At 64.9% G+C, this 44,304-nt stretch carries 45 protein-coding genes (1 of these 45 only partly in view); 23 read left to right on the forward strand and 22 right to left on the reverse strand.

The features are described from left to right. From F6X62_RS13915 to F6X62_RS13940, 6 genes are all read left to right on the forward strand, one after another. Positions 1 to 2,439 carry the 3' portion of an efflux RND transporter permease subunit gene (locus tag F6X62_RS13915; RefSeq protein WP_153773865.1) on the forward strand. It extends 720 nt beyond the left edge of the window, so only the last 2,439 of its 3,159 coding nucleotides appear in the window; the start codon falls outside the window, past its left edge; it ends in the stop codon at positions 2,437 to 2,439. Next, the gene (locus F6X62_RS13920) at positions 2,436 to 2,777 is read left to right on the forward strand and encodes a copper-binding protein (protein WP_054891448.1); all 342 of its coding nucleotides are present in this window, start codon (positions 2,436 to 2,438) and stop codon (positions 2,775 to 2,777) included. Before F6X62_RS13915 ends, F6X62_RS13920 begins: the two co-directional genes overlap by 4 nt. 156 nt (positions 2,778 to 2,933) lie before the next feature. Further along, positions 2,934 to 4,208, forward strand: coding sequence for a PD-(D/E)XK nuclease family protein (locus F6X62_RS13925; protein WP_151924861.1), 1,275 nt, complete (start codon positions 2,934 to 2,936; stop codon positions 4,206 to 4,208). Positions 4,209 to 4,277: 69 nt separating this feature from the next. Next, a complete protein-coding gene (locus tag F6X62_RS13930; RefSeq protein WP_153773867.1) occupies positions 4,278 to 4,733 on the forward strand; it encodes a GNAT family N-acetyltransferase in 456 nt (151 codons plus the stop codon). 68 nt (positions 4,734 to 4,801) lie between these two features. Further along, entirely contained in the window at positions 4,802 to 5,797 is a 996-nt protein-coding gene (locus F6X62_RS13935; RefSeq protein WP_153773868.1) for a hypothetical protein, read from the forward strand. A gap of 11 nt (positions 5,798 to 5,808) precedes the next feature. Beyond that, positions 5,809 to 6,456, forward strand: a complete 648-nt coding sequence (locus tag F6X62_RS13940; RefSeq protein WP_153773869.1) for a hypothetical protein — start codon at positions 5,809 to 5,811, stop codon at positions 6,454 to 6,456. 2 nt (positions 6,457 to 6,458) lie between these two features. On the opposite strand, the gene F6X62_RS13945 is transcribed toward F6X62_RS13940, so the two are convergent. Further along, positions 6,459 to 7,328, reverse strand: coding sequence for a LysR family transcriptional regulator (locus F6X62_RS13945; RefSeq protein WP_178117553.1), 870 nt, complete (start codon positions 7,326 to 7,328; stop codon positions 6,459 to 6,461). Positions 7,329 to 7,430: 102 nt separating this feature from the next. Here F6X62_RS13945 and F6X62_RS13950 point away from each other — a divergent pair, with 102 nt between their 5' ends. Continuing rightward, the gene (locus F6X62_RS13950) at positions 7,431 to 8,687 is read left to right on the forward strand and encodes a D-amino acid dehydrogenase (protein ID WP_153773871.1); all 1,257 of its coding nucleotides are present in this window, start codon (positions 7,431 to 7,433) and stop codon (positions 8,685 to 8,687) included. Between the two features lie 74 nt (positions 8,688 to 8,761). After that, positions 8,762 to 8,929, forward strand: a complete 168-nt coding sequence (locus F6X62_RS13955; protein ID WP_065862662.1) for a DUF2986 domain-containing protein — start codon at positions 8,762 to 8,764, stop codon at positions 8,927 to 8,929. Positions 8,930 to 9,201: 272 nt separating this feature from the next. Here F6X62_RS13955 and F6X62_RS13960 read toward each other — a convergent pair whose 3' ends face one another. After that, a complete protein-coding gene (locus F6X62_RS13960) occupies positions 9,202 to 9,675 on the reverse strand; it encodes a nuclear transport factor 2 family protein (protein WP_153773872.1) in 474 nt (157 codons plus the stop codon). A 189-nt stretch (positions 9,676 to 9,864) separates the two neighbouring features. Here F6X62_RS13960 and F6X62_RS13965 point away from each other — a divergent pair, with 189 nt between their 5' ends. Then, positions 9,865 to 11,334 (forward strand): MFS transporter, encoded by a 1,470-nt coding sequence (locus F6X62_RS13965; protein WP_218572554.1) that lies wholly within the window; start codon positions 9,865 to 9,867, stop codon positions 11,332 to 11,334. A 12-nt stretch (positions 11,335 to 11,346) separates the two neighbouring features. On the opposite strand, the gene F6X62_RS13970 is transcribed toward F6X62_RS13965, so the two are convergent. The 4 genes from F6X62_RS13970 to F6X62_RS13985 all read right to left on the reverse strand — a co-directional run bounded on the left by F6X62_RS13970 (position 11,347) and on the right by F6X62_RS13985 (position 15,957). Then, positions 11,347 to 12,204 carry a LysR family transcriptional regulator gene (locus F6X62_RS13970; RefSeq protein WP_153773873.1) on the reverse strand — a complete coding sequence of 286 codons (858 nt, stop codon included), beginning with the start codon at positions 12,202 to 12,204 and terminating at the stop codon, positions 11,347 to 11,349. Positions 12,205 to 12,299: 95 nt separating this feature from the next. Further along, positions 12,300 to 12,698 carry an NUDIX domain-containing protein gene (locus F6X62_RS13975; RefSeq protein WP_153773874.1) on the reverse strand — a complete coding sequence of 133 codons (399 nt, stop codon included), beginning with the start codon at positions 12,696 to 12,698 and terminating at the stop codon, positions 12,300 to 12,302. 165 nt (positions 12,699 to 12,863) lie between these two features. After that, positions 12,864 to 15,053, reverse strand: a complete 2,190-nt coding sequence (locus F6X62_RS13980) for an OsmC domain/YcaO domain-containing protein (RefSeq protein WP_153773875.1) — start codon at positions 15,051 to 15,053, stop codon at positions 12,864 to 12,866. A gap of 85 nt (positions 15,054 to 15,138) precedes the next feature. Next, complete coding sequence (locus F6X62_RS13985; RefSeq protein WP_112898480.1) at positions 15,139 to 15,957, reverse strand: ABC transporter substrate-binding protein; 819 nt, start codon at positions 15,955 to 15,957, stop codon at positions 15,139 to 15,141. A gap of 347 nt (positions 15,958 to 16,304) precedes the next feature. On the opposite strand from F6X62_RS13985, the gene F6X62_RS13990 reads away from it, so the two are divergent. Both F6X62_RS13990 and F6X62_RS13995 read left to right on the forward strand, forming a co-directional pair. Further along, complete coding sequence (locus F6X62_RS13990; protein WP_153773906.1) at positions 16,305 to 17,168, forward strand: sensor domain-containing diguanylate cyclase; 864 nt, start codon at positions 16,305 to 16,307, stop codon at positions 17,166 to 17,168. 89 nt (positions 17,169 to 17,257) lie between these two features. Next, the gene (locus F6X62_RS13995; protein ID WP_153773876.1) at positions 17,258 to 18,046 is read left to right on the forward strand and encodes a carbon-nitrogen hydrolase family protein; all 789 of its coding nucleotides are present in this window, start codon (positions 17,258 to 17,260) and stop codon (positions 18,044 to 18,046) included. Between the two features lie 41 nt (positions 18,047 to 18,087). Here F6X62_RS13995 and F6X62_RS14000 read toward each other — a convergent pair whose 3' ends face one another. Further along, positions 18,088 to 18,870 carry an NAD(P)H-dependent oxidoreductase gene (locus F6X62_RS14000; RefSeq protein WP_153773877.1) on the reverse strand — a complete coding sequence of 261 codons (783 nt, stop codon included), beginning with the start codon at positions 18,868 to 18,870 and terminating at the stop codon, positions 18,088 to 18,090. 85 nt (positions 18,871 to 18,955) lie between these two features. Between F6X62_RS14000 and F6X62_RS14005 the strand changes: the two genes are divergently transcribed. Then, positions 18,956 to 19,861 (forward strand): LysR family transcriptional regulator, encoded by a 906-nt coding sequence (locus F6X62_RS14005; protein ID WP_153773878.1) that lies wholly within the window; start codon positions 18,956 to 18,958, stop codon positions 19,859 to 19,861. Here F6X62_RS14005 and F6X62_RS14010 read toward each other — a convergent pair. Next, complete coding sequence (locus F6X62_RS14010) at positions 19,858 to 20,760, reverse strand: LysR family transcriptional regulator (RefSeq protein WP_153773879.1); 903 nt, start codon at positions 20,758 to 20,760, stop codon at positions 19,858 to 19,860. The genes F6X62_RS14005 and F6X62_RS14010 overlap by 4 nt on opposite strands. Before the next feature lie 120 nt (positions 20,761 to 20,880). On the opposite strand from F6X62_RS14010, the gene F6X62_RS14015 reads away from it, so the two are divergent. The 5 genes from F6X62_RS14015 (at position 20,881) to F6X62_RS14035 (ending at position 24,420) form a co-directional block, all read left to right on the forward strand. After that, the gene (locus tag F6X62_RS14015; protein WP_153773880.1) at positions 20,881 to 21,315 is read left to right on the forward strand and encodes a GFA family protein; all 435 of its coding nucleotides are present in this window, start codon (positions 20,881 to 20,883) and stop codon (positions 21,313 to 21,315) included. Positions 21,316 to 21,486: 171 nt separating this feature from the next. Beyond that, on the forward strand, positions 21,487 to 22,476 hold the full coding sequence (locus tag F6X62_RS14020; RefSeq protein WP_153773881.1) for an aliphatic sulfonate ABC transporter substrate-binding protein: 990 nt from the start codon (positions 21,487 to 21,489) through the stop codon (positions 22,474 to 22,476). Then, on the forward strand, positions 22,473 to 23,303 hold the full coding sequence (locus F6X62_RS14025; protein WP_153773882.1) for an ABC transporter permease: 831 nt from the start codon (positions 22,473 to 22,475) through the stop codon (positions 23,301 to 23,303). The genes F6X62_RS14020 and F6X62_RS14025 overlap by 4 nt, the downstream gene beginning before the upstream one ends. Positions 23,304 to 23,307: 4 nt before the next feature. Beyond that, positions 23,308 to 24,051, forward strand: a complete 744-nt coding sequence (locus F6X62_RS14030) for an ABC transporter ATP-binding protein (RefSeq protein ID WP_153773883.1) — start codon at positions 23,308 to 23,310, stop codon at positions 24,049 to 24,051. A gap of 117 nt (positions 24,052 to 24,168) precedes the next feature. Beyond that, the gene (locus tag F6X62_RS14035) at positions 24,169 to 24,420 is read left to right on the forward strand and encodes a hypothetical protein (RefSeq protein ID WP_054891461.1); all 252 of its coding nucleotides are present in this window, start codon (positions 24,169 to 24,171) and stop codon (positions 24,418 to 24,420) included. Here the strand turns inward: F6X62_RS14035 and F6X62_RS14040 are convergent, their stop codons facing one another. Continuing rightward, positions 24,421 to 24,909, reverse strand: a complete 489-nt coding sequence (locus tag F6X62_RS14040) for a helix-turn-helix domain-containing protein (RefSeq protein WP_153773884.1) — start codon at positions 24,907 to 24,909, stop codon at positions 24,421 to 24,423. Between the two features lie 112 nt (positions 24,910 to 25,021). Between F6X62_RS14040 and fabF the strand changes: the two genes are divergently transcribed. Together fabF and F6X62_RS14050 are read left to right on the forward strand one after the other, a co-directional pair. Continuing rightward, positions 25,022 to 26,293 (forward strand): beta-ketoacyl-ACP synthase II, encoded by a 1,272-nt coding sequence (fabF, locus tag F6X62_RS14045; RefSeq protein WP_153773885.1) that lies wholly within the window; start codon positions 25,022 to 25,024, stop codon positions 26,291 to 26,293. Between the two features lie 69 nt (positions 26,294 to 26,362). Next, complete coding sequence (locus F6X62_RS14050) at positions 26,363 to 26,830, forward strand: RidA family protein (protein WP_153773886.1); 468 nt, start codon at positions 26,363 to 26,365, stop codon at positions 26,828 to 26,830. A gap of 26 nt (positions 26,831 to 26,856) precedes the next feature. Here F6X62_RS14050 and F6X62_RS14055 read toward each other — a convergent pair whose 3' ends face one another. Beyond that, positions 26,857 to 27,336 (reverse strand): isochorismatase family protein, encoded by a 480-nt coding sequence (locus F6X62_RS14055; RefSeq protein ID WP_054891465.1) that lies wholly within the window; start codon positions 27,334 to 27,336, stop codon positions 26,857 to 26,859. 183 nt (positions 27,337 to 27,519) lie between these two features. Here F6X62_RS14055 and F6X62_RS14060 point away from each other — a divergent pair, with 183 nt between their 5' ends. After that, positions 27,520 to 27,873 carry a VOC family protein gene (locus F6X62_RS14060; protein WP_153773887.1) on the forward strand — a complete coding sequence of 118 codons (354 nt, stop codon included), beginning with the start codon at positions 27,520 to 27,522 and terminating at the stop codon, positions 27,871 to 27,873. Between the two features lie 6 nt (positions 27,874 to 27,879). Here F6X62_RS14060 and F6X62_RS14065 read toward each other — a convergent pair whose 3' ends face one another. Beyond that, positions 27,880 to 28,662: an SDR family oxidoreductase gene (locus F6X62_RS14065; RefSeq protein ID WP_153773888.1), complete on the reverse strand. Its 783-nt coding sequence runs from the start codon at positions 28,660 to 28,662 to the stop codon at positions 27,880 to 27,882. A 68-nt stretch (positions 28,663 to 28,730) separates the two neighbouring features. On the opposite strand from F6X62_RS14065, the gene F6X62_RS14070 reads away from it, so the two are divergent. Next, entirely contained in the window at positions 28,731 to 29,645 is a 915-nt protein-coding gene (locus F6X62_RS14070) for a LysR family transcriptional regulator (RefSeq protein ID WP_153773889.1), read from the forward strand. Between the two features lie 134 nt (positions 29,646 to 29,779). Here the strand turns inward: F6X62_RS14070 and F6X62_RS14075 are convergent, their stop codons facing one another. Next, positions 29,780 to 30,091, reverse strand: coding sequence for a c-type cytochrome (locus F6X62_RS14075; RefSeq protein WP_197890981.1), 312 nt, complete (start codon positions 30,089 to 30,091; stop codon positions 29,780 to 29,782). A gap of 113 nt (positions 30,092 to 30,204) precedes the next feature. On the opposite strand from F6X62_RS14075, the gene F6X62_RS14080 reads away from it, so the two are divergent. Both F6X62_RS14080 and F6X62_RS14085 read left to right on the forward strand, forming a co-directional pair. Continuing rightward, complete coding sequence (locus F6X62_RS14080) at positions 30,205 to 31,098, forward strand: LysR substrate-binding domain-containing protein (protein ID WP_153773890.1); 894 nt, start codon at positions 30,205 to 30,207, stop codon at positions 31,096 to 31,098. A gap of 109 nt (positions 31,099 to 31,207) precedes the next feature. Beyond that, entirely contained in the window at positions 31,208 to 31,912 is a 705-nt protein-coding gene (locus tag F6X62_RS14085) for an SDR family oxidoreductase (protein WP_153773891.1), read from the forward strand. 15 nt (positions 31,913 to 31,927) lie between these two features. On the opposite strand, the gene F6X62_RS14090 is transcribed toward F6X62_RS14085, so the two are convergent. From F6X62_RS14090 to F6X62_RS14135, 10 genes are all read right to left on the reverse strand, one after another. Then, positions 31,928 to 32,872: an ABC transporter substrate-binding protein gene (locus tag F6X62_RS14090; protein ID WP_153773892.1), complete on the reverse strand. Its 945-nt coding sequence runs from the start codon at positions 32,870 to 32,872 to the stop codon at positions 31,928 to 31,930. Between the two features lie 164 nt (positions 32,873 to 33,036). After that, a complete protein-coding gene (locus tag F6X62_RS14095; RefSeq protein WP_054891479.1) occupies positions 33,037 to 33,873 on the reverse strand; it encodes a hypothetical protein in 837 nt (278 codons plus the stop codon). Between the two features lie 126 nt (positions 33,874 to 33,999). Further along, positions 34,000 to 35,499 carry a glycine betaine/L-proline transporter ProP gene (gene proP, locus F6X62_RS14100; RefSeq protein ID WP_054891480.1) on the reverse strand — a complete coding sequence of 500 codons (1,500 nt, stop codon included), beginning with the start codon at positions 35,497 to 35,499 and terminating at the stop codon, positions 34,000 to 34,002. A 206-nt stretch (positions 35,500 to 35,705) separates the two neighbouring features. Further along, on the reverse strand, positions 35,706 to 37,490 hold the full coding sequence (locus tag F6X62_RS14105; protein ID WP_153773893.1) for an ABC transporter ATP-binding protein: 1,785 nt from the start codon (positions 37,488 to 37,490) through the stop codon (positions 35,706 to 35,708). After that, positions 37,487 to 38,314, reverse strand: coding sequence for an ABC transporter permease (locus F6X62_RS14110; RefSeq protein WP_054891482.1), 828 nt, complete (start codon positions 38,312 to 38,314; stop codon positions 37,487 to 37,489). The genes F6X62_RS14105 and F6X62_RS14110 overlap by 4 nt, the downstream gene beginning before the upstream one ends. Next, complete coding sequence (locus F6X62_RS14115) at positions 38,307 to 39,386, reverse strand: ABC transporter permease (protein ID WP_153773894.1); 1,080 nt, start codon at positions 39,384 to 39,386, stop codon at positions 38,307 to 38,309. Before F6X62_RS14115 ends, F6X62_RS14110 begins: the two co-directional genes overlap by 8 nt. Next, positions 39,379 to 40,947 (reverse strand): ABC transporter substrate-binding protein, encoded by a 1,569-nt coding sequence (locus F6X62_RS14120; RefSeq protein WP_153773895.1) that lies wholly within the window; start codon positions 40,945 to 40,947, stop codon positions 39,379 to 39,381. Before F6X62_RS14120 ends, F6X62_RS14115 begins: the two co-directional genes overlap by 8 nt. 10 nt (positions 40,948 to 40,957) lie before the next feature. Further along, positions 40,958 to 42,145, reverse strand: coding sequence for an LLM class flavin-dependent oxidoreductase (locus F6X62_RS14125; protein ID WP_065864827.1), 1,188 nt, complete (start codon positions 42,143 to 42,145; stop codon positions 40,958 to 40,960). 30 nt (positions 42,146 to 42,175) lie between these two features. Next, positions 42,176 to 42,898: a class II aldolase/adducin family protein gene (locus tag F6X62_RS14130; protein ID WP_063545200.1), complete on the reverse strand. Its 723-nt coding sequence runs from the start codon at positions 42,896 to 42,898 to the stop codon at positions 42,176 to 42,178. Between the two features lie 15 nt (positions 42,899 to 42,913). Next, positions 42,914 to 43,969 (reverse strand): ABC transporter substrate-binding protein, encoded by a 1,056-nt coding sequence (locus F6X62_RS14135; protein ID WP_153773896.1) that lies wholly within the window; start codon positions 43,967 to 43,969, stop codon positions 42,914 to 42,916. Positions 43,970 to 44,304: the final 335 nt, after the last annotated feature.

Genomic DNA, 44,304 nt, shown 5'->3' on the forward strand with positions numbered 1-44,304 from the left:
GATGACTTTCGCGCCATCCCTCTGCGCCTGGCGGCCAATGGTGCACCGGTGACCCTGGGCGATGTGGCCAGGGTCCAGCTTGGCCCGCAGGAACGCCGCGGTATCGGCGAGCTGGACGGCCAGGGCGAGGCCGTGGGTGGCGTGGTGATCCTGCGCAGCGGCAAGAATGCCCGCGAGGCCATCGGGCGCGTCAAGGACAAGCTCGAGGTGCTCAAGAAAAGCCTGCCGGCCGGCGTGGAGCTGGTCACCACCTATGACCGCAGCCAACTGATCGACCGTGCAGTGGACAACCTCAGCCACAAGCTGCTCGAGGAGTTCATCGTCGTCGCGCTGGTCTGTGCCGCGTTTCTCTGGCACTTGCGCTCCTCGCTGGTGGCGATCGTGTCGCTGCCGGTGGGGGTGCTGATCGCACTGATCGTCATGCGCCACCAGGGCATCAACGCCAACATCATGTCGCTGGGTGGTATCGCCATCGCCATCGGCGCGATGGTGGACGGGGCCGTGGTGATGATCGAGAACGCGCACAAGCATGTCGAGGCCTGGCATGCGCGGCATCCCGGGCAGGTGCTGCGCGGTGAGCAGCATTGGAAGGTGATGACCGAGGCGGCGCAGGAAGTCGGACCCGCGCTGTTCTTCAGCCTGATGATCATCACCCTGTCGTTCGTCCCGGTGTTCACCCTGCAGGCCCAGGAGGGGCGGCTGTTCGCACCGCTGGCGTTCACCAAGACCTACGCCATGGCCGCCGCTGCCGGGCTGGCGGTCACTTTGGTGCCGGTACTGATGGGTTACTGGATCCGCGGCCCTCTGCCGGCCGAGGCGCACAACCCGCTCAATCGCGGGCTGATCCGCCTCTATCGCCCAGCCTTGGAGCAGGTGCTGCGCAAGCCGTTGCTGACCCTGGCCGGGGCACTGCTGGTGCTGCTCAGCAGCCTGTGGCCGCTGAGCCACCTGGGCGGCGAGTTCCTGCCACCGCTGGATGAGGGCGACCTGTTGTACATGCCGTCCGCCCTGCCCGGTCTGTCGGCGCAAAAAGCCGCGGAGCTGTTGCAACGTACCGACCGCCTGATCCGCACCGTACCCGAGGTGGCCAGTGTGTTCGGCAAGGCTGGGCGCGCCGAGTCGGCCACCGATCCGGCGCCGCTTGAGATGTTCGAAACCCTCGTGCGACTCAAACCCAAGGATCAGTGGCGCCCAGGCATGACCAGCGAAAAACTGGTCGAGGAACTCGACCGCACCGTGCGTGTGCCGGGGCTCACCAACATCTGGATTCCGCCGATCCGCAACCGTATCGACATGCTCGCCACCGGTATCAAGAGCCCGATCGGGGTCAAGGTGGCCGGCAGCGACCTGGCCCAGATCGACCGCGCCACCCAGGCGGTCGAGCGCGCAGCCAAGGGCGTAGCGGGTGTCACCTCGGCGTTGGCCGAGCGTCTCACCGGCGGGCGCTACATCGACCTCGACATCGATCGCCAGGCCGCGGCGCGCTACGGCCTGAACATCGCCGACGTGCAGGCCATCGTCGCCGGCGCCATCGGTGGCGATACGGTGGGTGAAACGGTCGAGGGCCTGGCGCGCTACCCGATCAGCCTGCGCTACCCGCGCGAGTGGCGCGACTCGGTCCAGGCGCTGCGCGAATTGCCGATCTACACCGCCCTGGGCGGCCAGATCACCCTCGCCAGCGTGGCCCAGGTGCGCCTTGCCGAAGGCCCGCCCATGCTCAAGAGCGAGAACGCCCGTCCCTCCGGATGGGTATACATCGACGTGCGTGGGCGCGACCTGTCGTCGGTGGTCGCCGACCTGCGCCAGGCCGTGGACCGCGAGGTGAAGCTCGACCCCGGCATGAGCCTGAGCTACTCCGGCCAGTTCGAGTACCTGGAGCGCGCCAATGCCCGCCTGGCCTGGGTGGTGCCGGCGACCCTGGCAATCATCTTCGTACTGCTCTACCTGACCTTCGGCCGTCTCGGCGAGGCGCTGCTGATCATGGGCACCCTGCCCTTCGCCCTGACGGGCGGGGTGTGGCTGCTGTACCTGATGGGCTTCAACCTGTCAGTGGCCACCGGGGTCGGCTTCATTGCCCTGGCCGGGGTCGCGGCGGAGTTCGGGGTAATCATGCTGATTTACCTGAACAACGCCTGGACCGAGCGCCAGGCCACGGGCGAGTACTCCGAAGCGGCATTGCGCGAGGCGATTCGCCAGGGCGCCGTGCAACGTATCCGGCCCAAGGCAATGACGGTGGCAGTGATCGTCGCCGGACTGTTGCCGATTCTCTGGAGCAGCGGCACCGGCAGCGAAGTGATGAGCCGCATCGCCGTACCCATGGTCGGCGGCATGCTGACCGCCCCCCTGCTCTCGTTGTTCGTGATTCCCGCGGCGTACTGGCTGATCAGGCGTCGCGATCTTGCAGTACCCGATACCCCCCAACCAGGAGAAACCCAATGAAAAATCTGTACCTCGGCGCTGTATTGATGGTCGCCTTTGCCGCCGGCGCGCAAGCGCAGCAAAGCATGGAAGGCATGACGATGGAGGGCATGGACATGTCGGCCAGCAAGGCAGCGCCAAGCGCGCATGCCGAAGGCACGGTCAAGGCGATCGACACCGAGCACGGCAAGGTGACGCTGGCCCATGGGCCTGTGGCTGCACTGCAGTGGCCGGCGATGACCATGGGCTTCAAGGCCAGCGCCGAGCAGCTCGAAGGGCTGAAGGTCGGTGACAAGGTCGGCTTCGATTTCCGTATGGAAGGGGGGGCTGCGAACATCGTTGGTATTCGTAAGCAGTAACCTTTGGAGTGTCTCGATAGCCACACCACAAGCGCTAATGGCAAAATGCCTTTAGCGCTTGTCCAACGATCGGTCCGCCCGACGCTGCACAAACCTGCCATGTAAATGGCCCTAACACCCAAACCCGATCTTCTCCACCTGACTTGCAGGACTCGCATGACTTTGGAATCTCTGGTCGACGCTCTTTACGCCGACTCGGATGTGCAACGGATGCTCGCGCTTTCCACCCACAGCGACGCTCTTCAGATCTGCTTTCCCAAGGAAGTGAACGTCTCGCGCTTCCTCGCCTGGCTGATCGATCCGACCCAGGGCCACGGGCTGGGTGACCAGGCGATCAAGTCGCTGCTGACCCGGGCAGGACAATCCAGCCATGTCGAAAACCTGAGCCTCAATGACCGCCGCTTCCTGGCCGCCTCGAACGTACAGACCCTGGCCTTCTCCTCGCTCATGGTGATGACGGAGGCCGAACTGGGACTGCGCAACCAGAAGCGCTATATCGACGTGCTCGCGCTGGACCCCGCGGCCAAGATTTACATCGCCATCGAGAACAAGTTTGGTCATCACGAGGGGGAAGACCAGACCAAGACCTACTACGAAGCCCTGAACAATCTCTACCCGAACTACCGCGGCATCCATATCTTCCTCGACGGCCACGAGAACGACCCGGAGCACGACCAGTGGATTCCGGTCGGCTACACCTGGCTGACCGAATTCCTCACCCAGATCGAACAACTGGAGTGGACCGCGCCTCACGTGAAATCCACCCTGGCGCAGTTTCGCAAGGCCATCCAGGAAGAAGAGGAGATCGCCGAAGGCGACGGCCTGGGCAAGCTGGTCACCACGGTGGCAAGCAAGCATCAGGAGGCACTCGACGCCCTGCACAAGATCCTCACCCCCAATGCGCCGAGTTCGCGCGCCAAGGACCTGGCAGCCCTGGTCAACGGGCCGACGGGCAATGATGCAAAGGCCAATGTGCGCTTGTTCCAGCTCTATGCGCGTCGGCCGCAGGTGTGGGACAGGTGCCTGAAAGAACGCAAGTTCGCTCGGTTCCACAGAGCATTGAACGAAGCTTTCGACGATCTCACCACCGATCCTCGCCGGGTCATCACCTACTTCAGCCTGGAAGCGTTCGAACGCTTCCTTGACCCGGATCTGGGCACACTGTTTGCGGCGGCGCTGCTGATCCGCCAGGAAGGCGACCACTTCCGTATCAACTCCTACATCTACCTCAACTCCGTGCACGTGCAGTACCGTGAGCCACTGATCGAAATCGCCAACGCCGAACGGGCACGCCGCGGTATTCGCAAAACGTCACAAGACGACGGCTATTTCACCATCCGTCGCAGCGAAAGCCTGCCACCGGCCAAGGCGGCAACCGAAGCTGTGGAGCAAATGCACAGCCTCGTTGCCTTGCTCAAGGATCTTCACTAGGTTGCAAGCCTGCGGGCGCCTGATCGCGCCCGCGGGTTCAGCCCGCATCCGCCCCAAGGAGAGCGCACGATGATCCGCCCCGCCACCCCCGCCGACCAATCCGCCATCCAGGCCTGCGCCGAACAGGCTTATGCCCGCTACATCCCTTTGATAGGCCGCAAGCCCGCCCCCATGCTGGCCGACTACGCCAGCCAGATCGCGACTGGCTGGGTCCACGTGGCCCTGGACGAGCAGGCCAGCCTGCAGGGCTTCATCGTGTTCTACCCCCACGACAACCACATGCTGCTGGAAAACGTGGCCGTGCTGCCCAGTGCCGCCGGACGTGGTATCGGCAAGGCGCTGATCAACCTGTGCGAAAGCCGCGCGCGCCTACTCGGGCTGAATACAGTGCAGCTCTATACCAACGAGCGAATGACCGACAACCTCGGCCTCTACCCCAGGCTTGGCTATGTCGAGGTCGCACGGCGCAGCGAAGACGGCTTCAACCGGGTGTACTTCGAGAAAAAACTGGGTCCAACGCGCTGAACGCCTCGTTCAAGAGGGTTGTGCGGGCAATCGATCGTTAACTGCAAGAACGTCCCAAGGCTCTACGCATGAATTTCCAGCTTCGATTCGTTCCACCGCTGACCGTCAGCTTCGACGCCTTCAATCCCATCATCGGAATGGACGGTTATCGTAAAGCCATACGCCAGCACCTGTTGCCGCAATCGAACCCTTACGCCTTCAGTCTGGGTGCAATACCTCTTGAGTCGCGTACCTACTGCAAGGGTTCGGTGTTCTCTCGGGTGCGCAAGATCAGAAGCGGGCGCAGGCATACCTTCATGAACCGCTCGATCGATGCCAATGCGTTCTTCCCGCCCCCACAGAGCGCCGCCATCGGGCGCTTCAACGAACAGGGCGAACGCAAGCTGTATCTGGCCGACCATCCTTATGTAGCACTGAAGGAGTGCGGCATCGAACCGGGAGACTTCTTCCTCTTCAGCTACTTCTCACTCAAGACCGATACCCACTTCGTCTATGCCGACCCAAACGGGGGGCATTTTTCAACCTTGTTGAGCAAGCTGTTCAAAAGCGATGACCAGGCTTTCTATGCCCTTATCAACGACACCTTCAAAACCTACCTTGAGTTCGCAAGTCATCATGGCATCGCTTATGACTCGGTGAAGGTCAAGGAAACGTTCATCGACGATACCTGGGGCGAGATCGACTCGATCACCAACCTTGCGATGGCAGAGGACAAGATGCCAGCGGCGAACCTTCTGGCCGGCTGGCTGGCTCAGTGCGACGAGAACTATCGTCCAAGCTACTTGAAAATGTTCATTCCCCTTGCCGAGGGTCGAAAACGACTGAGCGGGATCACCTATCGAGGAAACGAGTATGCCTTCAACCTGAGGTACAAACAGGTGATGGAGCATATCCGCCAGCTTGAGCGTGAAAACAGAAAGCGCATCCAGCTCAATCAATACGAGGACGTCGATCTGAACCCCTGCAAATGGCTGCCGCATGAAGGCTCGTGGCAGGATCCACATCATCCCGGACACATATCCCCGATCACCGCCACTCCACCCCTACCCCCCACCCGAGCCTGACCGAGGGCACCATGCAGTTCGCAGTAGCGCTTATCGAATACCTGATTTCCGGCATTGCCGCTTCGGCGTGGCTGGCGGCTTTGCTGCACAAGTTTTACGCGCCCTATCTTCCAGCGGATCCTTTGGCCGCACTCAAGGACACCAAGGAACTCTTCATCCTGGTCTACCTGCCAGTCGTCTACGTGCTGGGTATCTACGTCGACACCACGTCTTCGTTCCTGATCAGAAGAAGCGCGCAACTGGACAAGCAGATCCATGCCTGGCTGGAGCCCGTCGCGCCACAGCGCGATCGTGTCCTGTCAATCTGGGAAGGACTGGTTGGCAGCCCGAAGAAACAGCCTTACGAAAAGACCGCGCAGATCGTCGCGCACTCGATCCCCGATGCCGTGAGGATGATGGAGACCTACGTCAGCAGGGATCGCATCGCTCGAGGCGCGGCGTTCAATGCCTTCGCAGGATGCATTACAGCGCTCATGTGTGCGTCCGCGCAGCACCTGCCCATCATCTTCCTCGTCTGCGCGATCGTGTTCGTCTACTCCTGCATGATGCATAACCGCCTGTCCCGTCTCTCGTCGCAGTTCAAGAAGGTCGTGCGAAACAACCTGCGTGCAGCCAGTCGCACCCCGATCCGCCAGGCAGGCAAACGCAGCAAAGCATGAGTTCAGGTTATGGCTGCCCCGGCAGCCATGAGCCTGACCGAGGCCATGAAGTCTTTCTCAAGCTTCGACAACACCGCATTCTCATGCACCACCGCTGTCAGCACCACGGGCAGCCGTGGCGTGATCCGTCGCGCGCGTTGCCCTGGCGGGAGCAAGGCGTCGGCGGTGAACTCATCGATCAAGGCGATACCTGCCCCCGCCTGGGCCAGGGCGCAAGCCACATAGTAGGTCTGGACCTGGGTGCGGCTGTCCACGCCGCCAAGCCATGGCCGGACCAGCTCACCGAGGGGGTCCGAGGCCGGCAGGCCGATGATTCGCGCAGGGTCGATGGCATCCAGTGACACCGGCCCCTGGTCTTGCGTGTCGTCATGGCAGACCAGCTCGACTTCGTGCAGGTCAATGACTTTCAAGCCGGGTCGTGGCTGGGCATTGAAGGTGAAGGCAATCGAGATCTCGCGCGCCAGCAGCGCCTGCGCCAGTTGATCGCTGTGGGCGGTGATCAGGTCCAGGGACAGCTCGGGATTGGCGCGCTGGCTTGCTGCCAGGGCGTGAGGCAGCACCTTCAAGCCCAGTGACGGAATGCAGCCGATGCGCAGCGCGCCCCTGGACTGATGCCTGAGGCTGCGCGACAGCCGCCGCACATCGTCCAGGTCGCGGAACACCTTGTCGATGGCCGGGATCAGTATTTCGGCCTCGCGGGTGAGCTGCAGACGCCCCTTGACCCGCTCGAACAAGACGAAACCCAGGCTCGCCTCTGCATGGGCCAGCAGCTTGCTGGCCGCAGGCTGGGTGATGTTGAGCGCCTGTGCTGCGCGCGTCAGGGAACCGGTCCGCAGGATTGCCTGGAACACTTCGATGTGACGGATACGCATGGTCATAGCCCAAGGTTATGGAAGCTGCAGTTATAGGCCTTGGCGAACGTGAACGGCAAGGCTGGATACTGAGCGCAGTGGCACGATTTCAGGAGAAGGCACATGCATGTGGTGGTCGTGGGGGGTGGGGTCATTGGCCTTGCGAGTGCGCTGTACCTGGCGCGCGAAGGGCTTCAGGTCACGCTGGTCGAACGCAACGAGGATATCGCCCTGGAGACCAGCTTCGCCAATGGCGGGCAACTGAGCTACAACTACGTGGCGCCCCTGGCCGACCCGTCGGTGTTCGCCAACCTGCCCAGGTGGTTGCTCGCCAGCGACTCGCCACTGCGCCTGCAGCCGCGCCTGGATTTGCAGCAATGGCGCTGGTGCCTGGCCTTCCTGCGGGCATGCCGGGCAAGCCGGGTCGAGCGCACGGTACGCGAGATGCTCAGGCTGTCCCAACGCAGCCAGGCGTTGCTGGAGCAGTTGCTGCAACAGACACCGATCGATTTCAACCTCCGCCAGACCGGCAAACTGATCATCCATCGCAGCCAAGCTTCGCTGGGCGCCGCAGTCAGGCTGGCCGAACTTCAGCAACAGGCCGGGTCGCAGCAACGCCTGTTGACGCCCAGCCAATGCAGCAACCTTGAGCCCACGCTGTCAGGGGTGGTCGGGCAACTTGCCGGCGGCATCTTCACCCCCGGCGAAGCCACCGCAGACTGCCGGTTGTTCTGCGAGGGGCTCAAACGTCATCTGGATGGCCTGGCGAATGTGCGCTTCAAGCTGGGCCAGGCCGTGAGCGGTTTCACCAAGGTGGGCAAGCGGATTACTGCGCTGAAGCTGGGTAACGAAACCCTTGAGGCTGACGCCTTCATCATCGCCTCAGGCATCGCCAGTGTTGGCTTGCTCAAACCGCTGGGGATCAGCCTGCCGCTCTATGGGCTGCGCGGTTACAGCCTCAGCGTGCAGCCTGCCGATGCCAACGCCCTGCCCCGGCTCAGCGTCACCGACGCCAGTCGCAAGATTGTCTACGCACCGCTGGGCAGCACCCTGCGGATCGCCGCGATGGTGGACATGGGCGTGCGTTCGGCCGAGGCCCCGAAGCGGCGCATCGACCTGCTGAAAGCGCAGGTGTCGGAACTGTTCCCCGCCCTGGACCTGCGCCAGGCCCAGGCATGGGCGGGCCTGCGTCCTGCCACTGCGCTGGGCAAGCCGATCATCGACCGGGCGCCGGGGCTGGAGAATCTGTGGCTTAACGTTGGCCATGGCGCGCTGGGCTTCACCCTTGCGTGCGCCAGCGGCGAGATGATCACCCGGCAGATCCTTCAAGGCCGGCCGCACGAGAGCGATGCACCCTTCTCGTTGGCGGCACATCGATAACCTTGTCCATCAGGATCGGCAGCGCTAAGCTCGCCGCGTTTTGCCAGTGGATGCGCTCAAGGGGCGCGAAAAACATGAATCGTCAGAAAAAGATCAAACAGCTGTTGAAGGCTCACGCCAAGAAAGCCAACGCCAAGCTGGCGCCCAAGAGCAACAAGCCCAAGTACATCAGCAAGGCCGACCGCTTGAAGTTGGAGGCCGAAACACCCCAGGAGGCGGGGCTGGCGGTGGTGAAGGAGTGAAGGTGTTTTCGCAAGCTGGCGGGCGCTGTCTTGCTGCTCCAAGGAACACCCTGAACCGCTTCTACAGGTGCCCATCGCACCTGTAGAAGCAACTGTCTTGCTCAAAATTTAAAGACCAGCCCAATCCCCTGTGGGAGCGGGTTTACCCGCGAAAAAGACACCGCGCTGCCTGGCACGGGCTACGCCCGTGTTCGCGGGACAAGTCGGGGCGCCGAACCGCCGCGCCTACACGAGTTCGAGCTAGTTGCCACCTCCGAGCAAGGCTATTGATTTCATGAGCGGGCGAACGCCTGCGAACCGGCAATGGGTTTCCAGTTTTGCAGTGGCACCAGGAACATCAGCTCGAAGCGGCGCTCAGTAAAACGCCATTCTCCATCGCGTCGCTCGAAGCGGTCATGGTACAAGCCAGCGGCCTGCACAGGGCCTTGTTCGATGTCATGGAACAGACAGTCGGCCTGTGAGACCGCGGTGGCGCTTTCGCCGTCAAGCTCGATCAGCGGGTTGGCCATCCAGTGATGCATGTGCGGCATTTTCCGCCACGATTCCCGAGCCATGGCCAGAATGCCCTCGCGCCCGGTTCCGTGCCCGAATGCCGGCAAGTCCAGGGTTGCATCGACATGCCAGATGCTTTCCAGCAGTGCCTCATCCACGCGGTCATAGGCCTGGGCGTAGGTCCAGATCAGCGACTCGATCGCCAGGCGGCTTTCGATGCGGTCCAGGCGTTTTTCCAAAGTCTCAAGGTTCATTGCAACGATCTCCTGCAGGTCTGGGGAGCCGGCGTTCACAGCCGGTTGTCCGAGCCATTGTGCGAGTCGCAAGGCATTGACGGGACTGTCATTCCTGCAGTTTCAACGTTCATTTTTGTAAGGGGGTAAAGCGTTGACCCCATCTGCAAGCGCTTCCTAGCATGGCCCCATCTTTTACGAGGGCCTCGTATGAAAAACCCACCTGATATTGACCACTCACTCACCCTGGCACCTGACGACAGGGCAGCCGGCCCCGACCAACGCCGCTGGGCGATGTTCGTGGTCCTGCTTGTCGGGGCATTCCTCCCACCGCTGGACTTCTTCATCGTCAATGTGGCGCTGCCATCGATACGCAGCGACCTGAATGCTTCGGCATCGGCCGAGCAACTGGTCATTTCCGCCTATGCCGCGCTTTATGCGGTAACGCTGATCACCGGTGGCCGGCTGGGCGACCTGCATGGCCGCGGACGCATGTTCTTCATCGGCCTTGTCGGCTTCACCGCCGCCTCGTTGCTCTGCGGGTTCGCTGCCACGCCCTGGATGCTGATCACTGGCCGTGCGCTGCAAGGCATCACCGCGGCAGTGATGGCGCCACAGGCACTGGCCTCGGTACAGGCGATCTTCCCCGAGGCGGAAAAGCCCCTGGCGCTGAGCCTGTATGGTGCGGTGTTCGGTCTGGCCAGCGTGATCGGACAGGCACTGGGCGGTATCCTGATTTCGCTCGATCTGTTCGGGCTTGGCTGGCGGATGATCTTTCTCATCAATCTGCCGGTCGCGTTGCTGGTCATCCTCTTCGGCATTCCCTTGATCAAGGAGACTCGCGCCAGCCATGCGCGCAGGCTCGATCTCGGCGGCATGGCCCTGTCGATGCTCACACTTGCCACGCTGATCGTGCCGTTGATCGAAGGTCGTGAGGCCGGCTGGCCGCTGTGGGCGTGGCTGTCGCTGATCGCCTGTCCATTGCTTGGCTGGACCTTCTGGCGCCACCAGGCCCGCCTGGCCAGCGCGGGGGGAGCGCCCTTGCTGGATCCGGCCGCGCTGCGCGTGCCGGGGCTGCGCCGGGCATTGCTGGTCGCCCTGTCGTTCTACACGATCGGTGCCTTCTTCCTGCTTTTCTCGATCTACCTGCAAGGTGCATTGCATGTAAGCGCGCTGCATGCAGGCCTGGTCTTCCTGCCCTTCGGCGCGGGTTTTCTCATCGGGCCGTTGACCGCACCGTTGTGCACACGCGTGCTGGGCCTCTACACCAACGCCGTTGGCCTGGCATTGATGGTTGCAGGCCTGGTCGCACTCGCAGGTCTCATTACCCTTACACCGGGCAACCCTGGCCCGCAGCCCGCGATCTTTGCCGTCGTGCTATTCGTCATCGGCTTCGGCCAGGGATTGGCGATGCCGACCCTGATGCGCATGATCACAGGGCGCGTCGCCCCAGCGTTGTCCGGGATGATGGCCGGTGTCACCAGTTCGACCTTGCAAGTGAGCACGGCGCTCAGCGTGGCGGTGATCGGCGGCATATTCTATGGGGTGCTGGGCGCTGGCACCGACCCGACCGCCATCAGTCATGCCTTCACCATTGCGCTGATGTGCATGGCCGCTTGCCTGGTGTTGGGCGCAGGCTTGAGTTTTACCCTGGCGCGCCGCCCCACAGCTGCCCGGTAGCGGTGCCTGCGCTCATGGAGCATCGCCAAGCCTCTCTACCACCAGATCGGCCAATGCCCGCAGCCGGTCCATCTGGCGCATGTCCTGGTGATAGCCCATCCAGATCTCACGGTCTGGTGGCGGCTCGCCGATATCCAGCCGGCGCAGCAACGGCGACTGGTCGCCGATCGCTCGCGGCAGCACTGCAACACCCAGCCCTGATGCACATAGCCGCGCCTGCACACTGCGGCTACTGCTGGTGAATACAGTCCGCGCCTTGGGGAAGTGCGACTGCAACCAGTGGACGTCAGGGTAATGGGATTGGGCCGTATTCATGGTGACAAGACCGAGCGCCTCACCGCCCTCGCCGGGATCGAAGGCTTGGTGCTCGGCCTGGTACAGCCCATAGTGCAGGGTCATGAGCCGACGCTGAACGATGTCCGGCTCGGTGAACGGGACGATGCGAAAAGCGATTTCGGCATCCCGGCGCGCCAGGTCGAACAATCGGTGGCTGGGGATCACCTCGGCCACGATCAACGGGTAGCGGCCGTGCAACTCATGCAGCACAGGTGCCAGCACGAATCCTGCGAACCAGTCTGCACAGGCGATGCGCAGCAAGCCCTCCGGCTGTTCGCCCACGCCCGCGATACGCCGTTCGATGGCCAAGGCGCTGCGTTCCATGTCTTCGGCCAGACTCAGGATGCTCTCCCCCGCTGCGGTGAGTACCAACCCTTCACTGGTGCGACGGAAAAAAGCATGACCGTTGCTCTGCTCGAGCACCTGCAGGCGCCGACCTACGGTTGGATGACTGACGCCCAACTGCTTGGCGGCCGCCCCGAGCGAGCCGCTGCGGGCAATCGCCAGGAAGACGCGCAGGTCATTCCAGTCCATGGGATACCTCCAACAGAAATGAACGGTGAAGATGCAGTAATGCGGGCCCCGTCACAAGGCTCGGCTGCCATCGCCAAGCCAAGCGGCGTTCAGTATCAGGCTGCCCAGGCCGACAGCGCGGGAATCTGGCAGGCGAGCAACGCCTCGGCTGCCGGATTGAGCGGCGCACGCGCCAGCCCACGGCGCTCGATCCATGTACACGCGGCAATTTCTCTGCGCGCACATGGGCGATCGCCGGGGTGCAGGTGGGTGGTGAAGATGTAATGGAGAATCCCGGCCACTTCCAAGGTGCACAGATGCAGCAAACCGTGGTCGCTCAGGCCGGTTTCCTCATGCAGCTCTCGGGCTGCCGCCTCATGCGGCTGTTCGCCTCGCTCGATGACGCCACCCGGGAAGTTCCATTTGCCGCCTTTCTTGCGCACGAGCAAGACCCTTCCTTTGTCGAAGCAGATGATCGTCGCTCTGTGTTTGGCGGGAGGGGTTGTCAGCGGCATCGGATTAGCTCGTCACACTTGTCACGGATATATGACAGTTTTGTTACATGATGGACAGGCAAATCTGACGCCAAGTTCAGCCAAATGGACACATGGCTGAGGGGATTGGTACAAAAAAATAGACGAGAGGGTCGCTATGTACCCTCTCTTGGGCTGAAGCGGGCCTCAGCCCGCCGCGCGGGCACGCGCCGCATGCAGCTTCTTGTAGCTCTCGACCAGACGCAGGTGGCGGTCCAGACCTTCAAGTTTCAGGCTGGTTGAGGTCAGCCCGTAGAAGCGCACGCTGCCGTCCACCGAGCCGAGTGCCGCGTCCATGCGCTCATTGCCGAACATGCGCCGGAAGTTGGAGACGTAGTCGTCCATCTCCAGCTCGTCGTCCAGCACCACTTCCAGCACCACGTTCAGCGCCTGGTAGAACAGCCCGCGCTCGACGGTGTTGTCGTTGAACTGCAGGAACATCTCCACCAGTTCCTTGGCCTCCTCGAAACGCTGCAGCGCCAGTTGGATCAGCAGTTTGAGCTCGAGGATGGTCAGTTGGCCCCACACCGTGTTGTCGTCGAACTCGACGCCGATCAGCGTGGTGATGGTGGTGTATTCGTCCACCTCGACCTGTTCCAGGCGCTTGTACAACAACTTCAGCGAGCGGCTGTCGAGGTTGTGCAGGTTGAGGATGTCGGCACGAAAGCCCAGCGCGCGGTTGGTGTTGTCCCAGATCAGGTCCTCGACCGGGTAGATTTCCGAATAGCCCGGCACCAGGATGCGGCAAGCGGTGGCACCGAGGTCGTCGTATACCGCCATGTACGCCTCCTTGCCCAGCCCTTCGAGAATGCCGAACAGCGTCTGCGCCTCCTGCTCGTTGGAGTCTTCGCCCTGGCCCGAGAAGTCCCACTCGACGAACTCGAAGTCGGCCTTGGCACTGAAGAAGCGCCACGACACTACGCCGCTGGAGTCGATGAAATGCTCGACGAAGTTGTTCGGCTCGGTCAACGCGTGGCTTTCGAAAGTCGGTTGTGGCAGATCGTTCAAACCCTCGAAGCTGCGACCCTGGAGCAATTCGGTGAGGCTGCGCTCCAGCGCCACCTCAAAGCTTGGATGCGCGCCGAACGAGGCGAAAACCCCGCCGGTGCGCGGGTTCATCAGGGTCACGCACATCACCGGGAACTCGCCGCCCAGCGAGGCATCCTTGACCAGCACCGGGAAGCCCTGCTCCTCCAGCCCCTGGATACCGGCGACGATGCCCGGGTACTTGGCCAGCACCTCTTGCGGCACGTCCGGCAGGCACAGCTCGCCTTCGAGGATCTCGCGCTTGACCGCCCGCTCGAAGATTTCCGACAGGCACTGCACCTGGGCTTCGGCCAGGGTGTTGCCGGCGCTCATGCCGTTGCTCAGGTAGAGGTTTTCGATCAGGTTGGACGGGAAATACACCGTCTGCCCGTCGGACTGGCGCACGAACGGCAGCGAGCAGATGCCCCGGGCCTTGTTGCCCGAGTTGGTGTCGTACAGGTGCGAGCCGCGCAGTTCGCCATCGGGGTTGAAGATCTCCAGGCAGTACTCGTCGAGGATCTCCTGCGGCAACGCGTCCTTCGGGCCAGGCATGAACCACTGCTCGTTCGGGTAGTGCACGAACGGTGCGTTGGCGATGTCCTCGCCCCAGTACTGATCGTTATAGAAGAAGTTGCAGTTCAGGCGCTCGATGAACTCGCCCAGTGCCGAGGCCAGCGCAGCTTCCTTGGTCGCGCCCTTGCCGTTGGTGAAGCACATCGGCGACTGCGCGTCGCGCACGTGCAGCGACCAGACGTTGGGCACGATGTTGCGCCAGGAGGCGATCTCGATCTTCATCCCCAGATCGGCCAGGATCGCCGACATGTTGGCGATGGTCTGCTCCAGCGGCAGGTCCTTGCCGGGAATGTAGGTGGTGGTGTCGGACACCGGCATCAGCAGTGCCTGGGCATCGGCGTCGAGGTTGTCGACCTCCTCGATGATGAACTCGGGGCCGGTCTGCACCACTTTCTTCACGGTGCAACGGTCGATGGAGCGCAGGATGCCCTGGCGGTCCTTCTCGCTGATATCCTCGGGCAGCTCGACCTGGATCTTGAAGATCTGGTTGTAGCGGTTTTCCGGGTCGACGATGTTGTTCTGCGACAGGCGAATGTTTTCGGTGGGGATGTCGCGGGTCTGGCAGTAGAGCTTGACGAAGTACGCCGCGCACAGCGCCGAGGAGGCCAGGAAGTAGTCGAACGGACCAGGCGCCGAGCCGTCGCCCTTGTAGCGAATGGGCTGATCGGCGATCACCGTGAAGTCGTCGAACTTGGCTTCAAGTCGGAGATTGTCGAGAAAATTGACCTTGATTTCCATGCGGGCACACCAGCGCGTAAAACGAAATGGGCGCCATTATCCGGGTTTTTCGCTGGGAAGTCTTGCCGCAGCCACACCGCCCTGGTCAAGGCGCCGCCACGTTCTCCTGCTGTTGGCGCCAAAGCGCCAGGTTTCGTGCAACCAGGCGCTGCGGCAGATCGCTGGACACGATTTCCCTCATCTTCGCGGCCAGTTGCTCACGCAACTGTGGCCGGTTGCACGGCGAGTCGTGGGACATCGCCAGGTACAGCCCCTCGCTGGACACCGGAGGCTCGAGCACCTGCACCTGCTCGTCCACCTTCAGCACGCGCGCCAGGGCCATGCCTGGAAACTGCTCGAAGATCACATAGTCACTACGCTTGTGCAGCAGCTTCTCGAACGCCTGCCTGGCGCCGGGCACTGCCTCCAGGTTGAGGTTGGTCCGGGCGAACTCGTCGAACTGCTCGCCATGGCTGTTGTTGACCAGTACCCCACCCTTGAGCCCGCGCAGATCGTCCCAGCCTTTATAGGCGAAAGCGCTGTCGCTGCGCACCCAGACCACGCTTGGGGTGTGCAGGAACGGCGGCTCGATGAAGTTCACCTCGTTCTGCCGCGCGCGGGTCAGGAAGTAGCCCGCCAGAAGATCGACCCGCCCGGTACGCACTTCTTCCTGGGCGCGTCCCCAGGGCCCGGAATATTTCACTTCCACATCCAGCCCCAGCTCACCTGCCATGTACTTGAGCAGATCGGCATTGGCCCCGACGAGGTGCTGCGGGTCCTGCGGGTCACGCCACAGGTAAGGTGGATACTCGGGGTTGCCGGTGGCGGTCAGGCGCGTGCAGTCATCGACCGCCAGCGCCACCTGCGGCAATACCGCGAAGGTCAGCGACAGCAGCAAGGCCCGACAGGAACGGCGCTCGATCATTGATGGCCCTCGTCTGAATAGAACAGCAGGGAAAAAGCGATGACTGACCGACAGGCGACATGAACAGCGACAGGCTTAACACAGTCTGGACCAGAAACCGTGAGCTGCCAGCAATGGCGGCTGCAAGATGCCATTCGTCGGCGCATCATGCCATCACCGAACCCGTTCGGCTGCGCCTGCGACTATTTTTCACCGCCCTGCTGGCCATAACGGCCATACCCTGTAGGCTGTGCTGTGGCCGCGAACGATCGGCCGGTACCGCCCGGGTGCCGGGCGCGCGCAGGATGACTCGTCGGCCCTTCTGCGATCTGGCCCTGATCGAGCCTTATGACCCGGACACCCGCACCATGCCCGTCGACCTGCAAGCGCTCTATCCCAAGTTGATCCACCTGATGCTCGACACCGTCTTCGTGGTCGACCAGGACGACCAGATCGTGTTCGTCAGCGATGCCTGCCAAGCGCTGCTGGGCTACCGCGCCGAGGAGCTCATCGGCACGCCGATCACGCATTACATGCACCCCGACGACCTGCCCGCCACTCGGGCCTCGATCGTCCGGGTCATGTCCGGCCAGGCGCATTTCGATTTTCGCAACCGCTACATCCGCAAGGATGGCGGTGTCGTCCATATCCTCTGGGCGGCGTTCTGGTCAGAAGAGGTCGGCGCACGCATCGGCGTGGCGCGCAACGTCACCGCCCTCACCGAGGCCGAAGAAGAGCTGCGCTTTCTCGCCCACCACGACCCGCTGACCCGGCTGGCCAATCGCGCCCTGTTCAACAGCCGCCTGGACGCTGCGTTGAAGGCGGCGCAGCAGCACGGCGATACCCTGGCGCTGCTATTCGTCGACATCGACGACTTCAAGGAAATCAACGACACCCACGGCCACAGTGCCGGCGACCGCGTGCTGCGCCTGGTGGCCCAGCGCCTGGAGCGCTGTGCCGGCGCGCATGCCACGGTAGCGCGGGTGGGCGGCGACGAGTTCGCCATCCTGCTCACCGACCTGCCGTCGCGCAGCGCCGTATTCGACAAGGTCACACAGATCCTGGCCGTCATGGTCGAGCCGCTGGATGCCGACTTCGGCGGCCTCGCCATGCCGACCTGCAGCATCGGCGTCGCCTGCTACCCCGCCGACGGGCGCGATGCCGATGCCCTGCTCAGCCATGCTGACGGCGAGATGTACCGGGTCAAGCGACGTCGGTCGCAAGCGGGTTGAGACACTGACTCAAGCGCAAGAATCTGCAAGTGCTTCTTCTGCTCGTTGCCTAGACTGGCCGCACCCGCCCAGCCCCTCGAGGTTTGCAGATGTCCCTGATCACCGTGGCCTACGCCCAATGGCCAGAAGGCCTGACCCCTGACAGTCCGCAGTGGCAACAGATCGCCGAGCAGGTCCGTGCCGCCGAGGCCGATCTGCTGATCACCAACGAAATGCCCTTCGGCCCCTGGCTGGCCGAGCACGCCACCTTCGACACTCAGGCTGCGCAGCACAGTGTGGCCCTGCATGAATCCGCCCTCGACGCCCTGGCCAGGCTCGACGTACCTGCCGTGCTGTCGAGCAGGCCGCTGCTCGCGGACGGGCGCCTGGTCAACGAAGCCTTCGTGCTGGATACCACAGGCTACCGCTTCGTCCACCAGAAACACTTCTTCCCCGAGGAGCCGGGCTTTCATGAGCAGACCTGGTTCACCACTGTCGAGCAGGGGTTCGACGTGATCGAGGTGGGCAAGCTCAAGCTCGGTGTGCTGCTGTGTACCGAGTTGATGTTCAATGAACGCGCCCGCCACTATGGACGCGACGGTGCCGACCTGATCGTCGTCCCCCGCGCCTCCGGCACCGACCATCGCTACTGGGATTGCGCCGCGGGCATGGCCGCGATCGTTTCCGGCGCCTACGTGATCAGCGCCAACCGCACCGGGCAGGCTGCACAGGGTCAGCGCTTTGGCGGCCACGGCATGGCGTACTCCCCCGCGGGCCTGCCACTGGCCGTCGCCGCCAAGGCTGACGACCACGCCTTGTTGCAGGTTGTACGGATTGACCTGGAGCAGGCTCGGCGGCAGAAATACGAGTACCCGTGTTATCTGCAGAATGTCGATTGAAATCCCGGGCCTTCGCACACGGGATACAAATACTTGCATATTCAATCGCCACGCAAATGAACCCCCAACCCCTCCTCCCCCGGCGCCAGTTCCGGCCTCAAGGTCAACTCGGGAATCAGGTAGTCGCCGCCATTCTGGCGCCGATATGGGATCGGTGTATCGACCCACAAATCATCGAGGCGCCGCTCCAGTTGCATGCAGGCATCGGCGAATGCTGCATCGTCGATGCGGCTGGTGCGATGGAGCACGAACGGCGGCAGCACCTCGAACCCTGGATAGAACAGGATGCCGTGCTGGATGGGGAACAGGATCGCCTCCAGTGGGCCATTGATGCCCCGCGGCGCGTAGTGCGAGGCCCAGCCACCGGTCGTGACCATCAGCATGGCGCGCTTGCCGGCCATGCTGCCTTCACCGTAGCGGTCACCCCAGTGCTGGTCGGAATGCTCGCCCACGCCGTAGGCGAAGCCATAGGCATAGACCCGTTCGACCCAGCCCTTGAGGATTGCCGGCAGGCCGAACCACCACAGCGGGAACTGCAGGATCACCGCATCGGCCCAGCGCAGTTTCTCCTGCTCCAGGGCGATGTCGGCACTCTGCGTGCCATCGGCGAAAGCCTGGCGTGAATCTTCCGAAACCCGAAAGCGCACGCCGGGTTGGCCGGCGGTATTGTCGCTGGCATCGATCAGCGGCTTGAAGGCCATGGCGTAGAGGTCCGAAACCTGCACGACGTGACCTTGGCGCTGCAGGTGCGCAACCGCATGGTCCTTGAGCGAGCCGTTGAGCGAGCGGGGTTCAGGGTGGGCGTAGACGATCAGCACATTCATGGTGGCACTCCGTAAAGGGATGCGGGCCATGATGGGCGGCCGCACGGTATAGTAGAAATGAATATCCACTATTCCAGGTATTGCCTTGCACGATTCCCTGCGTCGCCTCGACCTCAACCTGCTGGTGACCCTCGACGCCCTGCTCAGCGAGCACAATGTGACACGCGCGGCGCAGCGCCTGCATCTGGCACAACCGACCGTCAGCGTGCAGCTGGCGCGGCTGCGCGAGCTGCTTGAAGACCCGCTGCTGCTACCCGGACCGAGGGGCATGCGCCCGACCGCGCGGGCAGACGCCTTGCGCGCACCGTTGCGCCAGGCGCTGGAGGCGTTGCAGCTTGCCATCGCTGCGCCGCACCCCTTCGACCCGGCCGCCGCCCGCCAGACCTGGCGCGTGGCCGCCACCGACTACAGTGCCTCGACCATCCTGCTGCCCGCCCTGGCCAGGCTACGCAGCGCCGCCCCGGGCACACGCCTGGCGGTGCTCGACCTGCAGCCTTCGGCCCTGCTCCGCCAGGCCGAGCTCGGCGAGATCGACATGGCCTTTCACATTGCCCGGCAGGTGCCGGCAGAGCTGCGCCAGCGCAGCCTGTTCGTCGAGCGCTACGTGCTGGTCGGCCGAGTCGAACATCCAGGGCTCAGGCGCAAGCCGACACTCAAGCAGTTCTGTGCGCTGGAGCAGGTGATCGTCTCACCCGACGGCGGCGGCTTCCATGGCCCTACGGACGCCGCGCTAGCCGCGCAAGGGCTCGCGCGCAACGTGGTGCTGTCGGTGCCGCATTTCATGCTGCTGGCGGCGATGCTGGTCGGCTCGGACCTGGTAGCCATGCTTCCGCAGCGGCTGGTGGTCAGCGACCCCAGGCTCAAGGTGGTAGAGGCGCCCCTGGCGGTGCAGGGATTCGAGATGCTGATGCTGTGGCCGGAGCGGGTACATCGGGACCCAGGGCATCGCTGGCTGCGGCAGGTTATTGTCGATGCCCTGCAGCAGAACTAGTTGACACGCGGGGCGGCCAGAAACGCCGACAGCGCCGCCCCCAGCGCCTCGAACACCAGGCCAATCCGCCGAACCCGTCGCAGATCGCCGTGCATTGCCACCCAGACATCCACCGAAAATGCCACGGCCTGCGGCAACACCCTCACCAGCCCATGCCGCCGCGCCAGTTGCTCGGCACACACCCCAACCCCCACACCAGCCCTGAGTGCCGCGAACTGGGCGAGGTGATCGTCGGTGCGCAGCGCCATGCGTTCCGGCACACAGACAAAGCCGTTCTGCTCGAGAAACATCACTTCAGCAAGGTTGCGATCAGGCCCGATCAGCGGATAGCGCGCAAGGTCTGCATGGGTGTTCGGCACGCCATGGCGCAGCAGCAGCTCAGGGGTCGCATACAGGCCTATCCGCAGGTCCCCCACATGCCGGGTGACCACTGCCGCCTCGGTAGGCCTGCGAATCCGCACCGCCACGTCAGACTCCTGCAGTGCCAGGGCCTCAAGCCGGTTCGAGATGCTCAGCTCCAGTGTCAGCTCCGGCCGGGCCGTGCGGATCTCACCCAGCATCGCCGGCAGCACCTCCACCCCCAGCAACTGATTGCTGGTGACGCGCACCGTGCCTCCCGGCACCTGGGCCTCGGCAGACGCGGCGCGGGCAAAGGCTTCCGCTGCCAGGGCCATGGACTCGACATGGCCGATCAGCTCCTTCGCCGTTTCCGTGGCCATCAAGCCTGCCGGCGAGCGCACGAACAGGCTCATGCCCACGCTCTGCTCCAGCGCGTCGATACGCCGACGCGCGGTGGCCTGGGCAATGCCCAGCATGCGCGCGGCGGCAGAGAGGCTGCCCGTGCGCAAGACCGCCAGGAACACGCGCTGGGTTTCCCATTGCAGTTGAGGGGTGTTCATACATTTCCTATGAGCAGCTCGGCAGGTTTGATCAGTTTTAATCAGGCTGATACTCGCGCATGCTTCACGTATCCAGGCCGTTCGTCAAACGGCCTGCCATACCGACACGAGGTCCGTTGCATGAAGATTCAAGGTGGGTGCCGTTGCGGGCAGGTGACGTTGGAATCCGATCACCCCGCGATCATGACCAGCGCCTGTCATTGCACGGGCTGCCAGAAGATGTCGGGCAGTGCGTTCTCGCTGACGGCGCTGTTCCCAGCCGAAGGGTTCAGGGTCACGCGCGGGGCGCCGGTGCCTGGAGGTCTTCGGGGCGCAACCCGTCATGAGTTCTGCCCCCACTGCATGAGCTGGCTGTTCACCCGGCCCGCCGGTAACGACGCGGTCGTGGGCGTGCGCAGCAGCCTGCTGGAAAACCCGCAGCACTACGCACCGTTCATGGAAACCTGGACACAGGAGAAGCTGCCATGGGCCTGTACCGGTGCTGTCGTCAGCTTCGAAGGCTTTCCCGACCCACAGGATTATCCGGCGTTGATGGCACGGTTCGCGCAGCGCTGACCGGCTGCCAAAGCCTCAACTGTTCGCCCTGCAACAGCAGGGCAACACTTTGCCCGACTCAGCACAGCTGTCAGCCCTGATTTGCGCGCCCATCTGCGCAAAACCAGGGCCTGGCGAGATGGCACGCTGCCTGCAACCGGTCCTGATCCCTCTTCTCGACTGGATCGCCCCATGCGTCTGTTTGCCCAAGCCCTGCCCAGCGCCCTGAAGTCGCTGTCTATTGCCGGCCTCGTTGCCCTGGCCTTCAATCCCGTCGCCCACGCCGAAACCGCGCCCAAGGAAGTCCGCCTGGACTACGCCTACTACTCCCCCGTAAGCCTGGTGCTCAAGCATTTCGGGTGGTTGGAAAAAGCCCTGCCTGACTCCAAGGTCACCTGGGTGTTCAGCCAGGGCAGCAACCGCTCGCTGGAATACCTCAACAGCGGCGGTGCCGACTTCGGCTCTTCGGCCAGCCTCTCGGCGGTGCTGGCCCGGGCCAACGGCAGCCCGATCAAGTCGGTGTACGTCTACAGCCGCGCCGAATGGACCGCGCTGGTGGTGGCCAAGGACTCGCCGCTGAAGACACTTGATGACCTCAAGGGCAAGAAGATCGCCGCCACCAAAGGTACCGACCCGTACCTGTTCACCCTGCGTGCACTGGAAAAGGCCGGGCTGAAAAAGGATGACGTCGAGCTCTTGCACCTGCAGCACCCTGATGGCCGCACCGCACTGGAGAAAGGCGATGTCGATGCCTGGGCCGGCCTCGATCCGCACATGGCCGCCAGCGAACTGCAAGCCGGCTCACGCCTGCTGTACCGCAACAAGGACTTCAACAGCTATGGCGTGGTCAGTGTCACCGAGACCTTCGCCAAGCAGCATCCACAAACCATCGCCACGGTCATCAAGGCCTACGAGCAGGCACGCCACTGGGCAGCCGCACACCCGGACGAGTTCGCCCGCCTGCTGGCCGATGAGTCCAAGCTCCCGCTGGATGTGGCCAAGCTGCAGCTGTCGCGTACCGACCTCTCGGCGCCACAACTGACCGAACAGGACGTAGCAGCCTCCAAGGCCGTGGCGCCGATCCTGGTGTCGGAGGAGCTGGTCAAGCGTGGCGCCGACGTCAACGCCGTGATCGACCAGTTGATCGACCCGTCCTTCGGCAAGGCCAGCATCGAGCGATGAGCCTCTCCACGCACACTCGCAGCGTGAGCGCGCCGGCGCCCGCCACTGCCGCCTCGCCCTGGCCACGTCGGCTCAAGGGCCTGGCGCTGCCTCTGGCGATCATCCTGCTGCTGGAGGCCGTCGTGCGCCTGGGCTGGATCGCTTCCTACCAGATGCCCGCCCCCAGCGAAGTGGCGCAGACCCTGGTGCAACTGGCCGACGGCGCGCTGTGGAAACACATCGGTGCCAGCCTGTCGCGGGTGTTGGCCGGCTTTGCCATCGGCGCCGCCCTGGGGCTGCTGTTCGCCGCCTGGGTAGGCCTGAGCCGTGAGGCGGAGGCCTGGCTGGAACCGACTTTCGCCAGCCTGAGGGCGATCCCGAGCCTGGCCTGGGTGCCGCTGTTGCTGCTGTGGCTGGGCATCGGCGAGACCTCCAAGGTGACACTGATCGCCATCGGCGCGTTCTTCCCGGTGTACCTGAACGGCGTGGCCGCGATCCGCAACATCGACCGCAAGCTGGTCGAGGTCGGGCGCATGTACGGCTTCGGCCCATTGCGCCTGGCCCGGCGCATCCTGCTGCCGGCTGCGATACCCGGCGTATTCACCGGCCTGCGCAGCGCCCTGAGCCTGAGCTGGATGTTTCTCGTCGCCGCCGAGCTGATCGCCGCCACCCGTGGCCTGGGCTATTTGCTCAGCGACGGCCGGGAGACTTCACGACCGGACCTGGTGCTCGCGGCGATCATTGTCCTGGCCCTGCTCGGCAAACTCAGCGATGGCCTGTTGGCCGGGCTGGAACAGCGCTGGCTGAACTGGCGCGACACCTTCGACGGCACGGACCGAGGAGCCTGAATCCATGAACCAACCCTTGCGCGTTGCCGCACCGACACCTGCACCCTTGCTCGACCTGCGCGTCGAGCACAAGGCATTCGGTGCCACTGCGGTACTGGGGGCGGTCGAGCTGCAACTGCAACCCGGCGAGATCGTCAGCCTGCTGGGCCCCAGTGGCTGCGGCAAAAGCACCCTGCTGCGCCTGGTGGCGCAACTGGACCGCGACTTCGTTGGCCGTCTGCAGCAACGACCGGAACAGGTCGGTTTCGTGTTCCAGGAGCCGCGCCTGATGCCCTGGTTGAGCGTGGCCGACAATATCGGCTTCAGTGAGGACCGGCGCTACGACCGTGCCCGGGTCAACGGCCTGATCGACGAGGTGGGCCTGGGCGGCTTCGCCGATGCGCTGCCCAAGGCGCTGTCCGGCGGCATGGCCCAGCGCGTGGCCATTGCCCGCGGGCTGTACGGCCAACCACAACTGCTGTTGCTCGACGAGCCGTTCAGCGCCGTGGATGCCTTCACCCGCTTCAAGCTGCAGGACCTGTTGCTGGACCTCGCACGCCGCCACCGCATCGCCCTGCTGGTGGTCACCCATGACGTGGACGAGGCGCTGTACCTGAGCGACCGCGTGCTGGTGATCGGCAACCGGCCGGGCACTGTCTGCCGCGAGCTGAGGGTCGGCCTCGGCTACCCGCGCGAACGCCAGGACGAACGCCTGGCCCGCCTGCGCGGCCAGGCGCTGGAAGCCCTGCACAGTGCGCGGGTGATCTGAGCCGGGCGCGTTCATCGATAGTGACTATCGAGCACGACGATTTCTGCCCGGCGGCCGTGCTCGATAACCTGTGTTCACCGACTCGCCAGACGAATCCTCGAACCAGGAAACCCGCCGATGAACGCCACCGCCCGCCTGCTGCTCGCTGCCCTGGCCGCCCTTGGTATCGCCGCACTTGCCGGCTGTGCCAGCCATCCCGAACAACGTCCCTACACTGCCGAGGAAACGCGCCAGTTGCAGCTCGAGGCGCTGCAACGCCGAGGCCTGTCGCAGCAGGAATACGAACATCAGCGCGCTGCAATCCTGCGTGCCGACCAGGTGGAAGTGGCCGGCGACGGCCTGCGCCAGGCACCTGCCCTGCGCGGCTGATCAGCCCTCGCGACTGCGCTGCAGCCGCGCCCGCATCCCCTCGCTGGCGCCAGGGCCCTGCGCCAGCTCGCACGCCGACCAGGGCACCACGCGCCCGGACTCCACGTCCACCATCATCGGCTGCAAGGCCTTGCCCGTGCCCTTTTCCACCACCTGCACACTGATGGCCTCAGGCGCAAAATGCCGATTACCCCAGGCGATCAGCGCATAGAGCACGCCCTGCAGGTCGCGCCCCCGAGCACTGGGCCGGTATTCGTGGCGTAGGGGCCGGGTGCTGTAGGCATGGCGCTCGAGCAGGCCGGCCTCCACCAGCGCATTGAGCCTGCGGGTCAACATGCTCGGAGCGATCTCCAGGCTCTTGGCGAAATCGTCGAAGCGGCTCAGGCCCTGCAAGGCATCGCGCATGATCAAAAGGCTCCACCACTCCCCCACGTGTTCAAGGCTCAGGGCGATAGGGCATTCGGAATCCACAAGCGTCTTGCGTTGCATCAGGCAGGCTCACCACGGGTCTGTGAAATATTCGGGCTGGATGTTACTTCTATAATGATAGTAACGTCTCTTGAGCTGAATAGTAGCAAACCTCCATGGGAGTTAGACCTTCATGAGCAAGCGTATCGTCGTTACCGGAATGGGAGCGGTCACACCGCTGGGGTGTGGCGTTGAGCGGGTCTGGGAACGCCTGCTGGCGGGGCGCTCGGGCATCGCGCAGTTGCCGGAATCGCTGATCGGCGACCTGGCGGTGCGCATCGGCGGCCAGGTGCCGGACCTGCAGCAGGACAGCGAGGCCGGCTTCGATCCCGACCGCATACTGCCAGCCAAGGAGCAGCGCAAGGTCGATCGTTTCATCCTGTTCGCCCTGGGCGCCGCACAGGAGGCCCTGGCGCAGGCCGGCTGGCAACCGCAAAGCGTCGAACAACAGGAACGCACGGCAACCATCATCGGTACCGGCGTGGGCGGCTTCCCGGCCATTGCCGAGGCCGTGCGCACCACCGACAGCAAAGGCCCACGCAAGTTGTCACCCTTCACCATTCCCTCCTTCCTAGGCAACCTGGCCGCCGGCCAGGTGTCGATCGCCCACGGGCTCAAAGGCCCACTGGGTACTCCGGTCACCGCGTGCGCGGCCGGGGTGCAGGCGATTGGCGACGCCGCGCGAATGATCCTGGCCGGTGAAGCGGACGTGGCGCTGTGCGGCGGCGCGGAGGCGGCCATTCATCGTGTCAGCCTGGCCGGCTTTGCCGCCGCGCGGGCCTTGTCGAGCGATTTCAACGAGCATCCGGAACAGGCCTCGCGCCCGTTCGACACCCGCCGCGACGGCTTCGTCATGGGCGAAGGCGCCGGCCTGCTGGTGATCGAAGAACTGCAGCATGCACTGGCACGCGGCGCCACGCCGCTGGCCGAGCTGGTGGGCTACGGCACCAGCGCCGACGCCTATCACATCACTTCGGGGCCGGAAGACGGCGACGGCGCGCGACGCGCCATGACCCTGGCCCTGCGCCAGGCCGGTATCCGTGCACAACAGGTCGGCCATCTCAATGCCCATGCCACCTCGACACCAGTGGGCGACAAGGGCGAGCTGGCAGCGATCAAGGCGGTGTTCGCCGACGTGCCCTCGCCGGTGATCAGTGCGACCAAGTCTGCCACCGGCCACTTGCTGGGCGCTGCCGGCGGTATCGAGGCGATCTTCACCGTGCTTGCCCTGCGCGACCAACAGGCGCCGGCCACGCTCAACCTGGTTGACCCTGACCCGGCTGCTGTCGGGCTGGACATTGCCGCAGGCCAGCCGCGGCCGCTGGATACCAAATATGCGCTGTCCAACGGCTTCGGTTTCGGTGGCGTCAATGCCAGCGTGATTTTCAAGCGCTGGGAGGGTTGAGCCACTGGTCGGCATGCGGGCGCTTGATTAGGCTTGGCCATCGCCTCGAACACACTGGGAGCAACACCGATGTCCAGAAACGACCGCTATGAAGCCGCTCTGCAGGCGCTGGGTTATTCGTTCAATGGCCCGCTGAAGATCGGCGGCGACTACGTGCCAGTGCTGCACTTGGGCGACCAGGTGTACATCAGTGGGCAAATCCCGCGGGTCAACGACACCGTGGTGCTCCCGGGGCGGGTGGGCCAGGACGTCAGCCTCGCCGAGGCGCAGACTGCCGCCAAGATCAGCACCCTGCGCTGCCTGAAGCTGCTGAGCGAAAGCCTGGGCTCGCTGGACGCGGTCAAGGGTATCGCGCGGATCAATGTATTCGTGCAGTCGGCGGCAGACTTCACCCAGCAGAGCGAAGTGGCCAACGGCGCCTCGGCGATCCTGCATGAAGTGCTGGGCGAGGCCGGCAAGCATACCCGCACTTCGGTGGGGGTGTATCAGTTGCCGAAGAATGCCGCGGTGGAGATTGACCTGATCGCGGTGGTGTAGGCGCAAGGGGCTGGCGTGCAGCCCCTTCAGCCTTGCAGCCCCTCGACCACCTGCGCCACCGTGGTCACCTGGCGAAAGTGATGGGTCCACAGCTCGATACCCAGCTTGCCCGAGCGGTCCAGTGAAGAGCCCACCGTCAGGTCAGTGATCAAGGTCGGGTTCAGCCCGGCATCGAACAGCGCAAAGCCGGCGGCCAGTACGCAGGTTTCGGTCTGCAGGCCGCAGACCAGCACGCGCTCCACGCCCAGTCGCTTGAGGTAGTCGATGGCCTCGGCGGTCTGCCCGTAGCCGTGCTTGACGAACACTTCGTCCGCCTCGACCAGGCTCTCGTCCTCGCGCGCCGGGTGCCAGCCGAGCTGCTGCTGGAACGGCGTGACCTGCTCGTCGTGCAACTCGACCGAGGCGATGGCGGGGAGTTTCGCGGCCAACGCGCGGATTCCGTCGATCAGCCACTCAGGAGGGCTGAAGGTGGACTGGACATCGACGATAAGCAAAGCCTGCCGCATGGGGTTCTCCGGGGGACGACATGAGGCGGCGGAGTATATCGTCCGTGGACGATCGTTGCAGGCCCTGGAGCTTGGGCAAGCCACGAGCAGGTGAGCCGGCGATACGCTGGGAGAGACCGTGATCAAGCCCCTGCGCTTGCGCTGATGCGCTAGACTGCGCGCTCCATCACGCAAGGAGGCCACATGGGTATTCGCGGACAGGATCGACAGATCGACAACATCGAGTTCAACGTCACCGACATCGGCCGCAGCAAGGCGTTCTATGGCGCAGTGTTCGGCTGGTCCTTCACCGACTACGGCCCCACCTATACCGAGTTCTCCGATGGCCGCCTGAGCGGCGGCTTCACCACTGGCGAAGCGGTACGACCCGGTGGCCCGCTGGTCATCCTCTACGCCGACGACCTTGAAGCCACCCAGCGACGTGCAGAAGCAGCAGGCGCGCGCATCAGCCGCGCCACCTTCGCCTTCCCTGGCGGCCGGCGCTTCCACTTCATCGACCCGGACGGCTACGAACTGGCCGTGTGGACCGCCTCGTAACGCGGTTCAAGCGGTAGGGACGGTGCCCCCATCCACCACGAACTCGGTGCCGGTCACCGCCGCAGCTGCTGGCGAGGCCACGAAGCCGATGACGTTGGCCACCTCCTTCGGGCTGGCGGGCCGACCCAGGGGGATGCCGCCCAAGGCCTGCATGATGATGCGCTTGCCGCCCTCGTAGTCGGTGCCCGCCTCGCTGGCCAGGCGCTCGGCCAGGGCTACCGAGGCCTCGGTCTCGATCCAGCCGGGCGCGACCCGCACCACGCGTACGCCCTTGGGTGCGACTTCCTTGGACAGGCTCTTGCTGTAGGTCGACAGCGCCGCCTTGGCCGCCGCATAGGCGGTGGTGGCTTCCGGCAGCGGCAGTTGGTGCTGGATCGAGGTGACGTGAACGATCACCCCGCCGCCCTGCGCCAGCATGCCGGGCAGCAAGACCCGATCCAGACGCACGGCGGGCAGCAGGTTGAGGTCCAGCTCCTGTTGCCAATGCGCCTCGCCCAAGGCGGCAAAGCCCCCGGCCGGTGCGCTGGAACCGCCCAGCACATGAACGATGACATCGACACCGCCCAGCTGCCGCTCGACCTCGCCCGCCAACTGCTCGCACCCCTCGAGGGTGGTCAGATCGGCTTTGACGAACGACGCCTGAGGGGCATCGACGGGCGCTGTGCGCGCGCAGGTCAGTACACGGGCGCCCAGCTCGAGGAACAGCTCGACCGTGGCCTTGCCCAGGCCTTTGGTGCCAGCGGTGACCAGTACGCGCTTGCCACGCAGGGTTTCTGATGGATGAATCATGGATATTCTCCGGTGGTAGCAACCTGGGTTGCGGATAGAATCGTGTTTTTGTCCGAACGAGCCGAACCATGGAGCGCGTCAGCCTCAACGACCTCGATGCCGTCCTCGCCATCGCCCGGCGCGCCAGTTTTCGCGCGGCGGCCATCGACCTGGGGATGTCCACCACTGCCCTGAGCAACGCCATCGGCAAGCTCGAGGCGAACCTTGGCGTGCGCCTGTTCAACCGCACCACGCGCAGCGTGTCCCTGACCGATGCCGGGCGCCTGTTCGTCGAGCACGTCGCCCCGGCGCTGGGCGAGGTGCAAGGCGCCCTGGAAGTGGTGCGCGCCCAGCGCGATCAGCCCAGTGGCATGCTGCGCATCAACGCTGCGGCGTTCGCCGCACGCGAGATCATCGGGCCGCTGGTACTGGAGTTCTTGCGGCGCTATCCGCAGATGCAGGTGGACCTGGTCACCGAGGGGCGCCTGGTGGACATCGTCGCCGATGGTTTCGACCTGGGCGTGCGAGTCGCCGACCTGGTGCCCAGCGACATGATCAGCCTTTCCCTCGGCCGGCCGCAGCGCTATGCCGTGGTCGCCTCCGCCGCCTACCTGGCCGCGCGGGGCACGCCAAGGCTGCCGGCCGACCTGCAGCGCCACAGTTGCGTCCGCGTGCGCCTGCCGGATGGCGCGCTGTTCCGCTGGCGGTTCGCCAACGGCAACAGCGCGCAGCAGATCGACGTACAGGGCCCCATCACTCTGGACGAGGCCAGCCTGGCACGTACTGCCGTCATGGCTGGCGTGGGCCTTGGTTACTTCATGGAACAGGACGTGCGCGAGGACATCGCGGCCGGGCGCCTGGTGCGTGTGCTGGACGACTGGACGCCACCGTTGCCGGGGCTGTGCCTGTACTACGCCGGGCGGCGCAATCCCTCGGCAGGCATGACCGCGTTTCTCGCACTGGCCCGGGAAATGGCGGAGCAGGCGTGCCGCGAGGGAGCGTGAGACAGGAACGTGCTGCATGGGCTGAAGGCCTCGCCGGGTGTCGGTGAGGCACAGGTTATGCGTTCAGGTCCGTCGCGATAAGCAGGACAGATCAGGATGATTCATTGCGAATTTCAGGATAGTGAACCCAGCTTTCAATGCTGTTCGAGAATCCACTGGGTAATGGCCTGCAAATCTTCCTCGCGGGCTTGCGACTGTGGCGGCATCGGCACCACTCCCCATTGCCCCCGGCTGCCCTGTCGGACGCTTTGCACCAACTGCCCGGCGTCCTTGCTGCCGTCGCGATAACGCGCAGCAATCTCTCGCCAGGACGGACCCACGGCCCGCGCATCCAATTGGTGGCAAGCGCTGCAGGCGTAGCGCTGCATCACGGTGGGCGGCTCGGCGAACACCCGAACACTGGCGAACAGCAGCAGCCCGGCTGCAATCACGGCACCTCGAGACATGGGCATGGTCCTGAAAACGATGGGGCGTCGAGGGTACCGGTTACACCGATCCTGCAACAGAGCAGGCTGCGCAAACTGTTATCCTCCAGCGATCCCCACCAGCAGGCACGACCATGACCGAAGGCCCGACCGCCCTCCCCCCGCTCAATGCCCTGCGCGTGTTCGAGGTTGTCTCGCGCCATCTGAATTTCCGCCTGGCGGCCGAGGAGCTGGGTGTCACCCAGGCAGCCGTGGCCCAGCAGGTACGGGGGCTGGAGGCGAGCCTGGGCATCAGGCTGTTCGAACGCTTGCCACGTGGCCTGCGCCTGACCGATGCGGGGCTGGGCTACAGCCACAGTATCCGCAACGCCTTGGCCCTGATCGGCGAAGCCACTGCGGCACTGCGCCCGGACAACCGTCACCTCACCGTCAGCGTCACCCCAACCTTCGCCTCGAAATGGCTGATCCCGCGGCTGAGTTCGTTCACAGAGGCCCATGGCGAGATCGACCTGCGGGTGCTGGCCACCGATCGCCTGTCGCGCTTCCAGGCCGACGGTGTGGACCTTGCCGTGCGCTACGGCCATCCGCCCTTCGGCGCAGGGCTCAACACCGAGCTGCTGCTCAGGCAGCGAGTGGTCGCGGTGGCCAGCCCTGCACTGCTGGCGCAATGGGGTAAACCGCACAGCCTCGAGCAGTTGCAGCATTTCTTGCTGCTGCACGATGCGCATAATTTCTGGCCCGAGTTCATCACCCAGCTGTTCGGCCAGCCGCCCCAGCCGATGCCGAAGAACGTACGCTTCAACCAGACCTCGCTGGCCATCGAGGCCGCCGTGGCCGGGCAAGGGCTGGCGCTGTCCAGCGAACTGTTCGTGCAGGAAGACCTGCAGGCCGGACGGCTGGTGCAGGTATTCGAGCAGGCGCTGGAGATGGACAAGCACTTCTACCTGGTCTGGCCCCGCAAGGGCAGCACACCGACCGCACTGGACGTGGTTCGCGGCTGGCTGCTGGAGCAGGTGGAAGCCCTCTGAGGCAATAGATTTTCTACTGAATCGACAAACCCCTGCTGCCTCTCTGCCAGCGGTGCACCGGTGCTAGGCTGACACCATCACATCAGCCAAGCATTGCATTGGAGGTCACATGTCAGTAGAAAAAGTAGCGATCATCACCGCCGGCGGTAGCGGCATGGGTGCAGCGGCGGCACGGCGCCTGGCCGCAGACGGGTTCAAGGTGGCAATCCTGTCTTCATCGGGCAAGGGCGAGGCCCTGGCCAACGAACTGGGCGGCATCGGCGTGACCGGCAGCAACCAGTCCAACGACGACCTGCAACGCCTGGTCGACACCGTGCTGGAGAAATGGGGGCGCATCGATGTGCTGGTCAACAGCGCAGGCCACGGCCCGCGTGCGCCGATCCTGGAAATCAGCGACGACGACTGGCACAAGGGCATGGACACCTATCTGCTCAATGTCATCCGCCCGACCCGCCTGGTCACCCCGACCATGCAGAAACAGCAAGGTGGCGTGATCATCAACATCTCCACCGCCTGGGCCTTCGAGCCCAGCGACCTGTTCCCGACCTCGGCCGTGTTCCGTGCCGGCCTTGCAGCCTTCAGCAAGATCTTCGCCGATACCTACGCCAAGGATAACGTGCGGATCAACAACGTTCTGCCCGGCTGGATCGACAGCCTGCCGGCCACCGAGCAACGCCGCGACAGCGTGCCGCTCAAGCGCTACGGCAAGAGCGAGGAAATCGCCGCGACCATCGCCTTCCTGGCCAGCGAAGGTGCGGCCTACATCACCGGGCAGAACATCAAGGTCGATGGCGGGCTGACCCGCGGGGTGTGAACCTCGCCGCGTGCCTCAGTCGGCAGGTACGCTGAAACCCTTGGCGAAGGTTGGGGTAACGTCCAGCCGTTGCGTCATCAGGCCATGGGCATGGTAGAAGTCGGCGGTCTCCTGCTGTTGGGTCACGGTGTGCTCATCGATGCCTTGCCAGTGCAGCTTGCGCCGCTCGAACTGCAACCGCGCGGCCTCTTCGGGAAAACCGATGATCGCCGCGAGGGACTTGGAATAGCTGTCCAGGTGCTGGTTGGCCCACACCTGGGCGCCAGCCAGGCGCTTGAGGTAGTCCTGCAAGGCCGCGCGTCGCGCAGGGTCTTGCAGCGCCTGGTCGGTGACCGCCAGGAAGCTGTTGCCGCTGGACAGGCCGCGACCGTTCACCAGCACCCTGCCCTGCCCGCTGGTCTCGGCCAGCGCAGTGTAAGGCTCCCAGGTCGCCCAGGCGTCCACCGAGCCGTTGGCCAGGGCGATCTTGGCGTCCACCGGCCCTAGAAAGCGAAACTCCACGTCCTTCTCACTCAGGCCGGCCTGCTCCAGAGCCTTGAGCGCAATGTGGTGGCCGATCGACCCGCGGCCGGTGGCGATGCGTTTGCCCTTGAGGTCGGCGCCACTGCGCAGGGGCGACTCCGGGCGCACCAGCACCGCGGTGCCGTAGGGGTCGGACTTGTCCACCGCGATGGCCTTGACCGGCGCCCCGGAGGCGAGCACGAACAGCAGTGGGGCATCGCCGATGATGCCTGCATCGATGGCGCCTGCGTTGAGCGCCTCGGCAAGTGGCGCGGCGGCCGGAAACTCGGCCCAGTGGATGTCGTAGGGCAGGTCGCGCAGTGCATCGGCAGCCTCGAGCTGGGCGCGCATGTTGCCCTTCTGGTCACCGACGCGCAGGGTGAGGCGCTCGGCGGCAAAGGCCTGGGTTGCCAGCAGCAGGCTGGCGGCAATCAACAGAAGGCGGGAACGGATCGGCATGGAGCTCCTCGGGAAGGTACGTGCGTTGGAGCACTGACTGTACCGAGTCGCTATAGATAAATTAAATTGATTTTAGGAATAACCTAATATGCAAATTAATTTAGATTCCATATCACTGTAGAGACGAGCCGCCATGACGCAAGCCCGTCTCTGCTGGGCTCGGCTCAGTCCTTGGTCCTGTGCAGCAGGCTGTCGAAGCGCTTGCCGTCGATCAGATAGGTCAGGCGCGCCTGGCCGTTTTCCAGCGGCTCAAGGGTCATGGGCGTATTGGTCTTGTGGTAGGGATGGCGGAACAGCGCCGGCTTCTCGGTATAGGCGTAGCTGTTGAAGGCCAGGGCATCGCCCGTCCAGCGCACGTTGTTGTACAGGTAGCGCCAGTTCTCGTCCGGGCGGTGATAGAGGTAGACGCCGCTGGCGTCACGAACGACCTCGATCTGCACCGCGCCGGCCTTGCTCGCCCACTTGCCGATATAGCGTTCGAGCCCCGCATGGCCTGCTGGTACTGCCGGCGCCGGGGCGAAGTCACTTGCCTGGAACGGGGTTCGCCGTGCCGCCTCACCCTTGGCATCGACGTACAGGTCACATAGCGGCGCCACCTGGTCGACCTTGCGGTAGAGGAAGGTGAGCTGGGCATCGGCGACTGGCATGCTCAACATCATGACCGTCGGGGCAAAACCCAATACCTTCAGGTCGAACGCGCGCGCCTCGGACTGAACGTGGATCGAACTGCCGTCCTCCGCGACCTTGTAGTCGGAAATCTCGACGGCCTGGGTCTTGGGCTCGGCGCAGTTGAACGGGTGCAGTAGCACCTTGCCGTCGGCCTTGTATTCGGCGACGTTGGCGATGCCACTCTTGAGCGGCATCATCGCCCAGATACCGACGATCGCACTTTTGTCGGTGCGCAGGGAAACCTTGTCCTTGCTCGGCGCGTGGCCGGCACAGCCGCCCAGGAACAGGGCGCTCAGGGCGAGAGGGAGTAGCGGTTTGAACACGATGATCATCCATGGTTGGTCGAAGGCAGCCGCCCTGCGCCCGAGGTGTCTGGCTAGAGGCGGCTGGCCATCATCGCATGAAACGCTTTCGTATCACCTTAATAAGCCCACGCGCGTACGGCATCGCGCGGGGCCTCATTCGATCCGCGGATGCTGCTGCACCAGCACCTTGCGCTTGGCCTCGAGCTCGGCGATCTGCTCGTCGATGTCCTCGATCTTCTGCTCGATGGTGTCGTGGTGCTCCTGCAGCAGTTCCTTGGCTTCTTCCAGGTCCGAGGCCGCAGGCGCCGCTCCGCGCAGGGGCTTGTTGGCGGTCTCTTTCATGGTCAGCCCGGTGAGCAGGCCGATCACGGCGATGACCATCAGGTAGTAGGCCGGCATGTACAGGTTGTCGGTGCTTTCCACCAACCAGGCGGCGATGGTCGGGGTGAGGCCGGCGATCAGCACCGAGATGTTGAAGGCGCTGGCCAGGGCGCTGTAGCGGATGTGAGTGGGGAACATCGCCGGCAGGGTCGAGGCCATCACGCCAATGAAGAAATTCAGCAGCACCGCCAGGATCAGCAGCCCGGCGAAGATCACCCCGAGGCTGCCGCTGTTGATCAGCATGAACGCCGGGATCGCCAGGACGAACAGGCCGACGCTGCCCACCACGATGAACGGGCGACGCCCGACTTTGTCGCTGAGGAAGCCGATCACGGGCTGCACGAACAGCATGCCGACCATGATCGCGATGATGATCAGCACGCCGTGGTCTTCGCTGTAGTGCAGGTTGTGCGACAGGTAGCTGGGCATGTAGGTGAGCAGCATGTAGTAGGTGACGTTGGTCGCGATCACCACACCAATGCAGGTCAGCAGGCTGCGCCAATGCTTGGTGGCCACCTCCTTGAACGACACCTTCGGCCCCGAGGCCAGACCTTCGCGATCACCCTGCTCGAGCTTGTCGACATGCTGCTGGAAGGCTGGCGTCTCCTCCAGGGCGTGGCGCAGGTAAAGGCCGATGATGCCCAGCGGCAACGCGACGAGGAACGGCAGGCGCCAGCCCCAGTCGAGGAATTGCTCCTCGCCGACGATGGCCGAGATCATCACCACCATGCCGGCACCGAGCACGAAGCCTGCGATCGAGCCGAAGTCCAGCCAACTGCCGAGGAAGCCGCGCTTGCGGTCAGGGGCGTATTCGGCGACGAAGATCGAGGCACCGGTGTATTCGCCGCCGACCGAGAAGCCCTGGGCCATCTTGGCCAGCAACAGCAGGATCGGCGCCCAGATGCCGATCGAGGCATAGGACGGTATCAGCCCGATGGCGAAGGTGCTCAGCGACATGATGACGATGGTCGCCGCCAGGACTTTCTGGCGGCCATAGCGATCCCCCAGGGCACCGAAGAACAGCCCTCCCAGCGGGCGGATCAGGAAAGGGACCGAGAAGGTTGCCAGGGCCGCGATCATCTGCACGCTGGGCGAGGCGTTGGGGAAGAACACCTTGCCCAACGCATAGGCGACGAAGCCGTAGACGCCGAAGTCGAACCACTCCATGGCGTTGCCGAGCGCTGCGGCAGTGATCGCCTTGCGCATCTTGGCGTCGTCAACGATGGTGATGTCTTTCAAGCCGATCGGCTTGACTCTCTTGCGTGATTTCATAAGTGCTTACTCTGTAGCTGACCTGTCGTGACAATCCGCTGTCCCCGGGGCAGATCGGGCGGGCGAACAGTTTTCGGCCACGCAGCCAAAGCAATAGTGGCAACGGGCCCTATGGGGTCAGATACAAATGGACACTAAATAATTCCGCGCTTGATGATTTTTTCCTGAAGTCCGCTACGACAGAGGTGAGCCGGTACCGCGGCAGGTCAGGGGTGCAAACGCGGCGAATGTGCGAGCAATGTCTGGGTGTACCCCTGCTGAGGTCGCTCGAACACCGCGTCCACCGCGCCCTGCTCCACCACCCTGCCCCGATTCAACACCAGCACCCGGTCGGCAATCGCACGCACCACGCCCAGGTCGTGGGTGACGAACAGCACGGTCAGTCCCTCGCCCTGCAAACGCCGCAGCAGCGCCAGGATCGACGCCTGTACCGACACATCCAGCGCCGAGGTGATCTCGTCGCACACCAGCAGCCGAGGTTCGCACACCAGCGCCCGGGCAATCGCCACGCGCTGGCGTTCGCCGCCCGAGAGGCTGTGCGGATACAGGCCGGCCACCCGTGCCGGCAGCGATACCCGCTCGAGCACCGCTTCGACCCGACGCCTGGCCTCGTCGCCGCGAATACCGAAAAAATGCGCCAACGGCGCGCTCAGGGTCTGCAACACCGTCTGCCGAGGATTCAACGCCCGGTAGGGGTTCTGGAAGATGTACTGGATCTGATGGCGCAACCCGGCATCACGCTGGCGGGCGGCAAAGGGCAGCGGCTGCCCGGCGTAGCGCAGGTGCCCCTGCACGTTCTCACCAAGCCCGGCAATGGCCCGCGCCAGGCTGGTCTTGCCCGAGCCGGACTCACCGACCAACGCCAGGCACTCGCCCTGCCCCACCTGCAGCGCAACCTCGAACAGCACCTGGCGGTCGTAGGCCACGTCCAGACCCTGTACCTCGAGCAGCGGCGTCGCAGTGAGCGCTTCGAGGTGCCCCTCGCCCGCCGCGCTATCGATCAATACCAGCGGCTCTTGATGCGGCACCAGGCAGGCCACCTGCTGCTCGCGGCCCAGGCGCACCAGCGCGGGCTCCAGCACCCTGCATTGCGCCTGCCGCCGTGCACAACGGGGAGCGAAGGCACAACCCTCGGGCCTCTGCCCGGGTGCCGGGGCATGACCGCCGATGGCTTGCAGCGGCTGACGCCGGGCAACATCCGGGATCGCCCCGAGCAACGCACGCGTATAGGGATGGGCTGGCGCGGCGAACAACGCCTCGCGCGCGGCGATCTCGACCAGGCGCCCGGCATACATGACCATCACCCGGTCCACCAGGTCGCGCACCACGGCCAGGTCATGGGTGACGTACAGCGCCGCCACGCCGTGGCTGCGGCACAGGTCTTTGAGGGTGCCGAGCACATGGGCCTGGGTAGTGACGTCCAGCGCCGTGGTCGGCTCGTCGAGCACGATCAAGCGCGGCCGCAGGACGAACGCCAGGGCCAGCATCACCCGTTGTTGCTGCCCGCCGGACAGCTGGTGCGGGAAACGGCGCAGGAATCCGGCGTCAGACGGCAGCCCGACCTCCTCGAGCGTCGTGGCGATGCGCTGTTGCAGGGCCTCGCGGGCCAGGCGCGGCTGATGGGCCAGCACGGTTTCGCGTAGCAGCGCACCGATGCGCAGCGCCGGGTTCAAGGCCGTGGCCGGGTCCTGGGCAACATAGCCGACCAGCCCACCACGAGCCAGGCGCAATGCCTCGCCTTCGAGCTCCAGCAGCGAGTGACCGGCGACCTCGACACGCCCGGCAACGATCCGCGCGCCCTGGCGGGCATGACGCAGCAAGGCCGTCGCCAGGGTGGTCTTGCCCGAACCGGATTCGCCGACCAGCCCGACGATCTCCCCTGCCGCCAGGCTGAACGACACGCCCGACAGCACCTCCACCCGACCGGCCAGTTCCACCCGCAGGTCGCTGACCCGCAGCACTTCGGCGACGCTCTGCACGACCGCATTCATGGTTGTTTCTCCCCGATCCGCGCACTGGCGCGACCAATGCCTTCGGCCAGGATATTGGTGCCATAGGCGAACACGCCGATCAGCAACGCCGGGGCCAGCACGGCCCAGGGCTGCACCAGCAGGCCGGCCTGGTTCTCGTTGATCATCAGGCCCCAGTCGGCGGCCGGCGGTGCCACCCCGTATCCGAGGAAACCCAGGCCCGAGAGCATGCCCACGGCCCAGGTCAGCATGTTGCCGAAATGCACCAGCAGCGGCGTGAGAATGTTCGGCAGGATCTCCCTGAACAGGATGCGCCAGCGCGAATAGCCCATCATCTGCGCCGCCTCGACGAACTCCTGCCCGGCCACCGCCACCGCGCTGCCGCGCGCCAGGCGGATCACCCCAGGGGTGAAGGCGATGGCCACGGTGAGCACGATCAGCCAAGGCGCACGCCCCAGCATCGACACGATCAGCAGCACCAGGATCAGGTCGGGAAATGCCAGCGAAACATCCGCCGCCCAACTGATCGCCTGGTCCAGGCGTCGCCGCGAAAAACCCGCCAGCAGGCCCAGGCTGCCACCGGCCAGCAGCGCGAGGGTCGCAGCCGCCACTGACATCCACAGGACCGACAGCCCACCGCTGAGCAGCCGCGAGAGCAGGTCATGCCCCAGGAAATCATGGCCCAGCGGCGCACCGGCCGCCGGTGGGCCGTACACCGGACCGACCATGGCCGTCGGTGCATGCGGTGCGAGCCAGGGCCCCAGCAGCGCCAACCCGGCCACCAGCAAAGTGATGAGGGCACCACGACGGATCTGCCGATCGGCATGCCAAGGGGTATCAATCATGGTTCGCCTCCTGGGCAGGTACGCTGCGCGAGCGGCGCCACCAGGGCAGGATGCCGCGGCGGTTGCGCCGGATCATCCGCACCCGGCGCGCGGTGCGCAGCTTGGGGGTCAGCAGCACGGTGAGGAGGTCCGCGAGCAGGTTGATCAGCACCACCGCCAAGGTGATGACCAGGACGATGCCCTGGATCATCGGCAGGTCGCGCATCTGGATCGCCGCATTGAGTGCCGTGCCGATACCGGGATAGCTGAAGATCACCTCGGCCAGCAGCGCACCACCAACCAGGGTGCGCAGGGTCAGGGCCACGCCCTGGATCGCTGGGGTCAGCGCGTTGGGCAAGGTATGCCGCCAGACGATGCGCCGCTCGGGAATGCCGCGCAGGCGCGCAGCGATCACATAGTCCGACTCCAGCGCTTCGATCATCGCGGCACGCACCATGCGTGTCAGGTAGGGCAAGGCCGAAAGCCCCAGGGCAATCACCGGCAGCACCAGGTACTGCAGTTGCGCCCACAATGGCCGCTGCGGATCGAGGATCGACACTGCCGGCAGCCAGCCCATGCCGGGCATGGAGAACAGCAGCACCAGGCCGATGGCCAGGAGAAACCCGGGCGTGGCCTTGAACAGGATCAGCGCCGACAGACCGAAGCGGTCCAGGCGGCTGTCGCGCCGCAGCGCCAGGGTCACGCCCAGTAGCAGCGCCAGCGGCACCACCAGCGCGAGCACACCGGCCAACAGCGCCAGGGTGTGGCCGAGGCGGCCGAACAACAGGTCGGCCACCGGCACCTGGGAATCCAGCGAAATGCCCAGGTCGCCACCTAGCGCGGCGCCGAGCCAGCGCAGGTACTGCACCAGGATCGGCTGGTCCAGCCCCAGTTGCCGTTGCAGGGTGAGGATGCTTTCCAGTGGCGCGTCCGGGCCGAGGATCACCCGCGCCGGGTCCGAGGGCAACGCCTGGGTAGCAATGAACACCACCAGGCTGATGACCCAGGCGGTGAGCAGGCCGTAGCCCAGGCGGCCGATGAACCACGACAGCCAGGCCGGCGTGCGCGGTGTGCAGTGATGAGGATCAGGCATGGTTCAACCACAACTCGTCAAAGCGCCAGGAGGCGAAGGTGGTCTGCTCCGGAGTGAGCCCGCCGACCTGTGCGCTGGCGGCATCGAGCACATCACTGAAGCCCCAGATCAGCAGGCCACCGCGCGCGTGCTGGATCGCCTGGGCCTCGTGGACCAGGGCCTTGCGTAGGGCAAGGTCGGGCTGGGCCAAGGCCTGCCCGAACAGTTCGCTGAAGCGCGGATCGTGGAAGTTGCTGCGGTTGTAGATCGCCTGCGGCGCATCGTTGTGCAGCGCCGAGGCCAGAAAACCGCGCGCTGGCGTCGAGCCTGGCGACAATTGCCAGTGCTCGCGCTGCGGCCCATTGAACACCGAGCCATCGACCTGGGTGACCTTGACCTGCACCCCCGCCTTCTGCGCCTGCTGCGCGAACACCAAGGCGGCATTCACCCCAGAGCCTGCAGGCGTGGTCAGCTCAAGGCGCAGGTCGCTGTGGCCGGCCTGGCGCAGCAGTGCGCGGGCCTGATCCAGATCGTACGGGCGCTGGGGCAGGTCATGGTTGTAGGTAGGATCGTGCGGCGCATACAGATCGTTGGCCACTCGACCGAAGCCGTTGAGCCCGCGGGCCACCAGTTCCTGACGATCGGCGAGCAAGCGCAGAGCCTGGCGCACGCGCACATCCTGCAACGGCGCCTTGGCCAGGTTGAGGTTGAAGCCACTGAACGAGGTGGTGGGCGACACATACAGGCGCAGGCGCGGGTCGGCCTTGAGCAATGCGCTGTGTTCGGCCTGCACGCCGCTGGCGACGTCGATCTGCCCGGCGCGCAGCGCGGCGGCGCGCGAGACCTGGTCCTTGAATTCGATGATCTCCAGTTCATCGGTGTAGGGGCGCTCGGGCTTGTAGTAGTTCTCGAAGCGGGTGTAGAGCGAGCGTTGCCCGGGGATGAAGCTCTTGAGCCGATAGGGCCCGGCGCCCACCGGATTGGTGACCGGGTGATAGTCGGTGGGCACGATGCCGCCAAAGCTGATCAGGGTTTCATCCAGCGGATAGAAGCTCTGGCCGCCCTTGAAACGGATTTCAAGGGTGCGCTCGTCGACCTTGCGCAGGGCATCGCGGTCGATGGCACCGACCAGCCCGGCATAGGGCGAGGCCAGCTTCGGGTCGGTCAGGCGCAGGATCGAGAACAGCATGTCGTCGGCGGTGATGCTCTTGCCGTGGTGGAACTCCAGCCCCGGCTTCAGGCGGATGGTCCAGACACTGGCATCGCGGTTGGGCTCGGCGAACTCGGCCAGGGCCAGGCGCGTGCTGACATCGGGGTTCCATTCCCAGAACTTGGCATAGAGCGCCCAGCCGCGAATGATCCCGCCGCCCACCGGCTTGTGGGCGTCGAGGTTGCCTGCCTGGTCACCGTCGATGATCCCGACCCGCAGGCGACCGCCGCGTGCCGGCGCCCCCGGCAGTGCACCACCAACCGCCGCTGGCTGGCCGGCATCGCAGCCACCGAGCAGGCTGCCGCCAAGCAACAGGCCACCACCGACCGCCAGGCTGTTGCCGAGAAAGACCCGGCGGGAAAACTCAGTCATCGCTCAGTCCTCATGCCGGTTGCGCCACCGCCGCCTGGCGTGCGGCGCCCAGGCGCGGCACTTCGAAGCCGTGGTCCAGGTCCAGCAACGGGAACAGCAGGTCGGCGACCCGCTGCGCTTCATCGATCAGCGGGAAGCCGGAAAGGATGAAGGCCGACGTGCCGTGCGCCTCATACTCGCGGATACGCTCGGCGACCTGCTCGGCGCTGCCCACCAGGTACGTGCCGGCCGCTGGGCCAAGAATGTTGAAGCCGAACAGGCTCGGGCCGAGCCAGACGTTGGGGTGAATCTCCAGCTCGCGCGCGCTCGGCAGGCGCCCGGCACGAATGCTGTCGAGGTTGCGCTGGATGCGTGGATCGTCACTGACGAAGCTTTCCAGGGTCTGCCCCGGCGGTAGCTGGCGCTCGATGGAAGCCCGCGCGGTGGCCAGCGACGTCCGTTGCAGCAGGCGTTCGGCGTGGGCCCAGGCCTCTTCCTCGGTTTCGCGCACGATCACTTGCAGGCGCGTGCCATAAGTGAGTTCGCGGCCGATCTTCGCCGCTTCGGCGGCCACGCGGCGGAACTTGTCCCCCAGCCTTTGCGGGGTATCGGCAAAGCTCAGGTAGACGTCGAGCAACTGCACCGAATGGGCCACTCCAGGCGCCGAGGTGCCAGCGCCCCACAGCGGGATGCCCGGTTTTTGCTTGGGTGGATGCCAGCCGCCCAGCGGGTGGCTGGCCGCTGCCGGCGAGCGCGGCGAGAGCTTGACGTAACGCCCTTGGTAGCCTGCCGTTTCGCCCGCATAGAAACCCTGGAACGCGCGCCAGTACTCCAGGCTGAAGTCGTAGCGCTCATCGTGCGGGTAATGCACGCCCAAGGTCGCCAGGCCCGCATCGTTGCCGTTGACCACATTGAACAGCAGTCGGCCATTGGAGAACTGGTCGAAGGTCAGCGCCCACTTGGCCAGCACCGCAGGCGACAGCTCGCCGGGGTGCTGGGCCACGAGGAAACGCAAGCGCTCGGTGGCATCGATCAGCGCGGCCGACACCGCCAGGCTTTCGTTCGGGCTCGAGCCCAGCAGCGCGCCATAGTAGCCAAGACGGTCGGCCGCCACAGCCAGTTGCTTGAGGTGCTGGAAATCGGTGTTCCAGCGCCCCTGGGGCTCCCAGGGATAGGGGCCGTCGGGGGTGGTGAGGTACCAGAGGATCTTGACCGCCATGGGCGTGCTCCTTGCGAGAAAGTGAACGGCTCAGTTGCGACGGTCGATGCCCGGCACCAGGCCCAGCTCGGTGGCGCGCTCGTACAGGCCGCTCATCTTCCATTGCTGGGTCAGCACCCCTGGCCCATAGGGGCGCGAGCCACCGAGCGCGTCGGCCAGCAACTGGATCTGCGCGCCCTCCTCCAGCAGCAGGATGAACTCGGCGGTGGCGCGCAGGCCCTGCTTGCCCCATACCGTAGCGCCGCCGTTGGCCTCCAGGATCGCCAGGTTGAAGGGGTTCTCGGCGATCTTGTCGAGGATGAAGTCCACCTCGGCCTGGCGTCGGTCGATGTAGACCGGCAGCTCGCGGGCCAACTGGTAGCGCTGCACCGGCACGTAGTGGAACGGCAAGGTGCGGTGGGTCTGGGCCCAGGCGCCGAGGTAGGGGCTGTGCACATGGGACACGGTGGTGACATCGGCGTGGGTCTGGAACAGCTTGGTGTAGCGACCCAGGCCGCCTTTGGCCTTGCCGCGAACCACATTGCCGGCGAAGTCGCTGACACTGGCCTGCAGCGGCTGGTGGCGCTTCCACGGCCCGCCATAGTTCACCGACACCAGCAGCTCCTGGCCAGGTACCCGCTCGATAAAGCCGACGGTGCCATTGGCGGTGATGGTGTGGGTTTCACGGAACACGGTGAAGGCCGCTTCGGCCTCGGCCACCACTTGGTCGACGAAGGTGTCCAGGTCGATTTGCTCGTTGATCAGTACGGTCATCTCAGGTCTCCGGTATCAGGCGCGGCGCTGGGCCAGCAATTCATGGGCAGCTTGCAGGGGGCGATGGTCGACCCAGTCGGCGAGGTCGAAGTCGCGTTCGAGGAAGCCGTGCAGGTTGAGAAAGGTCTTCTGCACGTCCAGGTAGTCCAGGCGTTGCGCCGAGAGGTCCGGCGCCAGGGTGGTGTGGAAATCGCCGCGGTACGCCTCGGCCACGCCCTGGCTGCCGGCGCGGGTTTCCTCCTCGAGAATGGCGTTGAGCGCATCGCGGTTGCCTGCAGCCCATTGGGCGGCACGCAGGGTCTGGGCGAGAAAGCGCAACACCAGATCGAAGTGATCGTCGAGCAGGCTCTGGTGCACGGTGATCGGCCTTGGCGTGCCGTTGTTGATGCGGTGGCGCGGATCAGGCAGTGCGTCGAGGTCGACACCGACTACCAGGCCCAGGCGCCGCGCGGCATCGGCGGCGGCTGCGCCCTTGACGTAGACCGCATCCACCTCGCCGCGGGCCAGGTAATCAAGGCCCGACCACAGGCGCTGCAGGCCCAGTTGCGGAGTTTCGGCCCGAGTCTGGTCGAGCAGCGCCACCTCTTTGAAGTGCACGTCGTCCAGGCTCAGGCCGGCCGAGGCCAGGGCCCCCTTGTAGCCATGCAGGCTCATGGCCCGAGCGATGCTGCCGGGGCGGTTGTCGCCCCAGGCCGGCAGTGCCAGGCGCTTGCCGCGCAGGTCGGCGGCGCTGCGAATGCCCGAGTCGGGGCGTACCAGGATGGTCTGCCATTCCTCGATCCAGGTCAGGCCGATCAGCCGGCTCGGTGCACCGGCAGCACGAGCCGCCAGCGCCGGCAGGTTGCCGCCTTCGCGAAACAGCCCGGGGAGTTGGTGATCATAGTGATGCTGGCCGAGCTGACGGGCCTCCTGCAGGGTTTCCACCGGCAGGCCGTCGGCGGCGAATTCTTCGTTTAGCCAGCCGAGCTTGTAGGCGATACCCGAAGCGGTCGGGACGGGGCAGCGCGTGAACCAGATGCGCTCCAGACGCGTGTCGGCGGCTGGCAGTACAGGGGCAGTGGCGAGGGTCATGGGGTCGCTCCTTGAGGGTCGTGACAGCGCTATTGCAGCGCCCGTGCCAACGGCTGCAGGCCCCGAATCACGGGGCCCAGGCCAGGGCGTCGGGGGGACGGGTGCTGGTTGGCGGGCAGGATTGCGGGGTGAGTGCTGCCAGATCAGCAGTGGCCGGGATAGAGGTGTTGCTGGGGCAGCAACAGACGTTGTGAGTAGAGCTGTAAGCCTTGTGCCGCAGGGGTTTCAGCGGTGTGGCAAAGAAGTTGCTCTAGGTCTGGCAGAGCGTGGGGCCGCTGCGCGACCCATCGCGGGACAAGCCCGCTCCCACAGGAACCCCGGCGTCGTTGGAAGCG

The organism is Pseudomonas sp. MNR3A (assembly GCF_009650575.1).
Lineage (GTDB): Bacteria > Pseudomonadota > Gammaproteobacteria > Pseudomonadales > Pseudomonadaceae > Aquipseudomonas > Aquipseudomonas machongensis.

Bases quoted from the DNA above. Each gene is read 5' to 3' on its own strand.
- F6X62_RS13920 (WP_054891448.1), top strand. From the start codon at position 2,436: ATGAAAAATCTGTACCTCGGCGCTGTATTGATGGTCGCCTTTGCCGCC.
- F6X62_RS13925 (WP_151924861.1), top strand. From the start codon at position 2,934: ATGACTTTGGAATCTCTGGTCGACGCTCTTTACGCCGACTCGGATGTG.
- F6X62_RS13930 (WP_153773867.1), top strand. From the start codon at position 4,278: ATGATCCGCCCCGCCACCCCCGCCGACCAATCCGCCATCCAGGCCTGC.
- F6X62_RS13935 (WP_153773868.1), top strand. From the start codon at position 4,802: ATGAATTTCCAGCTTCGATTCGTTCCACCGCTGACCGTCAGCTTCGAC.
- F6X62_RS13940 (WP_153773869.1), top strand. From the start codon at position 5,809: ATGCAGTTCGCAGTAGCGCTTATCGAATACCTGATTTCCGGCATTGCC.
- F6X62_RS13945 (WP_178117553.1), bottom strand. From the start codon at position 7,328: ATGCGTATCCGTCACATCGAAGTGTTCCAGGCAATCCTGCGGACCGGT.
- F6X62_RS13950 (WP_153773871.1), top strand. From the start codon at position 7,431: ATGCATGTGGTGGTCGTGGGGGGTGGGGTCATTGGCCTTGCGAGTGCG.
- F6X62_RS13955 (WP_065862662.1), top strand. From the start codon at position 8,762: ATGAATCGTCAGAAAAAGATCAAACAGCTGTTGAAGGCTCACGCCAAG.
- F6X62_RS13960 (WP_153773872.1), bottom strand. From the start codon at position 9,675: ATGAACCTTGAGACTTTGGAAAAACGCCTGGACCGCATCGAAAGCCGC.
- F6X62_RS13965 (WP_218572554.1), top strand. From the start codon at position 9,865: ATGAAAAACCCACCTGATATTGACCACTCACTCACCCTGGCACCTGAC.
- F6X62_RS13970 (WP_153773873.1), bottom strand. From the start codon at position 12,204: ATGGACTGGAATGACCTGCGCGTCTTCCTGGCGATTGCCCGCAGCGGC.
- F6X62_RS13975 (WP_153773874.1), bottom strand. From the start codon at position 12,698: ATGCCGCTGACAACCCCTCCCGCCAAACACAGAGCGACGATCATCTGC.
- F6X62_RS13980 (WP_153773875.1), bottom strand. From the start codon at position 15,053: ATGGAAATCAAGGTCAATTTTCTCGACAATCTCCGACTTGAAGCCAAG.
- F6X62_RS13985 (WP_112898480.1), bottom strand. From the start codon at position 15,957: ATGATCGAGCGCCGTTCCTGTCGGGCCTTGCTGCTGTCGCTGACCTTC.
- F6X62_RS13990 (WP_153773906.1), top strand. From the start codon at position 16,305: ATGCCCGTCGACCTGCAAGCGCTCTATCCCAAGTTGATCCACCTGATG.
- F6X62_RS13995 (WP_153773876.1), top strand. From the start codon at position 17,258: ATGTCCCTGATCACCGTGGCCTACGCCCAATGGCCAGAAGGCCTGACC.
- F6X62_RS14000 (WP_153773877.1), bottom strand. From the start codon at position 18,870: ATGAATGTGCTGATCGTCTACGCCCACCCTGAACCCCGCTCGCTCAAC.
- F6X62_RS14010 (WP_153773879.1), bottom strand. From the start codon at position 20,760: ATGAACACCCCTCAACTGCAATGGGAAACCCAGCGCGTGTTCCTGGCG.
- F6X62_RS14015 (WP_153773880.1), top strand. From the start codon at position 20,881: ATGAAGATTCAAGGTGGGTGCCGTTGCGGGCAGGTGACGTTGGAATCC.
- F6X62_RS14020 (WP_153773881.1), top strand. From the start codon at position 21,487: ATGCGTCTGTTTGCCCAAGCCCTGCCCAGCGCCCTGAAGTCGCTGTCT.
- F6X62_RS14025 (WP_153773882.1), top strand. From the start codon at position 22,473: ATGAGCCTCTCCACGCACACTCGCAGCGTGAGCGCGCCGGCGCCCGCC.
- F6X62_RS14030 (WP_153773883.1), top strand. From the start codon at position 23,308: ATGAACCAACCCTTGCGCGTTGCCGCACCGACACCTGCACCCTTGCTC.
- F6X62_RS14035 (WP_054891461.1), top strand. From the start codon at position 24,169: ATGAACGCCACCGCCCGCCTGCTGCTCGCTGCCCTGGCCGCCCTTGGT.
- F6X62_RS14040 (WP_153773884.1), bottom strand. From the start codon at position 24,909: ATGCAACGCAAGACGCTTGTGGATTCCGAATGCCCTATCGCCCTGAGC.
- fabF (WP_153773885.1), top strand. From the start codon at position 25,022: ATGAGCAAGCGTATCGTCGTTACCGGAATGGGAGCGGTCACACCGCTG.
- F6X62_RS14050 (WP_153773886.1), top strand. From the start codon at position 26,363: ATGTCCAGAAACGACCGCTATGAAGCCGCTCTGCAGGCGCTGGGTTAT.
- F6X62_RS14055 (WP_054891465.1), bottom strand. From the start codon at position 27,336: ATGCGGCAGGCTTTGCTTATCGTCGATGTCCAGTCCACCTTCAGCCCT.
- F6X62_RS14060 (WP_153773887.1), top strand. From the start codon at position 27,520: ATGGGTATTCGCGGACAGGATCGACAGATCGACAACATCGAGTTCAAC.
- F6X62_RS14065 (WP_153773888.1), bottom strand. From the start codon at position 28,662: ATGATTCATCCATCAGAAACCCTGCGTGGCAAGCGCGTACTGGTCACC.
- F6X62_RS14070 (WP_153773889.1), top strand. From the start codon at position 28,731: ATGGAGCGCGTCAGCCTCAACGACCTCGATGCCGTCCTCGCCATCGCC.
- F6X62_RS14075 (WP_197890981.1), bottom strand. From the start codon at position 30,091: ATGTCTCGAGGTGCCGTGATTGCAGCCGGGCTGCTGCTGTTCGCCAGT.
- F6X62_RS14080 (WP_153773890.1), top strand. From the start codon at position 30,205: ATGACCGAAGGCCCGACCGCCCTCCCCCCGCTCAATGCCCTGCGCGTG.
- F6X62_RS14085 (WP_153773891.1), top strand. From the start codon at position 31,208: ATGTCAGTAGAAAAAGTAGCGATCATCACCGCCGGCGGTAGCGGCATG.
- F6X62_RS14090 (WP_153773892.1), bottom strand. From the start codon at position 32,872: ATGCCGATCCGTTCCCGCCTTCTGTTGATTGCCGCCAGCCTGCTGCTG.
- F6X62_RS14095 (WP_054891479.1), bottom strand. From the start codon at position 33,873: ATGATCATCGTGTTCAAACCGCTACTCCCTCTCGCCCTGAGCGCCCTG.
- proP (WP_054891480.1), bottom strand. From the start codon at position 35,499: ATGAAATCACGCAAGAGAGTCAAGCCGATCGGCTTGAAAGACATCACC.
- F6X62_RS14105 (WP_153773893.1), bottom strand. From the start codon at position 37,490: ATGAATGCGGTCGTGCAGAGCGTCGCCGAAGTGCTGCGGGTCAGCGAC.
- F6X62_RS14110 (WP_054891482.1), bottom strand. From the start codon at position 38,314: ATGATTGATACCCCTTGGCATGCCGATCGGCAGATCCGTCGTGGTGCC.
- F6X62_RS14115 (WP_153773894.1), bottom strand. From the start codon at position 39,386: ATGCCTGATCCTCATCACTGCACACCGCGCACGCCGGCCTGGCTGTCG.
- F6X62_RS14120 (WP_153773895.1), bottom strand. From the start codon at position 40,947: ATGACTGAGTTTTCCCGCCGGGTCTTTCTCGGCAACAGCCTGGCGGTC.
- F6X62_RS14125 (WP_065864827.1), bottom strand. From the start codon at position 42,145: ATGGCGGTCAAGATCCTCTGGTACCTCACCACCCCCGACGGCCCCTAT.
- F6X62_RS14130 (WP_063545200.1), bottom strand. From the start codon at position 42,898: ATGACCGTACTGATCAACGAGCAAATCGACCTGGACACCTTCGTCGAC.
- F6X62_RS14135 (WP_153773896.1), bottom strand. From the start codon at position 43,969: ATGACCCTCGCCACTGCCCCTGTACTGCCAGCCGCCGACACGCGTCTG.